The organism is Methylobacillus methanolivorans (genome assembly GCF_044751345.1).
Lineage (GTDB): Bacteria > Pseudomonadota > Gammaproteobacteria > Burkholderiales > Methylophilaceae > Methylobacillus > Methylobacillus methanolivorans.
In genome coordinates this window covers 1,887,970-1,944,200 of the sequence record NZ_JBIWXY010000001.1, presented here as the reverse complement: position 1 = coordinate 1,944,200, position 56,231 = coordinate 1,887,970, and the positions used below count along the sequence as shown (strand labels likewise).

General features: G+C 54.2%; 57 protein-coding genes, 1 other RNA gene and 1 riboswitch (2 of these 59 only partly in view). Of the genes, 37 read left to right on the top strand and 21 right to left on the bottom strand.

Features of this window, described 5'->3' with window-relative positions; all coding sequences use genetic code 11:
- The 5 genes from ACIKP9_RS09220 to ACIKP9_RS09200 form a co-directional block, all read right to left on the bottom strand.
- Window positions 1-3,256: the 5' portion of a cobaltochelatase subunit CobN gene (locus tag ACIKP9_RS09220; RefSeq protein ID WP_400881662.1), read on the bottom strand. It extends 1,073 nt beyond the left edge of the window; the window shows 3,256 of its 4,329 coding nt (coding positions 1-3,256); it begins with the start codon at window positions 3,254-3,256; the stop codon falls past the left edge of the window.
- The gene (locus ACIKP9_RS09215) at window positions 3,253-4,527 is read right to left on the bottom strand and encodes a cobyrinate a,c-diamide synthase (protein ID WP_400881660.1); all 1,275 of its coding nucleotides are present in this window, start codon (window positions 4,525-4,527) and stop codon (window positions 3,253-3,255) included. Before ACIKP9_RS09215 ends, ACIKP9_RS09220 begins: the two co-directional genes overlap by 4 nt.
- A 4-nt stretch (window positions 4,528-4,531) precedes the next feature.
- Entirely contained in the window at window positions 4,532-5,146 is a 615-nt protein-coding gene (gene cobO, locus ACIKP9_RS09210) for a cob(I)yrinic acid a,c-diamide adenosyltransferase (RefSeq protein ID WP_400881658.1), read from the bottom strand.
- A complete protein-coding gene (locus tag ACIKP9_RS09205) occupies window positions 5,143-5,712 on the bottom strand; it encodes a hypothetical protein (RefSeq protein WP_400881656.1) in 570 nt (189 codons plus the stop codon). The genes cobO and ACIKP9_RS09205 overlap by 4 nt, the downstream gene beginning before the upstream one ends.
- A gap of 115 nt (window positions 5,713-5,827) precedes the next feature.
- Window positions 5,828-7,702 carry a TonB-dependent receptor domain-containing protein gene (locus tag ACIKP9_RS09200; protein WP_400881654.1) on the bottom strand — a complete coding sequence of 625 codons (1,875 nt, stop codon included), beginning with the start codon at window positions 7,700-7,702 and terminating at the stop codon, window positions 5,828-5,830.
- Window positions 7,703-7,822: 120 nt separating this feature from the next.
- Window positions 7,823-8,040: riboswitch (cobalamin riboswitch) on the bottom strand.
- A gap of 117 nt (window positions 8,041-8,157) precedes the next feature.
- Between ACIKP9_RS09200 and ACIKP9_RS09195 the strand changes: the two genes are divergently transcribed.
- The 3 genes from ACIKP9_RS09195 (at window position 8,158) to ssrS (ending at window position 8,917) form a co-directional block, all read left to right on the top strand.
- Window positions 8,158-8,358 (top strand): hypothetical protein, encoded by a 201-nt coding sequence (locus ACIKP9_RS09195; protein ID WP_400881652.1) that lies wholly within the window; start codon window positions 8,158-8,160, stop codon window positions 8,356-8,358.
- Window positions 8,355-8,663 (top strand): cell division protein ZapA, encoded by a 309-nt coding sequence (locus ACIKP9_RS09190; RefSeq protein WP_400881650.1) that lies wholly within the window; start codon window positions 8,355-8,357, stop codon window positions 8,661-8,663. The genes ACIKP9_RS09195 and ACIKP9_RS09190 overlap by 4 nt, the downstream gene beginning before the upstream one ends.
- Before the next feature lie 73 nt (window positions 8,664-8,736).
- Window positions 8,737-8,917: non-coding RNA, 6S RNA (gene ssrS / locus ACIKP9_RS13505), on the top strand.
- Window positions 8,918-8,962: 45 nt separating this feature from the next.
- Here the strand turns inward: ssrS and ACIKP9_RS09185 are convergent.
- A complete protein-coding gene (locus tag ACIKP9_RS09185) occupies window positions 8,963-9,322 on the bottom strand; it encodes a DUF2237 family protein (RefSeq protein WP_400881648.1) in 360 nt (119 codons plus the stop codon).
- Window positions 9,323-9,388: 66 nt separating this feature from the next.
- On the opposite strand from ACIKP9_RS09185, the gene ACIKP9_RS09180 reads away from it, so the two are divergent.
- Both ACIKP9_RS09180 and ACIKP9_RS09175 read left to right on the top strand, forming a co-directional pair.
- Window positions 9,389-9,847, top strand: a complete 459-nt coding sequence (locus ACIKP9_RS09180; RefSeq protein ID WP_400881646.1) for an EVE domain-containing protein — start codon at window positions 9,389-9,391, stop codon at window positions 9,845-9,847.
- A gap of 75 nt (window positions 9,848-9,922) precedes the next feature.
- Window positions 9,923-10,366, top strand: a complete 444-nt coding sequence (locus ACIKP9_RS09175) for a transcriptional repressor (RefSeq protein WP_230348213.1) — start codon at window positions 9,923-9,925, stop codon at window positions 10,364-10,366.
- 89 nt (window positions 10,367-10,455) lie between these two features.
- Here the strand turns inward: ACIKP9_RS09175 and ilvA are convergent, their stop codons facing one another.
- Window positions 10,456-11,967: a threonine ammonia-lyase, biosynthetic gene (gene ilvA / locus ACIKP9_RS09170; protein ID WP_400881644.1), complete on the bottom strand. Its 1,512-nt coding sequence runs from the start codon at window positions 11,965-11,967 to the stop codon at window positions 10,456-10,458.
- Between the two features lie 171 nt (window positions 11,968-12,138).
- Between ilvA and rpiA the strand changes: the two genes are divergently transcribed.
- The 3 genes from rpiA to ppx all read left to right on the top strand — a co-directional run bounded on the left by rpiA (window position 12,139) and on the right by ppx (window position 15,185).
- The gene (gene rpiA, locus ACIKP9_RS09165) at window positions 12,139-12,798 is read left to right on the top strand and encodes a ribose-5-phosphate isomerase RpiA (protein WP_400881642.1); all 660 of its coding nucleotides are present in this window, start codon (window positions 12,139-12,141) and stop codon (window positions 12,796-12,798) included.
- Between the two features lie 120 nt (window positions 12,799-12,918).
- Entirely contained in the window at window positions 12,919-13,626 is a 708-nt protein-coding gene (phoU, locus tag ACIKP9_RS09160) for a phosphate signaling complex protein PhoU (RefSeq protein ID WP_230348210.1), read from the top strand.
- A 53-nt stretch (window positions 13,627-13,679) separates the two neighbouring features.
- Window positions 13,680-15,185: an exopolyphosphatase gene (gene ppx / locus ACIKP9_RS09155; RefSeq protein WP_400881639.1), complete on the top strand. Its 1,506-nt coding sequence runs from the start codon at window positions 13,680-13,682 to the stop codon at window positions 15,183-15,185.
- 102 nt (window positions 15,186-15,287) lie between these two features.
- On the opposite strand, the gene ppk1 is transcribed toward ppx, so the two are convergent.
- The 6 genes from ppk1 to ACIKP9_RS09125 all read right to left on the bottom strand — a co-directional run bounded on the left by ppk1 (window position 15,288) and on the right by ACIKP9_RS09125 (window position 22,140).
- Entirely contained in the window at window positions 15,288-17,369 is a 2,082-nt protein-coding gene (ppk1, locus tag ACIKP9_RS09150) for a polyphosphate kinase 1 (protein ID WP_400881637.1), read from the bottom strand.
- Between the two features lie 51 nt (window positions 17,370-17,420).
- Complete coding sequence (locus ACIKP9_RS09145) at window positions 17,421-17,693, bottom strand: oxidative damage protection protein (RefSeq protein ID WP_400881635.1); 273 nt, start codon at window positions 17,691-17,693, stop codon at window positions 17,421-17,423.
- 83 nt (window positions 17,694-17,776) lie between these two features.
- Window positions 17,777-19,819, bottom strand: a complete 2,043-nt coding sequence (locus ACIKP9_RS09140; RefSeq protein WP_400881633.1) for a TonB-dependent receptor — start codon at window positions 19,817-19,819, stop codon at window positions 17,777-17,779.
- 82 nt (window positions 19,820-19,901) lie between these two features.
- Window positions 19,902-20,222 (bottom strand): hypothetical protein, encoded by a 321-nt coding sequence (locus tag ACIKP9_RS09135; protein WP_400881631.1) that lies wholly within the window; start codon window positions 20,220-20,222, stop codon window positions 19,902-19,904.
- A gap of 109 nt (window positions 20,223-20,331) precedes the next feature.
- Window positions 20,332-20,913 carry a superoxide dismutase gene (locus tag ACIKP9_RS09130; RefSeq protein WP_400881629.1) on the bottom strand — a complete coding sequence of 194 codons (582 nt, stop codon included), beginning with the start codon at window positions 20,911-20,913 and terminating at the stop codon, window positions 20,332-20,334.
- Window positions 20,914-21,054: 141 nt separating this feature from the next.
- The gene (locus ACIKP9_RS09125; RefSeq protein ID WP_400881627.1) at window positions 21,055-22,140 is read right to left on the bottom strand and encodes an NAD(P)/FAD-dependent oxidoreductase; all 1,086 of its coding nucleotides are present in this window, start codon (window positions 22,138-22,140) and stop codon (window positions 21,055-21,057) included.
- A 128-nt stretch (window positions 22,141-22,268) separates the two neighbouring features.
- Here ACIKP9_RS09125 and ACIKP9_RS09120 point away from each other — a divergent pair, with 128 nt between their 5' ends.
- From ACIKP9_RS09120 to ACIKP9_RS09035, 18 genes are all read left to right on the top strand, one after another.
- Complete coding sequence (locus ACIKP9_RS09120; protein ID WP_400881625.1) at window positions 22,269-23,267, top strand: KpsF/GutQ family sugar-phosphate isomerase; 999 nt, start codon at window positions 22,269-22,271, stop codon at window positions 23,265-23,267.
- A gap of 3 nt (window positions 23,268-23,270) precedes the next feature.
- A complete protein-coding gene (locus ACIKP9_RS09115) occupies window positions 23,271-23,795 on the top strand; it encodes a KdsC family phosphatase (protein WP_230348201.1) in 525 nt (174 codons plus the stop codon).
- Window positions 23,796-23,804: 9 nt separating this feature from the next.
- Window positions 23,805-24,518: an LPS export ABC transporter periplasmic protein LptC gene (gene lptC / locus ACIKP9_RS09110; RefSeq protein WP_400881623.1), complete on the top strand. Its 714-nt coding sequence runs from the start codon at window positions 23,805-23,807 to the stop codon at window positions 24,516-24,518.
- Between the two features lie 25 nt (window positions 24,519-24,543).
- Window positions 24,544-25,083 carry a lipopolysaccharide transport periplasmic protein LptA gene (lptA, locus tag ACIKP9_RS09105; RefSeq protein ID WP_400881621.1) on the top strand — a complete coding sequence of 180 codons (540 nt, stop codon included), beginning with the start codon at window positions 24,544-24,546 and terminating at the stop codon, window positions 25,081-25,083.
- A gap of 85 nt (window positions 25,084-25,168) precedes the next feature.
- Window positions 25,169-25,891, top strand: a complete 723-nt coding sequence (lptB, locus tag ACIKP9_RS09100) for an LPS export ABC transporter ATP-binding protein (protein WP_400881619.1) — start codon at window positions 25,169-25,171, stop codon at window positions 25,889-25,891.
- 19 nt (window positions 25,892-25,910) lie between these two features.
- Window positions 25,911-27,377 carry an RNA polymerase factor sigma-54 gene (locus tag ACIKP9_RS09095; protein WP_400881617.1) on the top strand — a complete coding sequence of 489 codons (1,467 nt, stop codon included), beginning with the start codon at window positions 25,911-25,913 and terminating at the stop codon, window positions 27,375-27,377.
- 30 nt (window positions 27,378-27,407) lie between these two features.
- Complete coding sequence (gene hpf / locus ACIKP9_RS09090; protein ID WP_230348197.1) at window positions 27,408-27,737, top strand: ribosome hibernation-promoting factor, HPF/YfiA family; 330 nt, start codon at window positions 27,408-27,410, stop codon at window positions 27,735-27,737.
- 108 nt (window positions 27,738-27,845) lie between these two features.
- Entirely contained in the window at window positions 27,846-28,805 is a 960-nt protein-coding gene (hprK, locus tag ACIKP9_RS09085; protein WP_230348196.1) for an HPr(Ser) kinase/phosphatase, read from the top strand.
- 3 nt (window positions 28,806-28,808) lie between these two features.
- Window positions 28,809-29,651, top strand: coding sequence for an RNase adapter RapZ (gene rapZ / locus ACIKP9_RS09080; protein WP_400881614.1), 843 nt, complete (start codon window positions 28,809-28,811; stop codon window positions 29,649-29,651).
- Window positions 29,652-29,702: 51 nt separating this feature from the next.
- On the top strand, window positions 29,703-30,113 hold the full coding sequence (locus ACIKP9_RS09075) for a PTS sugar transporter subunit IIA (RefSeq protein WP_400881612.1): 411 nt from the start codon (window positions 29,703-29,705) through the stop codon (window positions 30,111-30,113).
- Complete coding sequence (locus ACIKP9_RS09070; protein ID WP_230348193.1) at window positions 30,106-30,375, top strand: HPr family phosphocarrier protein; 270 nt, start codon at window positions 30,106-30,108, stop codon at window positions 30,373-30,375. Before ACIKP9_RS09075 ends, ACIKP9_RS09070 begins: the two co-directional genes overlap by 8 nt.
- A gap of 42 nt (window positions 30,376-30,417) precedes the next feature.
- A complete protein-coding gene (gene ptsP, locus ACIKP9_RS09065; protein ID WP_400881609.1) occupies window positions 30,418-32,157 on the top strand; it encodes a phosphoenolpyruvate--protein phosphotransferase in 1,740 nt (579 codons plus the stop codon).
- 48 nt (window positions 32,158-32,205) lie between these two features.
- Complete coding sequence (locus ACIKP9_RS09060; protein ID WP_400881607.1) at window positions 32,206-32,547, top strand: DUF4870 domain-containing protein; 342 nt, start codon at window positions 32,206-32,208, stop codon at window positions 32,545-32,547.
- Between the two features lie 9 nt (window positions 32,548-32,556).
- The gene (locus ACIKP9_RS09055; protein ID WP_400881605.1) at window positions 32,557-34,596 is read left to right on the top strand and encodes a M3 family metallopeptidase; all 2,040 of its coding nucleotides are present in this window, start codon (window positions 32,557-32,559) and stop codon (window positions 34,594-34,596) included.
- A 17-nt stretch (window positions 34,597-34,613) separates the two neighbouring features.
- Window positions 34,614-35,705 (top strand): D-alanine--D-alanine ligase, encoded by a 1,092-nt coding sequence (ddlA, locus tag ACIKP9_RS09050; RefSeq protein WP_400881603.1) that lies wholly within the window; start codon window positions 34,614-34,616, stop codon window positions 35,703-35,705.
- A 91-nt stretch (window positions 35,706-35,796) separates the two neighbouring features.
- On the top strand, window positions 35,797-36,201 hold the full coding sequence (locus tag ACIKP9_RS09045) for a hypothetical protein (RefSeq protein WP_400881601.1): 405 nt from the start codon (window positions 35,797-35,799) through the stop codon (window positions 36,199-36,201).
- A gap of 54 nt (window positions 36,202-36,255) precedes the next feature.
- A complete protein-coding gene (locus tag ACIKP9_RS09040; protein ID WP_400881599.1) occupies window positions 36,256-36,510 on the top strand; it encodes a putative hemolysin in 255 nt (84 codons plus the stop codon).
- A gap of 159 nt (window positions 36,511-36,669) precedes the next feature.
- Window positions 36,670-37,206 (top strand): YaeQ family protein, encoded by a 537-nt coding sequence (locus ACIKP9_RS09035; RefSeq protein WP_400881597.1) that lies wholly within the window; start codon window positions 36,670-36,672, stop codon window positions 37,204-37,206.
- A gap of 41 nt (window positions 37,207-37,247) precedes the next feature.
- On the opposite strand, the gene ACIKP9_RS09030 is transcribed toward ACIKP9_RS09035, so the two are convergent.
- Complete coding sequence (locus ACIKP9_RS09030) at window positions 37,248-37,739, bottom strand: aminoacyl-tRNA deacylase (protein WP_400881595.1); 492 nt, start codon at window positions 37,737-37,739, stop codon at window positions 37,248-37,250.
- 95 nt (window positions 37,740-37,834) lie between these two features.
- Between ACIKP9_RS09030 and ACIKP9_RS09025 the strand changes: the two genes are divergently transcribed.
- From ACIKP9_RS09025 to rlmF, 4 genes are read left to right on the top strand one after another with little or no spacing between them, the layout of a single operon-like run.
- Window positions 37,835-38,857 (top strand): alpha/beta hydrolase, encoded by a 1,023-nt coding sequence (locus ACIKP9_RS09025; RefSeq protein WP_400881593.1) that lies wholly within the window; start codon window positions 37,835-37,837, stop codon window positions 38,855-38,857.
- Between the two features lie 11 nt (window positions 38,858-38,868).
- The gene (locus ACIKP9_RS09020; protein WP_400881591.1) at window positions 38,869-39,462 is read left to right on the top strand and encodes a class I SAM-dependent methyltransferase; all 594 of its coding nucleotides are present in this window, start codon (window positions 38,869-38,871) and stop codon (window positions 39,460-39,462) included.
- A gap of 49 nt (window positions 39,463-39,511) precedes the next feature.
- Window positions 39,512-39,763 (top strand): putative quinol monooxygenase, encoded by a 252-nt coding sequence (locus ACIKP9_RS09015; protein WP_400881589.1) that lies wholly within the window; start codon window positions 39,512-39,514, stop codon window positions 39,761-39,763.
- Between the two features lie 59 nt (window positions 39,764-39,822).
- On the top strand, window positions 39,823-40,824 hold the full coding sequence (gene rlmF / locus ACIKP9_RS09010) for a 23S rRNA (adenine(1618)-N(6))-methyltransferase RlmF (protein ID WP_400881587.1): 1,002 nt from the start codon (window positions 39,823-39,825) through the stop codon (window positions 40,822-40,824).
- A 27-nt stretch (window positions 40,825-40,851) separates the two neighbouring features.
- Here rlmF and ACIKP9_RS09005 read toward each other — a convergent pair whose 3' ends face one another.
- Genes ACIKP9_RS09005 through ACIKP9_RS08990 form a run of 4 tightly spaced genes read right to left on the bottom strand, consistent with a single transcriptional unit; the run spans window position 40,852 to window position 47,263 of the window.
- Window positions 40,852-41,976, bottom strand: coding sequence for an ABC transporter permease (locus ACIKP9_RS09005; RefSeq protein ID WP_400881585.1), 1,125 nt, complete (start codon window positions 41,974-41,976; stop codon window positions 40,852-40,854).
- A gap of 48 nt (window positions 41,977-42,024) precedes the next feature.
- Complete coding sequence (gene rbbA / locus ACIKP9_RS09000) at window positions 42,025-44,778, bottom strand: ribosome-associated ATPase/putative transporter RbbA (protein WP_400881583.1); 2,754 nt, start codon at window positions 44,776-44,778, stop codon at window positions 42,025-42,027.
- The gene (locus tag ACIKP9_RS08995) at window positions 44,775-45,845 is read right to left on the bottom strand and encodes an HlyD family secretion protein (RefSeq protein WP_400881581.1); all 1,071 of its coding nucleotides are present in this window, start codon (window positions 45,843-45,845) and stop codon (window positions 44,775-44,777) included. The genes rbbA and ACIKP9_RS08995 overlap by 4 nt, the downstream gene beginning before the upstream one ends.
- 14 nt (window positions 45,846-45,859) lie before the next feature.
- A complete protein-coding gene (locus ACIKP9_RS08990; protein WP_449815918.1) occupies window positions 45,860-47,263 on the bottom strand; it encodes an efflux transporter outer membrane subunit in 1,404 nt (467 codons plus the stop codon).
- A 255-nt stretch (window positions 47,264-47,518) separates the two neighbouring features.
- Between ACIKP9_RS08990 and xth the strand changes: the two genes are divergently transcribed.
- The 7 genes from xth (at window position 47,519) to ACIKP9_RS08955 (ending at window position 52,761) form a co-directional block, all read left to right on the top strand.
- Window positions 47,519-48,286, top strand: a complete 768-nt coding sequence (gene xth, locus ACIKP9_RS08985; RefSeq protein WP_400881577.1) for an exodeoxyribonuclease III — start codon at window positions 47,519-47,521, stop codon at window positions 48,284-48,286.
- Between the two features lie 126 nt (window positions 48,287-48,412).
- The gene (locus ACIKP9_RS08980; RefSeq protein WP_400881575.1) at window positions 48,413-48,982 is read left to right on the top strand and encodes a nitroreductase family protein; all 570 of its coding nucleotides are present in this window, start codon (window positions 48,413-48,415) and stop codon (window positions 48,980-48,982) included.
- A gap of 19 nt (window positions 48,983-49,001) precedes the next feature.
- A complete protein-coding gene (locus ACIKP9_RS08975) occupies window positions 49,002-49,472 on the top strand; it encodes a hypothetical protein (RefSeq protein WP_400881573.1) in 471 nt (156 codons plus the stop codon).
- Window positions 49,473-49,525: 53 nt separating this feature from the next.
- Entirely contained in the window at window positions 49,526-50,869 is a 1,344-nt protein-coding gene (locus tag ACIKP9_RS08970; protein ID WP_400881571.1) for an anti-phage deoxyguanosine triphosphatase, read from the top strand.
- A gap of 12 nt (window positions 50,870-50,881) precedes the next feature.
- The gene (locus tag ACIKP9_RS08965; RefSeq protein ID WP_400881569.1) at window positions 50,882-51,187 is read left to right on the top strand and encodes an MliC family protein; all 306 of its coding nucleotides are present in this window, start codon (window positions 50,882-50,884) and stop codon (window positions 51,185-51,187) included.
- 121 nt (window positions 51,188-51,308) lie between these two features.
- On the top strand, window positions 51,309-51,998 hold the full coding sequence (gene aqpZ / locus ACIKP9_RS08960; RefSeq protein ID WP_400881567.1) for an aquaporin Z: 690 nt from the start codon (window positions 51,309-51,311) through the stop codon (window positions 51,996-51,998).
- 79 nt (window positions 51,999-52,077) lie between these two features.
- Window positions 52,078-52,761 (top strand): YoaK family protein, encoded by a 684-nt coding sequence (locus ACIKP9_RS08955; RefSeq protein ID WP_400881565.1) that lies wholly within the window; start codon window positions 52,078-52,080, stop codon window positions 52,759-52,761.
- 2 nt (window positions 52,762-52,763) lie between these two features.
- Here ACIKP9_RS08955 and ACIKP9_RS08950 read toward each other — a convergent pair whose 3' ends face one another.
- The 3 genes in view from ACIKP9_RS08950 to ACIKP9_RS08940 are tightly spaced (at most 6 nt apart) and all read right to left on the bottom strand, a layout consistent with a single transcriptional unit that may run on beyond the window.
- Window positions 52,764-54,035 (bottom strand): sigma-54-dependent transcriptional regulator, encoded by a 1,272-nt coding sequence (locus ACIKP9_RS08950; protein ID WP_400881563.1) that lies wholly within the window; start codon window positions 54,033-54,035, stop codon window positions 52,764-52,766.
- Window positions 54,032-56,158, bottom strand: coding sequence for a sensor histidine kinase (locus ACIKP9_RS08945; RefSeq protein ID WP_400881561.1), 2,127 nt, complete (start codon window positions 56,156-56,158; stop codon window positions 54,032-54,034). The genes ACIKP9_RS08950 and ACIKP9_RS08945 overlap by 4 nt, the downstream gene beginning before the upstream one ends.
- A 6-nt stretch (window positions 56,159-56,164) precedes the next feature.
- On the bottom strand, window positions 56,165-56,231 hold the 3' portion of the coding sequence (locus tag ACIKP9_RS08940; RefSeq protein ID WP_400881559.1) for a DUF4390 domain-containing protein. It continues 518 nt past the right edge of the window; only the last 67 of its 585 coding nucleotides appear in the window; the start codon falls outside the window, past its right edge — the gene reads right to left on this strand; it ends in the stop codon at window positions 56,165-56,167.

Here is a 56,231-nt window from a genome sequence, read left to right as displayed (position 1 = left end):
GTCGGTTGACGCCAGTGCCGTAAGCACCGGGCGCATCGCCAAAGATGCGCCATGCAGCCTCGCGCCCAGCCTGTGGCAAGGGCTGGCCATGTTGCTGGTGGGCCTGGGTGCGGCGTATCCATTGCAGGGCCACGCCATTGCTGGCAAGAGCTTCGTTGCCTTCTTCCACTCCGGCACCCAATGGTGCCAGTGCTTCATCTAACGCGGCTTGCAGCGCTGGGTATTGCGTGCGAATGGCCTGGGCAGAGGCCGCCAGTGCCAGACGGCCGCCATTGTCTATCCATTGCATCAGGTTGGGGTAAAGGTCGCGGAACAGGCCAGAAGTGGTGACGATGACATCATGGCGCGTGATGCCGGGCTTAAGCTGCATACGCTGCACGATGCCGCGCGCATTCCATTCCGGTTCTATGCCCATCAGGCTGAGGATAAAGCTCACCATCACGCCTTCGTCGCGCACGGCATCAGACGCCCAGAGGATCACGCCTTCGCTATCCTGCACGCTATCGCGCTCACGTACTTTGGCTGCCATGTTTGCACCAATCTGGAAGCCTAGCCGGGTGGGCAGCACGTCGCCATCCAAGGCATGGAAGTTACGCCCAGTCGGCAGGGCATCAGGCGAGCGCAGGGGGTCGTTGCCCTTGCCGGGCGGCACAAAGCCACCTTCGAGCGCATGCAACAGGCTGTGCATTTCCAGCCGCGGCGATATGGCGAGCTTTTCTCGTGTTTCTGCACTCACGCCCTGCTCCTGGCCGCGCCCCATGGACTCCAGCATCAATGCCAGCGATTCTTCCGACCAATCCTTGCCGAAGATATGCAGGCCGTGCGGCATGAACTTCTCTTGCAGCTTGGTGAGGTAGTGGCCGATTTCATGCGCAAGCAGATCGTCGTCAGTTTGCTCAAAGCCAATGCCGCGTACTTCCAGCACATCTGCCATGCTGGCTTCCAGCTCGGCGCGCAATTGCAGCGCTTCCACCAGGCGGCGCATCTCGCGCGCAGCTTCCACTTTCATGGTCTCGGAGCTGGAGGATTCATAGCTTTCCACCACTTGGCGCAGTTCGAGCAAGCGGTCATAAAGTGGCGTGGAAGTCAGTGGTGGCGTCAGGTGATCGACCATCACGGCGAGGCCGCGGCGCTTGGATTGTGTGCCTTCGCCTACGCCGTCGACGATGTAAGGGTAAATACCGGGCAGGTCGCCCGCAATCAGGCGTGAGTAATCGCTTGCTGCCAGCCCAACCGCCTTGCCAGGCAGGAATTCGTAGGTAGAGTGGCGGCCAATGTGCACCAGTGCATCGGTCTTGAAGACGCTGCGCAGCCAGTGGTAGTAAGCCAGATATTGATGCGGCGGCGGAATGGTAGTGTTGGCGTGCAGCAGCTCTTCATCCACTTCCCAGCCGCGTGGTGGCTGCGGGCCGATGAAGATATTGCCGAATTGCACGCCTGGGATGAGGAATTGCCTGTCATGCACCATCACCTTGCCTGGGGCTACACCCCAACCGCGCATGCCTTCGATGCCCAGCGCGGCAAGCCGGGTTTTTTGCAAGGCCAATGTGTTGCAGTCGGTGTGCTTGTCCAGGCATTGCAGATAGGCGTTGTTGAGCACATCAATCTGCTTGAGGGCATTCTCGCGTTGCGGGTGATCTGCGCCTTCAAGTAAATGATGCAGTTCATGCATGGCTTTATCGAGACGATTGCGCGCGATGTCGATTTCACCAGCCCGTTGCGCGGCAACCAAATCAGCATGCAGCTTGCCGAGCGGGCCTTCGACCATTTCGCCGCGCACTTGTGCTGGCAGGGTGCCGAACCAGTTGAGGTAGGCAGCATTATCCAGCTTGTTCACATGCTTGCTCATCTCGGTGAGCGCGGCTTGGTCTTCAGGCAGGTTGACGCCGCGCTCTTGCATCAGGTCAAGCAAGGCCTCGGGTGAGGCAGGCAGTTCGCCGGTGTTGTAACCAGCACGTTGCAAGGCATGCAGCATCTCGAATAGCGAGGCAGGCACATCCAGGTTGTCTGCACCGATATTCTGGCGGCCAGGTGGGTGGTTGTAATAGATCAGGGCGACTTTCTTATTGGCGTTGGGCTTGCTGCGCAAGTGTTGCCAATTCAGGCTGCGCCTTACCAGCGATTGCACCTCGGCAGGCAGGATCTGCGGCAGCTTTAACTCCACACCGGTAAGCTTGTCTATGGTGGCAGGGCCGGCAGCGGCCACTACCAAGGGCTGCGAACTACCCTGGATTTCCGGCATGGCCACCCGGTATTGCACGGAGTTGATCGGCAAACCGTCTTCTGAGAGCTGCCAGGCATTGGCGCTGCGGTCGGTCAGGCGCATGGCCTTGTAGACCGGCACATCCAGCTTGCCCAATAACTCGGTGACAGCCTCGCGGCCTTCTGCGGCACCGACGACAAAGTCCTGCAAGACCACCAGTCCGCTAGGGGTTGCCGGGGCCAGCAGGGTTTTCAAGTGGGCGATGGCATCGCGCGAAGCTTCTCCCCAGCGCGCCATGATGCCAATACAAGGCTGGCCTTGTGCTTCACTGGCGGCGCAGATGGCATCCACGGGTTGCGGGTCGCTGGTGCTGAGGTCAAGCACCGCGAGCATGGCGGCACTATTACCAGGGAGATTTGGTTGTTTGACTTCCCTGCCGCCTTGGCGCAAACGCACCAGTGGCTCGGGCTGAATAGTGGGAAGATTGCTGACCGGGTGCAATAGGTGGCGCATGAAGGCACTGAGATTGTCTGTGCCGCCAGCCTGCCAGAGATTGTGCAGGCCCAGCCACTGGCGAGCAGCGTTGTGCTGCTGCGCGAGATTGGCGACTTTTTCCGAGAGGTTGTTTTGTGTCAGCGTTAGGCTCTTGGCATGCGAGAAACTGCTGACCGCTTCGCCTTGCCAACGGCTTTGCAAGGAGAGGGCGCTTTCGCCATTAAAGGCGATGAAATTGCGTGGCTGTTTTCCCCCAAGTTGATGGAGCTGGGTTTGCAACTGTTGTGATGATTCAGCGTAGACCGCCACGGCAAACACGGCATCAGCATCGCGTAACCAGCGTTGCAACGTCTTGCTGTCTGCGGCGAGCACTTGCGATTGCGTGCGCAGGATGATGCGATCCTGTTTGCCGGATTGCTGCAAAGCTTGCTGTGCTGCCATGGCAGCGGCAGGCGCAGTGCGGTCTGACACCACGCCGAACAAAGTAGCTGCCTGGGCAGGCAACTGGCAAGCGGCCAGAAGTGTGGCGGTGAGTAATGTATAAAGCGGACGATTCATCGGGAAAACAATCCTGCAACCAACTGTGGGTTGGATGGGAAATAGAAATGCAGATAACTTGCCAGCAGGCTGCCATGGCGATAGATGGCCTCACCCGGCTTGCCGCGTTGGGTAGTGGCCTGCGCGTAGACCGGCAATCCTGTTTCCAGGCGGGAGTAATGAAAGGTATGTGCGTGTAACCTGCCTTCAGGCAGTTCGGCAAATTGCACACCCAGGCCCTGGAAGCGCGCTTGCATGCTGCAATCTCCGGGGAGCAGGCCAAAGCCTGGTTGCTGGTTGATGCTATTGGTGACCGCCATCATGCCGCCACATTCCGCCAGTATGGGCAGGCCCTGCTGCCAGGCTTGCTGCAAAGCATGACGCATGGCGTGGTTGCTGCCTAGTGTTGCAAGATGTAGCTCAGGATAGCCACCCGGCAGCCAGATTGCGTCTATCCCGGCAGGCAATGCATCATCGTGCAGCGGCGAGAAAAAGACGGTTTCAGCTCCCAAGGCATGCAGGCAATCCAGGTTGGCAGGGTAGATAAAGCAAAAGGCTTCGTCGCGTGCGATGGCGATCTTCTTGCCTGCGAGCAACGCTGGGGTGGTGTTTGCAAGTGACGGTGCAAAGCTGACTTCTGGCGGCAATGGTAATGGGCCTGCTTCCGTCAGCATGGTAGCTGCCTGGGCAATGCGTTGCTCCAAGTCATCGATTTCATTAGCGCGGAACAAGCCCAGGTGCCGTTCTGGCAGTGTCAGGGCTTCCTGCTTCTGCAAAGCACCCAACCACGGCACGTGAGCAGGCAGGCTGTCACGCAGCAATGTGCCATGGCCGGCGCTGCCGGTACGGTTGGCAATCACGCCTGCGGGGATAATCTCGGGCCGGTGAGCAAACAGCCCGGAGGCTAACGCACCAAAAGTCTGGGCCATGCCGCTGGCATCAATGGTGAGTGCTAGTGGTAATTGAAATTGTGCGGCGATGTCGGCGCTGCTGGGCTGGCCGTCATACAAGCCCATCACCCCTTCCACCAGAATAACGTCGGCTTGTTGTGCAGCCCAATATAGCCTGGTGGCAATGTCATCCGCACCGCACATGGCGAGGTCGAGGTTGTAGACCGGGCGACCCGTTGCGGCTTGCAAGATCATGGGGTCAAGGAAATCCGGCCCGCATTTGAAGGCTTGTACGGTAAAGCCTTGGTTACGCCAAGCACGTGCCAGCGCCGCGGAAACTAGCGTCTTGCCCTGGTTTGATGCAGGGGCGGAGAGCAATAATGCCGGGCAACTGATCGCCATGGTGTTACCACTCCACGCCCGGCATGGCTTGCACGCCGTTCTTGAAAGCGTGTTTGACCATGGTCATGTCGGTGACGGTGTCGGCTTGTTCTATCAGCTCAGGCTGGGCGGCACGTCCGGTAACCACGACATGCTGCATGGAAGGTCTGGCGGCAATGTCGGCCAATACTTGCTGTAAGTCGAGGTAATGATATTTAAGGACGATGTTGAGCTCGTCGAGGATAACTACGCCGACGCTTTCATCTTGCAGCGCGGCTTGGGCGGTTTGCCAGCCTTGCTGAGCAGCGGCAATGTCTCGGTCGCGGTTCTGGGTTTCCCAGGTGAAGCCTTCACCCATGACATGCCAGCTAACATTGGGTTGGTGGCGAAAGAAAGCTTCTTCGCCAGTATCGGAACGGCCTTTGACGAATTGCACGACGACGGCTTTCATGCCATGGCCGAGGGCGCGGGCGAGGAGGCCAAAAGCGGCGGTAGACTTGCCTTTGCCGTTGCCGGTATTCACCAAAAACAGGCCGCGCTCAATGCGCGCAGCCTCTATCTTGGCATCAACAACTGATTTTTTGCGCGCCATCCGGTCTGAATGGCGCTGGTTGAGGTCTGGTTTTTCTTGATCGGTCATGCGGTTCGTTTGCTATCAGCGTAAAGCGCCTTCACCACAATGTGGATGATGGCGGCAGTCGCCACGTAGAACGCCAGCGTACCCAAGGATGAAGGGTAGTGCTTGGCGATGCGTGGCATGAACTCGGCCAGGGTCGGGTCGACATAGCGGCCAGAGAAGAAATAGAAACCACCACTGGAGAACAAGTGGCAAACAAAGCTGCTGGCGACGACGGTCGCTGCCAGGGTAGCGATGCTCTTGAAAGCAAACTGGTAGTGTTTGGCAAACCAGCGGCCACCTAGCCAAAGCGTGCCATAAGCGGGAATCAGGAAGCCGTAGGCAGGGGATGTGCAGAAACCATCGACGCCACCCCAGGTGACGGCAGCAAAATCAAGTGCAGCAGCAAGCCCGAACAGAGCAGGGAAAACCCAGACTGGGCGCAGGTAAACCCCAGCCAGGAAAAAGACGGCCCAGGATGCGCTAGGCAGGTGGTTGATGGCGGCAAAGTGATGGCCGCGCGTCACGATGAGCAAAGCGGCGAGCACGAGGCCGATCATGATCTGGTAGTTCTTGTTGAGTGTCAGCATGGTTGTCTTCCTTGGGCTGGGTCAAATAATCAAAATAACGCTGAATTTTAACTGAAATGCTCCAGCCCTACCGAGTTTGTTGCTGGCTGTGGGCCACAGCCAGCAAACCTAAGTTTTACAGCGATGGCGCGTAACGCACCGATACAAACAGGTTGGTGCCGAAAGTGGCATAGTCGTACGCCAGTTCATATTTGCGATCAAACAGGTTGTTGATGCGCGCATTCAATGACCAGTCGTCGTTGATACGGTATTGGGAATACAGGTTGACCAGCGTGTAGCCAGACATGCGCACGGTGTTTTCAGCATCGTTGTAACGCTGGCTTGTACTGATGATTTCGCTGCCCAGCTCCCAGTTTTGCCAGGATCGGCTGATGGCTAGCATGCCATGCTCCTTGGCGCGACGTGGTAGCAGGTTGCCGTTGGCAGCATTCTCAGGGCGCTGGAAATCAGCATTTGCCTTGATGCTGAAGCCTGCTAGATTGGTGCGGCCATTCAATGTCAGCCCGCGCAACACCGCTTTGTCGATATTGACCGTACGTTGTATTGACCCTATGGCTGTGCGGCTAATCAGGTCATCTACTTCGTTATGGTAATAAGTGGCACTGATGAGGTCGCGGCCATTGTCGTACAGCAGCCCGATTTCCTTATTCCGGGATTCTTCCGGCTTGAGGTCAGGATTGCTGGCATAAGTAATGCCTCGCAGCGTGGAGGAAGGTGCATAGAGCTGGTTGAACGTCGGCGCGGCAAATGCGGTACCGAAGCTAGCAGTTGCTTTCCACTGCGGATTGATTTGGTAAGCGTAACCAATGTTACCCGTGGTGCGATTGCCAAATTGCGAGTTGTCATCGTTGCGTAGATTGATTTGTACGCTGTGTTGATCAAACCGCTGTTGCCAGCCTGCCAGGTAAGATTGAATATCCCGTTCGGTCACGCGCAACGGTGTGGTGGAGTTTGACTCAACCTCTTGTTCCCTACGTTCCACACCCAGGTTGAAAGTCCCGGCCTTGCTGGTCAAGACGTTTTGCCAGAGGAATTGATCTTGCGTTGTCTTGATCATGCTTTCCGACGTTGAGGTTGGACGCTTCGTGTAGGACGAAAGATCATCTATGCTACGCGCGATGCTGAAGGTACTTGTCCAGAAATCAGTGAAACGATTCTTGCTATGCACGGTATAGCTGGATAGGGTTTGATCCATGTAATAGTCGTAGCGCCCTGCTGCAACGGTAGAGCCAGAGTCATAGAAGTTACGGCCTTCGGTCACCAGAATGTTCAGGCCAATTTCATGGTTTTCGGTGAGGTGCTGGGTAATGCGGGCCGCGATATTCTGGTTGCGGTAGCCATCTGCATCAGGGTTGTAAGCAGTGTTACGCTTGTTTTGCACACTGGATATGCCGTGCACATGGGTCATGCCGCCTTGCAGGCTATAGCTGGTATTGCCGATACGGCCACTGACACCGGCCTCACCGATTGCCGTACCATAAGTGCCTAAACCCACTGAGGCGTTGAACTTGGGCTGGCCTTGTCCTTGTTTGGTGAATATCTGGATCACCCCGCCTATTGCATCAGCGCCATATAGGCTGCTGGCTGGCCCGCGCAAAATTTCGACACGTTCGATTTGGCTTAAGGGAATATGCTGGATAGCGGTGGCACCAGTCGTGGCGGAGCTGATGCGTATGCCGTCAACCAGCACTAAAGTATGGGTAGAGTTGGCGCCACGGATGAAAATGTCGGTAGATTTGCCTACACCGCCGTTGCTGCTCATTTCAATGCCAGGCTGCATGGCGAGTAATTCAGCCAGTGTGGTTTGGCCAGCTTTTTGTATCTGTTCTGCGCTAATCACAGAAACGTCGCCAATCACTTCGCTGCTTTTTTGTTCAGTACGCGAAGCCGTAACGATAGTATCTTCCACCTTGATATCGGCAGCATTGGCAATCAAGGGAAGGGAGTAAATAGAAGCAAGGGCAATGGTGCCCAGGGAAAAGCGAAACATCAGATTTGCAAACTCCAAAAAGCTCCCGCGTCCCCGCAAGAGCTGGTCATGAATGGAGTGTGCAGGGAAAGAGAGCCATTGTGAGCCGACGGCATCGGTAGCAGCCGCATCCCCGCAGCACTTCCTTTTCGTTTTGAGGCCGGTCTCCGGGCTTGCAAGATCAATGATATGTCGCCTTCCCATGACGTCTTGTCACAGTGGCATTTGATATATCTAGCTTGTTTACCGTTGCGGGGGCAGCACAGGATTTGCGAGTGGTTTAAACAATGCGCACCTGTTTCCCAGTTTCACCCTTGCGCCATGAATAGGCCAAGGACACCTTCAAACTTGCCGCCGATTATAAATGATTCGTACTTTATGCGGTGAAATAAGTTTTTAATATAAGGTGTTGTAAATAAGCCATAAATTCTTGGGTGCAGTTGACCATGTGCTGATTTTGCAATTATAGTGGCGCCATGAATGCTGATTTGATCACGTTGGAAGAAAAGCTCTCGCAGCTGATATCGCTATGCCAATTGTTGCGGGCAGAAAATCTGGAGTTGCGTCAAGAGCTTGGACGTTATCAGGATGACAACAAGCAATTGAAGGACAATATGGAGCTTGCCGGTCAGAAATTACAGGCGGTGATTGCGCGCTTGCCGGAGGGAACGCTATGAGTAATGTGCGTGGTGTTGATGTCAGCATCATGGGGCGTGAGCTCACCATTGCGTGTTCTGCTGATGAGCGCGAATCCTTATTACGTTCTGTCGATTATCTCGACAAGAAAATGCGAGAAATCCGGGATACGGGCAAGGTAGTCGGCGCAGAAAAAATCGCTATCATGGCGGCTCTTAACATTGCTCACGAGTTGTTGACAGCCAATGCGGGTGGTTTTGACATTGGCGATTTCAAGCGTAGAATTACTTCCATGCAGGAGCAGATTGATGCGGTAGTTGGCGAGGAGCAAAGCCAACTGTTTTAAGCCTGTTGTATGACAATAGGCGGCATGACTGCCACAAGTTTTCAGAAGCCGGATCATCCCGGCTTCTTCCCTTTGTTCCCTGCGGTGCTGTTCGGGCCATAGATTCCTTGAACCATAAATTTGGCTTTGGTTTCGGTCTGTTAAGTAACAGTGTGCGCGCTCCGATGCGGGTGTACCTAACGTAGCTTTAGGTCGTTACCACTTGAACCGTACAGGTTCAGGATGCCGGTTCGGATGGCATTTGCGGGGAACTCCCATTAATGCTTGAAGTCTTGAGCTTCAAGCCATTGCAGTAAACCTTATCTCAATGCGTGGTATTTCAGGTCGGCTAGGCTGACAATATCCAATGCACGCTCATGCGATGCTTCCAGAATCACGGGAGGCGCATAGCCCGCTTCGGCAGCCTCGTGCCAGCGCGAGGCGCATAGGCACCAGTGATCGCCAGGTTTCAACCCGGGGAAGCCATATTCTGGCCTGGGGGTACTGAGATCGTTACCGCGAGAGATGGAGAAAGCAAGAAACTCTTCTGTCATCATGGCACACACCGTATGACTGCCAATATCTTCAGGCCCGGTTTCGCAACACCCATTGCGAGTGAAACCGGTAAGAGGGTCTGTGCTACAAGCTTGTAATGTAGTGCCAAGGACGTTGCGGGTCATGCTGAGATTCTGAATTTGAATGCGACTCGGGGTATGATACGGAATCTGTATTGATTTGAGAATTTCATGCGTTACTGGTTGATGAAATCCGAGCCGGCCGACGTGTCGATTGATGACCTCGCTGCCTTTCCTGATCAAACTGTAGATTGGTACGGGGTGCGTAATTACCAGGCGCGTAACTTCATGCGCGACCAGATGCAGGTTGGTGATGGTGTGTTGTTTTATCATTCCAATTGCGCGGAGCCGGGGATCGTGGGCATTGCCGAAGTGAGTAAGCTGGCTTACCCTGACCGCCTGCAATTTATCGAGGGTCATAAATACTATGACCCCAAGGCGACGCCTGAAAACCCGCGCTGGTTTAATGTGGATGTGAAGCTGGTACGCAAAACGCGTTTATTAAGCTTGAAAGAGTTACGCGAAGCCCCTGAGTTGCAGAATCTGCGTATCTTGCAACGTGGCAACCGCCTTTCGATTACACCGGTGGATCCCAGGGACTGGGAATCCATCATGAAACGACTTGCCTGATGTTGATGCTTGGCATCATCACAATGCGTGATATGCTATTGCGGCGTCAGGGTTCAATTGATTAAGGAGATGATAGTGGGAACGAAAAAAGAAGACGGAGTAGTCGATCCGCATCAGGATTTGAGAAATAGTGGCCTGAAAATCACGTTGCCACGCCTCAAGGTGCTGGATATCTTCCGTAACAGTGAACAACGCCACCTTGCTGCTGAAGATGTATACCGCATCCTGATTACCGAACATTCCGAGTTTGGTTTGGCAACTGTATATCGCGTGTTGGCCCAATTCGAGCAAACCGGCTTGTTGAAGAAGAGCCAGTTAGGCAACAATAAGGCTGTTTATGAGTTGAACGATGGTGAAGAGCACCACGGCCATTTGGTAAGCACCAGCACTGGGGAAGTGCGCGAGTTCTATGACCTTGGCATTGAAGAGCGTCTCAAGGTGATCGTACGTGAGCTGGGTTATGAATTGACCGATTACGATATTACCGCTTACGGCACGCCTATTTCTGACAAGGCTTAAGCGCGCATCGTCAGAGATCGCCGTCTTTAAGAATGAAGTAATAAAATGTGAATAAAAAGCCCGCCAATTGGCGGGCTTTTTATTAGGTATTATCCTAAAAACAGTTTGTAAGCCGGGTTGTCGCTTTCATCCCAATATGGATAGCCCAGGTTCTGCAAGAATGCGGCAAATTCCTTTTCCTCTCCCGGTGGCACCTGCATGCCGACCAGAACCCTGCCGAAGTCTGCACCGTGGTTACGATAGTGGAACAGGCTGATATTCCAATCGTGGCGCATGCTGTCGAGAAAGTTCATCAAGGCTCCTGGCTTTTCCGGAAACTCAAAGCGGTAGATCTGCTCATGCTCAGCTTGTGGTGCATGGCCGCCCACGAGGTGGCGCAAATGCAGCTTAGCGACTTCGTTGTCGCTCAGGTCTAGTGCAGGCAGGCCATGTGCCTGGAGTTGCGCCACCAATGCGCCCGATTCGCTGGGGTCATGAATGGCAACGCCAACATAGATATGAGCCGCGGCGGCATCTGCGTAACGGTAGTTGAACTCGGTGATGTTGCGGTTGCCGATCAGGCGGCAGAATTTCTTGAATGAGCCCGGGGTTTCTGGAATGGTCACCGCCAGCACGGCCTCGCGTTTTTCCCCGATCTCGGCGCGCTCTGCCACGAAGCGCAAGCGGTCAAAGCTCATATTGGCACCAGAGGCGACAGCGACCAGGGTTTTGTCTTGCAGTTGATGCTGCTGAGCGTAGGCCTTGAGGCCCGCTAACGCCAGTGCACCCGTCGGTTCTAGGATGGCACGTGTATCCTCGAAAACATCCTTGATAGCGGCACAGATGGCATCGTTATCAACCAGGATCATCTCATCGACATATTGTTGGCAAAGTCGGAAAGTCTCCTCGCCGACCAGTTTCACTGCCTTGCCATCTGCAAATAGCCCAACCTGATCCAGGGTAACGCGTTCACCTTTTTGCAGCGATAGGGTCATGGCATTGGCATCATTGACCTCAACGCCGATGATCTTGATCTCCGGGCGTATTGCCTTGATATACGCGGCCACGCCCGCGATCAGGCCACCGCCGCCGACCGGGCAGAAAATCGCTTCAATCGGTCCTGGGTTGTCCTGCAAGATTTCCACGGCCACGGTACCTTGCCCTGCGATCACATCAGGGTCGTCGAAAGGATGCACGAAGGTGAGCTGTTGCTCATCCATGAGCTTCAGCGCGTGGTTGTAGGAGTCGGTATAGGATTCGCCGGACAGCACCACTTCGGCACCACGGTTGCGCACGGCATTGACCTTGATGGTTGGTGTCGTCACAGGCATGACGATCACTGCCCGGCAGCCTGCATTCTTGGCGGCCAGGGCGACTCCCTGGGCGTGGTTGCCTGCTGAAGCAGTGATAACGCCACGTGCTAATGCCTCAGTGGAAAGTTGTGCCATCTTGTTGTACGCACCGCGCAGCTTGAATGAAAATACGGGCTGCATATCCTCGCGCTTGAGTAAGACTTGGTTATGAATGCGACGGGAAATATTGGGGAGCAAATCCAGGGGAGTTTTGCTTGCGACATCGTAAACGCGGGCGGATTTGATTTTCTGCAGGTAATCGATTTTCATTGGGGACGCTGTCCAGGGCTGCACTGTATAGTGCGGCAGTGTATGATTGAGGGGTTGGTTCACAAAGAACCTGAATTATAAAGAAAACAGAGGGTCTGCAACATGTTGCGCTGGCTCATACAGCGTTGGCAAGCCCTGATTTGGTCATAAATAGGTAAAAGGTTTAGATAAATGGCTACACAAGACGAATTGAAGCAACAGGTTGCCAAGGCGGCCGTTGAGTATGTAAAAGGTGGCATCATTGGTGTCGGCACTGGCTCTACAGCCAATTTTTTCATTGATGAACTGGCCAAGGTCAAGGACAGGATTGATGGCGCTGTTGCGAGCTCCGAGGCGACTGCCCAACGCTTGCGCGGTCATGGCATCCAGGTGTTTGACCTCAATGATGTAGATGGCATGGAAATCTATGTGGATGGCGCGGATGAAATCACCGAGCAGATGCATATGCTCAAGGGTGGTGGCGGTGCGTTGACCCGCGAGAAGATTGTGGCGGCTTGTGCCAAGGATTTCATCTGTATTTGCGACCAGAGCAAACTGGTGCCAGTGCTGGGTAAATTCCCACTGCCAGTGGAAGTGATCCCGATGGCAAGCGAATATGTTGCACGTGAGTTGGTGAAGCTGGGCGGTCAGCCCAAGCTGCGTGATTTCACGACTGATAACGGCAACGTGATCCTTGATGTACATGGCCTGACCATCACTGATCCTGTGGCACTGGAATCCAAGATCAACGAAATCGTTGGTGTGGTGACCAATGGCTTGTTTGCAGCTCGCCCTGCGAACGTATTGCTGCTGGCAACGGCAGATGGCGTCAAGACATTGACCGCCAAGTAAGCAACGCGCATCAGTTCAACATGAAATTGTCATAATCGGCAATTACACTAGAACGTTGACTCATATCCTGGTCGGGACTAGCGTAGCCCGGCCAGATTCAATCACGGAAGGGATCGCGTTATGCAATTTGAACATACATACAAGCAGTACGATGCCGAGCTGGAATCAGTCCGTGCAAAAGTGCTCGAAATGGGCGGTTTGGTCGAGCAGCAAATCGTCAATGCGCTAGAAGCCTTGGTCACGGTAAATACCACCTTGGCTGACAAGGTGATTGCCAATGACCATAAGGTCAATGCGCTTGAAGTGCAGGTGGATGAGGACTGCAGCCACATTATTGCCCGCCGCCAGCCTGCTGCCGGTGACTTGCGCATGATTATGATGGTGGTCAAGACCATTACCGACCTAGAGCGCATCGGCGATGAAGCGACCAAGATCGCGCGTGTTGCACAGAAGGTGTCCGAGTCTGGTCGTCTTTATACGCCTCGTTTCAACGAGATCAAGACCATGGTTGGCCATGTGCGTGAAATGTTGCGCACTGCACTGGATGCCTTTGCGCGTCTGGATGTGACCAAGACTGTAGACGTAGCGCGCCAGGATGAGCAAGTGGACGAGCAGTTCCGTGCCGCGATGCGCCAGTTGATTACTTTCATGCTGGAAGACCCTCGTACTATTTCCATGTCACTCGAGGTGTTGTTTGTTGCCAAGGCGATTGAGCGTATTGGTGATCATGCCAAGAACATTGCCGAATACGTGATCTACATGGTAAAAGGTAAAGACGTACGCCACACCACCGTTCAAGAGATGGAACGCGAAGCCCAGGAGCCCTAAGCTGGTCGCTGTGGTGGGGGCAAACGCTTTACCGTTTTACAAGAAGGTCGAACTTGCCTACCAAAAAATCCGATTTTCCAGAGATCGCGGCAGTCGATCTGGGATCCAACAGTTTCCGTCTGCAGCTCGCACGGGTTGCAGACGGTCATCTTATTTTTCATGACTCCCTACGCGAGGCTGTGCGTCTTGGTGCAGGCCTCGATGCAAAAAACAACCTGAGCATTGATGCACAGCAGCGTGCGATTGATTGCCTGAAGCGGTTTGGCGAACGCTTGCGGGGTTTGCCGCCACAAGCAGTGCGTGCGGTTGCTACCAATACTTTCCGTGTGGCGCGTAATGCTCCTAACCTGATGGCGGAAGCACAAGCCGCATTGGGGTTTCCGATTGAAATTATTGCTGGCCGCGAAGAAGCACGTATGATTTTCGTCGGGGTCAGCCATAGTTTGCCACCCGTGACTCATAAGCGACTGGTGATCGATATTGGCGGCGGGTCTACCGAGTTCATCATTGGTCAGGATCTTGAGCCGATCGAGATGGAAAGCCTGTATATGGGCTGTGTTAGCTATAGCTTGCGCTATTTTCCCGAGGGAAAGCTGAATGCGGATGCCTTTGAGCAAGCACGCATTGCGGCGGCAGCTGAAATCCAGAGCATACGCAAACACTTCGTGGCTGAAGGTTGGGAGGAGGCAGTCGGATCCTCTGGCACAGCCAAGGCGCTGGGAGAAATCATTCGGTTGAGTGGTTTGAGTGAAGGCGAGATCACCAGAGAAGGGCTGGAGTTTCTGCGCCAGCATCTCATCAAGGTCAAGGACATCAAGAAAATCGAATTGCCTGGGTTAAGCGCAGATCGGGCAGCGGTGCTGCCAGGAGGGCTGGCCATTATGACGGCGGCATTTGATGCCCTCAAGATTGAGCGTATGACGGCGGCAAGCAGTGCCTTGCGTGAAGGCGTACTTTACGAGCTGCTCGGTCGTTTGCATGACCGGGATATACGTGAAGTGACGGTATCCAGCTTCATGCGTCGTTACCATGTCGAACCAGACCAAGCAGAGCGGGTACGTGATATGGCATTGCGCTTGCTATCCCAATGTACAGGCCTCTTGCAGCAATGGGATGAAGATACCGCAGCGCAATACCTGACTTGGGCGGCACGCTTGCATGAAATCGGCGTGTCGATTGCCCATGCGGCTTATCACAAACATTCCGCCTATATTGTGGAAAATGCGGATATGCCCGGCTTTTCCAATATGGAGCAGGAAACCCTGGGGCTGTTGGTCAGGGCGCATCGACGCTCTCTAGCCAAGCTGGACACCAGTCTGAGCCTAGTGGGTAACCAGGATCGCCTCTTATTGGTCCTTATCTTGCGCCTGGCAGTCTTGTTCCACCGCAATCGCCAGCCGGATAATCGTCCAGACCTAGTGCTCTCTATCACGAAAACTGGCTACCAGCTGGAGATAGATTCGGATTGGTTGAAGGAAAATCCCCTGACCGAGGCAGAGCTGCTCAATGAAGTTGCCTACTGGAAAGAGGTTGGTCTGAGCTTAAGTTTGGGTTCCTGAGCGACACAGAGTTTCTTTCAAGATTTTTCTGCATGATTGATCAAAAACGAATAAGGCCGCGTTTAACGCGGCCTTATTCGTTTATTGCAAGCAATATCAAGATTAGATATCTGGTAATACTTCCTGGCCATATTCCGTCATGAGGAATTGCTGCGCAGAGAAGCTGGCACGACGGCTCGGTTTCTGTTCATAGCTACCATCTGGCAGCATTTCCCAGGCGTTGGAGTTGTCCTTAAGGTAAGGCTCAAGACCTTCCTTGAAGACGCGCTTCTTGACCCTGGCATCCAGCAAGGGGAAGCAGACCTCGATGCGGCGGAAGAAATTGCGGTACATCCAATCAGCACTGGAGAGATAGATGTGTTCCGCACCATTATCATAAAAATAAAAGATGCGGGTATGCTCCAGGAAACGGCCCACGATCGAGCGTACCTTGATGTTCTCCGAAACACCAGGTATGCCTGGCCGCAGTGCGCAAACACCACGCACAATCAACTCAATCTGCACGCCTGCGCAAGAAGCATCATACAAAGCACGAATGACGTCAGGATCCAGCAGTGCATTCATCTTGGCGATGATGCGTGCTTTCTTGCCTGACTTGGCAATCTCGGCCTCGTTCTGTATCGCCTTGACAGTGCGCTGGTGCAGGGTAAAGGGTGATTGCCACAGGTGGCGTAACTTGGAGGCTTTGCCCAGGCCTGTGAGCTGGGCAAACACGTCATTGACGTCTTCGCTGATCTCATCCTGGCAGGTGAGTAAGCCAAAATCGGTGTAAAGGCGTGCTGTGCGCTGGTGATAATTGCCAGTGGCAACGTGAACGTAGCGGCGCAGCTTGTCATCGTCGCGGCGTACTACCATGGCCATCTTGGCATGGGTTTTGTGGCCGACGACGCCGTATACCACGTGAGCACCTGCGTTTTCCAGCTGGGCGGCCCAGTTGATGTTGGCTTCTTCATCAAAACGCGCCAACAGCTCTACTACAACAGTGACTTCCTTGCCGCGCTGCGCCGCATCAATGAGTGACTTCATCAAGGTGGAGTCTGCGCTGGTGCGATAGAAGGTTTGCTTGATCGCCAGGACTTGCGGGTCTTCCGCAGCTTGCTTGATGAACTCGACTACCGGGTTGAACGACTGGAAAGGGTGATGCAGCAGAATGTCCTGCTTGCGGATGGCCTTGAAGATGTCGGTATCCTTGGCCAGCTCCTTGGGTAGGCTGGGTGTATACAGTGGATACTTCAAGTCTGGGCGATCCACACTATCCGGGATTTGCATGAGCCGTACCAGATTGACGAGGCCATTAACTTGATAAAGATCATCCTGGCCCAGGCCGAATTGCCCGAGGAGGAAGGCTGACATTTCTGCTGGGCAGCTATCGGCTACTTCCAGGCGCACGGCATCGCCATATTGACGGTGGGTCAGTTCGCCTTGTAATGCCAGGCGTAAATCCTTGGTCTCTTCATCATCCAGGATCAGGTCGCTATCGCGTGTGACGCGGAACTGGTAGCAGCCCTTGACCGTCATGCCAGAGAACAGTTCGTTGACATGGGCATGCAGGATGGAAGAAAGGAAGACGAAACCGTGATCACATCCAGCGATGTCGCGTGGCAGGCGGATAACGCGTGGCAGTGCGCGCGGAGCCTGTACGATGGCGACGCCGGAATTGCGTCCAAATGCGTCCTTGCCTTCCAGCTCTACAGCAAAATTCAAGCTCTTGTTGAGCACGCGTGGGAAAGGGTGTGCCGGATCCAGGCCGATAGGTGTCAAGATAGGCATCAGCTCACGGAAGAAATAAGCCGCGATCCATTCACGTTGCACATCGTTCCAGTGCCCGCGGCGGATAAAGCGGATTTCTTGTGCTGCCAATTGTGGCAGTACAACTTCGTTGAGGATCTTGTATTGGTGATCTACAAATTCGTGCGCTACGCTGCTGACCTTGGCTAGCGCCTGCTTGGGCAACATGCCGTCGGCCCCGACGTGTGGTGAGTTGTATTTGATCTGGTTCTTGAGGCCTGCAACACGTACCTCGAAGAACTCATCCATGTTGCTGCTGAAAATACAGAGAAACTTGAGGCGCTCAAGCAGTGGGATGCTTTCATCCTCAGCCTGGGCCAAGACGCGACGATTGAAGGCGAGTATGCCTAGTTCGCGATTGATAAAATATTCGGGACTCAATTTGACGGGCAACATGATAAAAACCTCACTGTATGCCCGCAATATGACAGTTTAATGAAAAATGGTTCAACTATTAGGTGGTACATAGCCTGAGGCGGTGTCTGCACCTTCACCGAAGAAATAGGCTTCTGTCTGCTGGCTAAGATATTTGCGTGCTTGCGGATCAGCCAGGCTCAGGCGGTTTTCATTGACCAGCATGGTTTGTTGCTTGAGCCAGCCAGCCCAGGCTTCCTTGGAAACATGTTCGTAAATACGCTTGCCAAGCTCGCCAGGGTAAGGGGGAAAGTCCAGGCCATCAGCATTGCGGCCTAACTTAACGCAGAAAACGGTACGTGCCATGATGTCGATCTTAATGAGTGAATCAAGATCGACATCATAGCGCAAGCAGTCGTGTGGTGCGAGGACACCACACGGGGATAGGCTTAGAAGTCGCCGCGCAAGCCGATGAGGATAGAGCGACCACCCAGAGGCGCGATGTCCTTGAGGATGGAGGTATGCTCACGGATGGTCTGATCCAGCAGGTTGTAAGCCTTGGCAAAGGCTTCGAGCTGGAATCTTTCCGAGGTCGGCAACTTGTAGGTCACGGTGGCATTGACCAAGGTATAGCCATCGGTGGGTAGCTCGTTGTCCGCGGTACGGTCTTGCTTGAAGGCGCGCAGCACATCCAGCCTGGAGCCGAACTGGTTAAAGCGATAATCAAGACCAAATCCCAGCTTCAGTGGAGAAATGCGTGGCAGTGGCTCGCCGGTGTCGCGGTTGGTGGCGCGCACATAGTCGCCACGCAGGTACAAATCCAATGCGCCAACGGTCTCGTAGACGCGGAACTTGCCTTCGGCCTCCAAGCCCTTGAACACTGCCTTGGCCGAGCTGAATTGAGCCTCTGCAATGGTGGAGTCGACCTGGCCAGTTTCACCTTCTTCATTGACCAGGTTGCCAGTATTAAACAGGCCAATGAAATTGCTGAAGCGGGTGTAATAGGCGCCTAAAGTGAAGGAGTTGTGATTCTGCTTCCAGCGTAACTGGGTATCGATACCATTGGAGCGCTCCTTGTCGAGTGCATCGGTGCCGAGCTCGTATTGATCGGTAGCAACATGGACGCCATTGGCAAACAGCTCAAAATAGCTGGGTGCTCGCTCATTGTGCGAAAGGTTGGTGCTGATGGACCATTGCTCATCAAGCTTGAATAGCCCGCCGGTGGCAAAGCTATAAGGCGTGAATGAGCGCGATTGGCTGGGGCCGAATTTATCGCCGCCATTGGAGTCGAGCTCAGCATGCTCAATGCGCCCGCCAAAGGTCAGCTTGAGGGCATCAAGAGGAAGCTCTTCGTAAACGTAAACCGCACGGGTCTTGGTGCGATTCGATGGCACGAAGGCCTCTTCGCCCAATGCCTGGAATTTAGTGTCCCTGAACTGCAGGCCGATGACGCCACTCAAGGGGCCAATGTTGCCGTGTGAGGCTTCAATGGAGCCCTCGACACCACGGTTCTTGAAGGTAGTGCTGACTTCGCCATCTTCCAATTCCTGGTGCTTGTAGTCAGTGTAGGCCATGCGGACTTTCACCTTGGTGATGATATTCCCCAGGTCGCGCAGCTCTGAGGTAAAGTCCCAGCGATCACTCTTCATGTCGATGAGGACATCCGATTCCGCAACGGTGCCGTATTTGTTGTTGAAAGTCGAGTAAGACAAGCCGACATAGCCGTTATCGAGCGCAATCGATGCACCCACTGCGCCGCCATCGGCATCTGAGGCACTGTTGACCAACCTGCCTTTGTGCTCTCGCTCTTCACCCGTGGCTTCGCTTTTACGGCGCGAAACAGCATAGCCTGGGATATCCAGGTCATCAGTCTTACGCTTGTAGGCATCGGCATGCAGCGTGAGTACGCCATTACCTGCATCCAGCACCACGGCGCCATTTTTTTGATTCTCGGCACCGCCGAAACGTACTTCGCTACGACCAGTAACGCCGTCGATTGCTTGTTTGGGGATGCGGTGGTCGATGGCATTGACCACGCCGCCAACAGCGCTACCACCATACAGCAATGCTGCCGGGCCGCGCACGACGTCGATCTGTTCGATCACCAGCGGGTCAATCGCCACTGCATGGTCGAAACTGAGGCTAGAGGCATCAAGGATGCTGACGCCATTTTGCATGATGCGCACACGCTCACCATCTAGGCCGCGGATGATGGGGCGGGAAGCATTGGGGCCGAAGTTGGTGGAAGAGACGCCGGGAATAAATTTCAGGGTTTCACCCAGGGTGCTTTCGCGTTGCAGGGTGAGGTCGCGTCCACTCAGTGTGGAGACGGGGACGACCAGCTCGTCAGAAGCCACTCCCAGCGGGTTGGCGGTGACGGCAATGGTGGGTAACTTGATATCGTCAGCCGCTTGTGCAGTGATGCTGCCAAGTGCCAGTGTGAGGGCGGATAACAGTTTTTTTGGCAAAAATGCCGGTGAAGTCGGTCGCATGAGGATTCTCGCAGTCAAGCTAATAGGCAGGCGGCATGCTCAAGGCAATACATGTCCTGCATGGTGAATGATTAAATGTCCCTTATCGGGAGGAGCTTGTCATGACTGCGGGAGGCGCGCGCGAGATATAGGCGTGGAGAGGGCTGGTATGCTTGACCAGCACCTGCTTTGTTTCTGCAAGTAGTGGTGGAGTATGGACGAGAATGCTGCTGGGCGTGCTAGGTAAGGCGCTGCCTAATCCGCTGATGGCAAGACATTGGCTACAGAAGCTGACATGCGGTGCCTGGTCTTGTGAGTATGGTACGGCATCGCCAAGGTGGGAAATTTCGTGCGCAAACAATGCTTGCTGGCCAAAAAGCAGCAAGAAAGGAAGGAGTGTAATGAGCAGCCATTTACGCAACATGGTTGCGATTCTAGCAGCATATGATGAAATGTTGAAATGACAAGGACTAGGCATTGCCTAGTCCTTGAGCATAATACTTTGCAGTCGCGGATGCACCGCGTGTCAGGGCTTAGCCCTTGAAGTTTGCAGCGACGAAGTCCCAGTTGATGATGTTCCAGAACTCTTCAGCATATTTTGGACGTGCGTTGCGGTAATCAACGTAATAGGCGTGTTCCCATACATCAATCGTCAACAATGGCGTTTGGCCCTTGGTCAGGGGTGTTTCAGCGTTGCTGGTGCTTTCCAGACTCAGGCTACCGTCTGCATTCTTGACCAGCCATGCCCAGCCTGCGCCAAATGTGGTGATAGCTTTTTGCGTGAATTGCTTCTTGAATTCTTCAAAAGAGCCAAATGCCTTGTTGATGGCCTCTGCCAACTCGCCAGTAGGTTCACCACCACCGTTGGGCTTGAAGCCGTTCCAGTAGAAAGTGTGATTCCAGACCTGGGCTGCGTTGTTGAAAATGCCGCCGGAGGATTTCTTGACAATGTCTTCCAGGCTGGCGTTTTCAAACTCTGTACCCTGGATCAGGTTGTTGAGGTTGGTCACATAAGTCTGGTGGTGCTTGCCGTAGTGGTATTCAATCGTCTCAGCAGAAATGACGGGCTCCAGGGCATCCTTGGCGTAAGGAAGCGGAGGAAGTTGATGTGCCATGCTTATTCCTTTTTGTGTTTGGTTGGTAAAGGTTGAGAAGCATTTTGCCATAAGAAAAAAAATGCTGAGGTAGCGCGAATCATTCTCGAAATCAGTCATGATCAGGGTGCGGCTGATCATGAGAAACTTCGTTTTGCCAGCTTATTGTGGCAGGGAGAAAGGCGTGGGATCCGTCCAGGGTTTTTCACCGCACACCAAGGCTGCTACCAAGCTGGCACTACCTGGCCCCATCGTGAGTCCGTAGCGAAAGTGCCCGGTGTTGAGGTAAAGGTTTTCTACGGCAGGATGCGGGCCGATGACGGGCAGGTTTTCAGGGGTCCCGGGGCGTAATCCGCTCCAGTGCTTGATGATGGGCTGATGTTGGAGTTCGGGCAACAGGGCTGCTGCCTTGGCACGTATCTCTTCGCGTACGCTATCGGTGGTGGATGCATCAAAGCCGACGTCTTCCAGGGTACTACCAGCCAGCAGGTAGCCATCCTGGCGCGGCACTAAGTAGAAATCTTCACGGAACACCACAGTACTGGGATTGTGCTCAGGTTTGTACAGCAGGATTTGCCCACGCATGGGCTTGATTTGTAGTTTGCTCGCCACTTCCTTTAGCAGCTCAAAGCTCCATGCGCCAGATGTCACGATGAAACGGTCGGCTTCCAGCCATTCGCCGGTTGTGGTCTGCCATGACTTCAAGCGAGTAGTGTCTTGGGGGAGTGGCTTGAGCTCGGTGTGTTCAAGCAACCTGACATGATGGTTTTCTAGCCATGTGCGTAATGCGTGCATCAGGCAGGGTGGGCGAACCTGGTTGATTTCGGGTAGCCACAGAGCTTGGTCGCCACTGGGTGAGGTGATGCCAAAGGCTGCGGCGCTGGCTTCTTCGACCTTGACTTGGTAGCGCTCACACCAGGCCAGTGCAGCCTCACGGTCAAATGGCGGTAATAACAGAAAGCCGGAATTCAGCATCTGCGGATCAATGCCGGTTTCCTGGAACAGGCGCGAGCAAATATCGGCATAGCATGATGCACCGTAATGCGTGAGCGTATTCACATGGTCTGAATACATCCACGGCAATAGCGGGAACATGATGCCTGTGCCGGCCCAGGAGGATTCTCCGGATGTTTGGCTGGCGATTTTGTTGCGTTCGACAATGGTGACTTTACAGCCTCTGGCAACCAACTGCATCGCGGTTAAGCAGCCTACAATACCCCCACCTGCAATCAGTACATGCTGGCTCATGCGTAGTATTTCCGGGAGTTGGGGTCAGGGCGGCGGTCAAACTTAAATAAATTAATCACGCAAAAATTATGCCGACTTTGCCGGCATATCCTTTATTCAGGGAACATTCCCTTTTATACTTGGCACATATGGGAATTTCCAAGTTAAAGACAAGCAATAGCGCAACTGCACCACTGCAACTGGCGCGCGAGGTATTGTCCATCGAGGCGCGCGAGGTTCAGGCATTGGCCGAGCGCCTGGATGACAGCTTCGTCAACGCAGTCGAGCTTATTTTACAATGCCGGGGCCGAGTTGTCGTGACCGGCATCGGCAAGTCTGGCCATATCGGCAACAAGATTGCTGCGACGCTTGCCAGCACGGGTACCCCCGCTTTTTTCATGCATCCTGCCGAGGCCAGCCATGGTGATTTGGGCATGATCACGCAGGATGATGTGGTGATTGCCTTGTCTAACTCGGGCGAGGCGGATGAGTTGCTGGCGCTACTACCGCCATTGAAGCGTATTGGCACGCCCATTATCAGTATTTCAGGGAATCGTCATTCGACCCTATCCAAGGCAGCCGCTGTTTTCCTTGATGCTCACGTGACCCAAGAGGCTTGTCCGCTGGGCCTAGCGCCTACCGCTAGTACTACAGCGGCGCTGGCATTGGGTGATGCCTTGGCGGTGACCTTGCTTGATCAACGCGGATTCTCCCGCGAGGATTTTGCGCTGGCACACCCCGGTGGCTCCATTGGTCGCCGCTTGTTGCTGCATGTGCAGGATGTGATGCGTAGTGGCGATGATGTGCCTGGAATACCTCGCGTCAGTAGCCTCAAGGATGGCTTGCTGGAAATGTCGCGCAAGGGCTTGGGCATGACGGCTGTGCTCGATGAGGCAGGCAAGCCCGTCGGGATTTTCACGGATGGTGATTTGCGCCGTGCTTTTGAGGCTGGGATTGATATTCACGGCACGAGCATGGGGGATGTGATGCATGCTGACCCGCAGACAATTGCGCCCGAACAATTGGCTGTCGATGCCGTGGCATTGATGGAGCAATATTCAATTAGCAGCCTGCTGGTCGTTGATCAGCAAGGTAACCTGGTTGGTGCACTCAATATGCACGACCTCTTGATGGCAAAGGTGGTATAGAACGTGGTTTCAGTAGAAGAGCGCGCAAAGCGCATCAAGGTAGCAGTGTTCGACGTGGATGGTATTTTGACCAATGGTGGCTTGATGCTGGGTGATGATGGCCTGGAATATAAAGTGTTCCATTCACAGGATGGCCTGGGCATGAAGATGCTCAAGAACACTGGCATCCGTATGGCGTATATCACGGGGCGCAAGTCCAATGTTGTGGTCAAGCGTGCCGAGAACACTGGCGTCAGCATTATCTACCAGGGCATTGATGACAAACTCGAGGCATTCAACGACTTGCTGGAAAAGCAGGGGGTTTCTGCTGAAGAGTGCTTGTTCATGGGCGATGACGTCATTGATATCCCGCCCATGCGGCGTGCTGGCCTGGCAATCACCGTGCCGCATGCCATGCCGCTAGTGAAGGAATATGCCCACTACACGACCGAGCGTCAGGCAGGCTTTGGCGCGGTGCGTGAAGTCTGTGAGATGCTGATGAAGGCGCAAGGCACGTTTGATGCCCAAATGGCGCCTTATTTGAAGTAATCAAGCGATATGCAAGGACGTACCAATACCATTCTGTTTCCACTAGCCGTGCTGGGCCTGTTGGCCTTGATCACGCTGTGGATCGATCGTACGGTGCAGCCACCGGAGCCGCGCGTGGATGGGACGACACGTCACGACCCGGATTACATCCTGAACAATTTTGTCACGACTAAGACTGATGCAACGGGGGCGATCAGCCATATCCTCAAGGCATCTGAAATGCGGCATTACCCGGATGATGACAGCACCGAGCTGACCAATCCACATTTCACCCAATTTGGCGTTGGCAAGCCGACAACGACGATTGAAGGCAAGCGCGGCCATGTGTCCAGCAAGGGCGATGTGGTCGAGTTTCGCGATGATGTGCGTGTGGTCAGGCCTGCCTTTGCTGATCGCCCAGAGATGACGTTGACAACGCAATACCTGCGCGTGGAGCCGGATAAGGAAATCGCATCTACCGACCAGCCAGTGGTCATTACCCAAGGGCCCAAGAGTGTCGTGCATGCGGTGGGGATGTATTACGACAAGAAGAATCAAACCATACAGCTCAATAAGCGAGTGCGTAGCCATTATGAGCGCCCAGCGGCCAAGCCGCAGGCAAGTAAGCCCAAGGCCGCCAGCAAGCCTAGGCAGGCCGCCGCCAAGCCAGCGGCGAGCAAGGCCAGCAAATCTACCCCAGCCGGGAATAGCAAAAATGCCAAGCAGCCAACTAAAACCAAATAGAACGATATTCTTCAGCGGAGACCCTATGCGCAACTTGCGTTGTTCTTTATTGCCTGCCCTATTGATCGGCATGTTGTCAGCGACTGCCTATGCCGAAAAGGCAGACCGGGATAAACCGATTGAGTTGGAGGCTGATTCGGTACAGGTGAATGATGCTAAGAAGACCAGTACCTATACCGGGAATGTGATCCTGACCCAGGGTACATTGGTGATCCGTGGCGACAAGCTGGTTGTGCGTGAAGACAAGGAAGGCTTTCAGCACAGCACCTCTTATGGCAACCCAACCACCTTTAAGCAGAAGCGTGATGGCAAGAACGAATACATGGAAGGCAGTGGTCAGCGGATAGAGTATGATGGACGCATGGACAAGGTGCAGTTATTTACCAAGGCATGGGTCAAGCGCGGTGAGGATATCGTGCATGGCGACTACATCATGTATGACGCGAACGCTGAATATGCCGAGGTGATCAGCGGTGGCTCCCAGGCAGCGACACCTGCAACGCCGACAGGACGTGTGCGCGCCATTATTCAGCCCAAGAAGAAGCCAGCCACAGAGACTCCCTGAAACTGATGATAAGCGCAGTGGTCTGGTGATAAAGGGGCCAGGGTACTGTGTTTGATTAGAGATGGCATCGATAGATATTGCATAAATGAGTGAATTAATCGTAGAAAGTTTGCGCAAGAAATATAAGTCCCGCACGGTAGTGCAGGATATTTCGCTGCAACTCAATAGTGGTGAAGTGGTGGGCTTGCTGGGGCCAAACGGCGCGGGTAAAACCACCAGTTTCTACATGATGGTGGGTTTGGTCCCCCTAGATGGCGGACGCATCTTGCTCGACGGCAAGGATTTGAGCCGCATGCCTATCCATCAGCGTGCACGCATGGGCTTGGCCTATCTCCCCCAGGAGCCTTCAATCTTCCGCAAGATGACGGTGACAGAAAATATCCAGGCGATCCTCGAGTTGCAAGACATGACGGCTGAGCAGCAAAAGGAGCAGCTTGAATCCCTGCTGCAAGAACTCCATATCACCCATATACGCAACAGCATGGCGGTGAGTTTATCCGGCGGTGAGCGTCGCCGCGTGGAAATTGCCCGATGCTTGGCAACCAACCCCAGCTTTATTTTGCTGGATGAGCCTTTTGCCGGGATTGACCCGATTGCGGTGCTGGATATTCAGAAGATCGTACGTTTTCTGACGGAGCGTAACATCGGGGTGTTGATTACTGACCATAATGTGCGTGAAACATTGGGCATCTGTGATCGGGCTTATATCGTGAATGAAGGCCGTGTCTTTGCATCAGGCAAACCCGGCGAGATCATCCATAACGAAAGTGTCAGAGAAGTTTACTTGGGCAAGGATTTCCGCCTGTAGTCAAAGCAGAATTAGAGAGATGAAACAAAGTCTACAGCTAAAATTTTCCCAGAACCTGGCATTGACGCCGCAGTTGCAGCAGTCGATCAAGCTGTTGCAACTGTCTTCACAGGAGCTTAATCAGGAGCTGGAGTCGCTGTTGCAGGCCAATCCATTGCTGGAGCGTGTTGATGGCCCTGATGGTGTGGCTGAAATGTCGGAAAGTTATAGCCCCGCACCGGATGTCGCGGTCGCTACACCAGCCAGCGATACACCCGCGCCTGCGAGCGAAGATGTGCCGCGCGTTGATGAATTTGGTGGTGGCGATGATTATTTTGAATCTTTCCAGGGCAGCAACCGCTGGGAAGAGGGCGGTGCCAACAATGATGATGACAATGACTTCAGCTTCCAGGAGGCGGTCAATCTCACCCTGCGTGAGCACCTGTTAAGCCAGATCAAGCTGCTGCCGTTATCTGAGCGTGACCAAACCCTGGCGATGGTGCTGGTGGATGCCATCAATGATGATGGTTATCTGGAGCAATCCCTGGAGGAACTGGCAGAGTTGATGCCGGAAGAGCTGGAAATTGACCAGCTCGAGCTGGAAACCGCGCTCAAGCATATCCAGAACCTTGATCCGCCCGGTATCGGTGCACGTAACCTGGCAGAGTGCCTCGCGCTGCAACTGCGTGCGCTGCCAGAAGATACGCCTTATGTTGATCTGGCCATCAAGGTTGCCGAGCAACATTTGCCCTTGCTTGCGAGTCGCGACTACACGCGCTTGCGTAAGCTGCTGCATTGCGATGACGATGTGCTGAAAACCGTGCAGCAACTGGTGACCCAGCTTAATCCTCGTCCAGGCGGCGAGTTCAGTCATATCACCTCGGATCATTACATTCAGCACGAGATCGTGGTGAAGAAGATCAAGGGCATCTGGATTGCCAGCCTCAATGATGAGGTCGTGCCCAAGCTGCGTATCAACCAGCTGTATGCCGGTATCCTGAAACGCAACCGCGATAGTTCGAGTCAATATCTCATGAGCCAGATGCAGGAGGCCAAATGGATGATCAAGAACATCCAGCAGCGCTTCTCCACCATCTTGCGCGTCTCGCAGGCGATTGTAGACAGGCAGCGCAACTTTTTCGAGCATGGTGAAGTGGCCATGCGCCCATTGGTGCTGCGGGAAATTGCCGACGAGCTTGGCCTGCATGAATCCACCGTTTCACGCGTGACAACGCGCAAGTACATGCTCACACCACGTGGTGTCTATGAATTGAAGTATTTCTTTGGCAGCCATGTGGCGACGGAATCGGGTGGCGCGTGCTCTGCCACGGCGATTCGTGCGTTGATTAAGCAGATGGTGAGCGAGGAAAACCCGAAAAAACCACTGTCTGATAACCAGATTACCGACATCCTTGGCAAACAAGGCATAGTTGTTGCAAGAAGAACCATAGCGAAATACCGCGAGTCTCTACAGATACCCGCGGCCAACCAGCGCAAGTCGCTTTGATTTGCGCGTTTTTCAAGTAAGGAGAGCGTTATGAATTTGCATCTGACCGGACATCATCTCGACGTTACACCAGCTCTGCGTGAATATGTGCAGTCTAAGCTGGCCCGACTTAGCAATCACTTTGATCATGTGATCGACCTCAAAGTGACGCTGAGCGTGGAGAAGCTGGTGCAGAAGGCGGAAGCCACCTTGCATGTGCCGGGCAACGACCTGCACGCTGAATGCGGGGCAGAAAGCATGTATAGCGCGATTGACTCGTTGGCTGACAAGCTGGATCGCCAGGTGGTGAAGCACAAGGAAAAAGTCAGCAACCATAACCAGGCATCTGGAGGCCTCAAGCACCAGCAGGCCGTTGAATAACTCCCATTAGAAATGCTGCAAAAGAGTGCCAGATCAATGATTCATGCATGGATTTGGCACTCTGGCAGCCAGTTTCCTCCCTGTTTTTCTCCAAGGTATTAAGCACACATGGCTGAAATCAGTGTTACCCAGCTCTACAAGGATACGCGCCGCAAACTCAAGCTGAAATGGGTATCAGGGTTAGCTGGCGGCGATAACCCCCTCACGAGTGAAACGGTGACCAAGCCATCTCTGGCCTTGGTTGGACACCTGAATTTTGTGCATCCCAACCGCGTGCAAGTGCTGGGATGTGCCGAAATGGATTACCTGCGCAGTCTCAAGACGCGCGAATTGCTCCAGGCGATCAAGAATCTGTTTTCTGCTGACCTGGCCGCGATTATTGTCGCCAATGGCGAAGAGGCTCCCGATGAACTGGTGGCAGCCTCGGATGAATTTAGTACGCCCTTGTTTACCTCACCGTTGCGTAGTCCTGGCCTGATGGATGTGCTGAGCCACTACCTTGCGCAAGCAGTTGCCGCTTCGGAAAGCCAGCATGGTGTTTTTATGGAGGTGCAGGGCTTTGGCCTCATGATCAAGGGCACACCCGCCATTGGTAAAAGCGAATTGGCGCTGGAGTTGATTTCACGCGGACATCGGCTGGTCGCCGATGATATTGTCGATTTCTACCGTATTGCGCCTGACCGGCTCGAAGGGCGTTGCCCGCCGTTGCTACAGGATTTTCTCGAAGTGCGTGGGCTGGGCGTGCTCAATATTCGCGCCTTGTTTGGCGATAACGCTGTCAAGCCAACCAAGCCCTTGGATCTCATCGTGCAATTAGAAATGGCCGATACCATGGTGCCGCTAGATCGGCTCAAGATCAAATCCCAGCATGAGCAAATCCTCGATGTGAAAGTACCCAAGGTAGTGATCCCGGTCGCGGCCGGGCGCAACATTGCGGTATTGGTCGAGGTGGCCGTGCGTAATCATATGCTCTTGCTGCGTGGCATCAACGGCACCAAGCAGTTCATGCAGCGCCAGCATCGCGAAATGGCGCGCACGGCAAGAAAGCTCAAACACCAGGCGGATTAACCCATGCAGCTCGTTATCGTCACCGGTCTCTCAGGCTCAGGCAAGAGCATCGTGCTCAAGTTGCTGGAAGACAGCGGCTATTACTGCATCGATAACCTGCCTGCCACCTTGTTGCCACAAACCTCTGAGCACTTGAGCCAGGTGCAGCATGAGCGCGTGGCGATCAGCATTGATACCCGTAGCGCCTCACTGGAGGCCTTGCCGGGTAATATTCGCAAGCTCAAGAGCGAAGGCATTGATGTGCAGGTATTGTTCCTTGAGGCTAATGTCGAGACACTGGTCAAACGCTACAGCGAGACGCGTCGCCGTCATCCTTTGAGCAACGACACCAGCACCTTGGCTGAAAGCATCAGCCACGAGCGCCATCTGCTGGAGCCTTTGGTCGACATGGGCTTGCGTATCGATACCAGCAACCTCAGCGCCAATGCCTTGCGCCACTGGGTCAAGGAGTTTGTTACCCAGAAAAATGGCGAGTTGATCTTGCTGTTCTCTTCTTTTGGGTTCAAACACGGTATCCCGCTGGATGCGGACTATGTCTTTGACGTACGTTGCTTGCCCAATCCTTATTACGATGTCGAGCTCAGGCCGCAAACCGGGCAAGATAAGCCAGTGTGCGATTTTCTTGAGCAGCACGAGAGCGTGCACGATATGTATCACGATATTCGCCATTTCATTGAGCGCTGGCTGCCTGGCTTCATTGCCGATAATCGCAGTTATCTGACGGTAGCGATTGGCTGCACTGGTGGTCAGCACCGATCAGTCTATCTGGCAGAGCGATTGGCACGTTATTTCCGCCATCAGCAACATCGCGTGCTGGTTCGGCATCGGTCATTGGAGCAGCATTAGCGTGGTCTGCAACATGCAGGTAGCCACACTGCCACAACAGGAAACAAGAGCATGATAGGAATACTCATCATTGCCCACGGTACGCTGGGTGAAAGCCTGATTCACTGTGCAAGTCATGTCATGGGCTCGCGCCCGCCATTATTGCGGCAACTGGGCGTGGGCACCCATGATGATCCAAGCGGCTTGTTGCCGCAGGCGCAGCAGATGATCAGGGAGCTGGACGAAGGGCAGGGGGTACTGATACTTTCTGATATCTACGGTGCCACGCCCTGCAACCTGGTGACGAATTTGCTGATTCCTGGCCATGTAGAAGGTGTGGCAGGGGTCAACCTGCCCATGCTGGTGCGTGCACTGACTTACCGGCAAGGCAACAACATCATGACCCTGGTTGATAAGTCCATTAGTGGTGGGCGCGACGGGGTGGTACATTTTTCCAAGGACGCATGTAAGCATCATGATTAAACAAGAAATAGAAATCATCAATAAACTGGGTTTGCATGCTCGTGCATCGACTAAGCTGACGCAGACTGCCAGCCAGCATGCCAGTGAAATCTGGATCGAACGCAATGGTCGCCGGGTGAATGCCAAGAGCATCATGGGCGTGATGATGCTGGCTGCCAGCAAGGGTAGCAAAGTCACGCTGGAAACCAATGGCAGTGATGAGCAGGCTGCCATGGATGCGCTGGTCAAGCTGATCAATGACCGTTTTGGCGAACCAGAATAATCTTTCTCATGCTTTTCCTCCCCCCTCAGGAATAACCCGATTATGGCCCAGAGCAGCAAGGTCAGTTTCTCCATGCACGGTGTTGGCGTGTCCGGTGGCATTGCCATCGGCAACGCCCATCTTGTCACTAACGCCCTCGTCGAGGTGGTGCATTACCAGATCCCGAAAAAGGCGCTGGTGGCCGAGATTATTCGCTTTGAGCAAGCACTGGAACGCGTCAAGCAAGACTTGCAAGCTGTGCGTGAGCAATTGCCTGCGAATGCTCCTGCCGAGCTGGACGCGTTTATTAATACGCATTTGATGATTCTCTCCGACAAACATTTGTCAGAGGAACCCAAGGCCATCATCGAGCAGGAACTGTGCAATGCCGAATGGGCGTTGAAGCAGCAGATGCATGAGCTAGTGGCTCAATTTGAGTTGATTGAGGATGAATACCTGCGTGAGCGCAAGCAGGACGTGGTGCAGGTGGTGGAACGTATCATCAAGGTCTTGCTGGGCCATCCCAGTGAGGCAGTACGCCCGGATGAAAGTGCACAAATCCTCGTTGCGTATGATGTATCTCCTGCCGATGCTATTCAGTTCAAGCATCACCAGTTTGCTGCGTTCATCACCGATGTTGGCGGCGCTACCTCGCATACGGCCATTCTTGCGCGTAGCCTGAGCATTCCTTCCATCGTGGCGTTGCACCGCGCCCGTGACCTGATACGCGATGGCGAGCTGATTATTGTCGATGGCAATCATGGCATCGTGATCGTCAACCCGGATAAAGATACCCTGGCCGAATATCGCCTGCGGCAGGAAGAGTGGGAGCTGGAACAGCAAAAGCTCAAGCGCCTCAAGCTCACCAAAGCCGTGACGCTGGATGGCATTGAAGTCGAGTTGCACGCCAATATTGAAGTGCCTTCTGACGTTGCCAAGGCCAAGGCCGTGGGGGCGTCAGGTATCGGTCTTTATCGTACCGAGTTCCTGTTTATGAACCGGCGCGAAATGCCGGACGAGCAAGAACAGTTCGCCGCCTATCGTACCGTGGCTGAAACCATGAAAGGGATGCCAGTCACCATCCGCACGCTGGACCTGGGCGCTGACAAGCAGATGAACCCGGATGCTGCGCGTAGCTGTACCAACCCAGCGCTAGGTTTGCGTGCGATTCGCTTGTGCTTGTCTGAGCCGCAGATTTTCCACACCCAGCTACGTGCCATCCTGCGGGCTTCGCATTACGGCAAGATCAAGATATTGATCCCCATGCTTTCTTCGTTGTTCGAGTTGCGCCAGACAGTGACGCTACTCGAACGCGCCAAGGAAAGCCTGCGTGCCGAGAATATCCCGTTCGATGAGGCAATCAAGCTGGGTGGCATGATCGAGATTCCTGCTGCGGCCATCAATGCCGAGGCGTTTGCCCGCGAACTGGATTTTCTTTCCATTGGTACCAATGACCTCATCCAGTATTCACTGGCGATCGACCGCACCGATGACGCAGTGGCACATTTGTACAAGCCCTCGCACCCAGCCGTGCTCAAGCTGATCGAGATGACGATCAAGGCGGGCAACAAGCTGGGCAAGCCTGTTTCCGTATGTGGCGAGATGGCCGGTGATCTGGATTTCACGCGCTTGTTGCTCAGCATGGGCTTGCGCCAGTTCTCCATGCATCCTTCACACGTGCTCACCATCAAGCGCCAGGTATTGCAGACTGAGCTGCAAGCGATTATCCCGCTGACACGCAAGATCATGAACGCTTACGACATCGACAAGATCGAACCTTTACTGGAAAAGCTCAATCAGTAGTTCATCGTATTGCTGTTTGGGTCATTCATTGTTGAAGGAGATTTCACCATGACCAACTTGATTCCAGTACCCAGTGCGGACGAAAAGAATATTGCCGTGATCACCCATCTGGGTGGCACGGTGTTTAGCGTGTTCCCTGCATTGATTGTCTGGTTGCTGAAAAAAGACAGCAGCCCTTTTATTGGCGAGCAGGCGCGTGAAGCGCTGAATTTCCAGATTACCCTCTTGATAGGCTATGCCATCAGCTCCATATTGATGGTAATCCTCATCGGTTTCCTGATGGCGGGCATCTTGTGGATTGCCAACCTTATCCTGTGCGTATTGGCTGCGATTGCCGCTAGCCAGGGCCAGGAATACCGTTACCCATTTACATTGCGATTGATTAGTTAAGGACACCAAGTGAGTATTGCCAATAACCCATTGCTGCATTTTGCCGGCCTGCCTCAGTTTGACCAGGTCAAGGCTGAACACGTCACCCCTGCGGTGGATCACCTGCTGGAAAAGGGTAAGGTGCTGGTTGAAGCTTTAGTGGCAGATAGCACACCACCAACATGGGACAACTTCGTACGCCCACTGGAAGATTTTGAAGAGCAAATCTCACGTGCTTGGTCGCAAGTTGGCCACCTCAATGCCGTGGTCAATAGCCCCGAACTGCGCGAGGCTTACAACGAAAACTTGCCCAAGCTCACCGCTTTCTATGCTGATCTCTCGCAGGATGAACGCCTATACGCCAAGTTCCGCGCTATCAAGGCCAGCGCTGCTTACGCACAACTGAATACTGCCCAGCGCAAGATTGTAGATAACGAGCTGCGCGATTTCCGCCTGGGCGGCGCTGAATTGCCGGAAGACAAGAAAGCCCGCTTCAAGGCCATCCAGGAAGAGCTTTCCACCTTGGCCGCCAAGTTCGAGGAAAACCTACTTGATACTACCAACGATTACGCCTTGTTTATCGAAGACGAAGCGCAATTGAAGGGCATCCCGGAAGATGCCTTGCAAGCGGCGGCAGAAGCCGCCCAGGCTGATGAAAAGGCTGGTTGGAAATTCACCCTACAATTCCCTTCCTACATGCCTGTCGTGCAATACGCCGATAACCGTACACTGCGCGAGACACTTTATCGCGCCTATGCCACGCGCGCCTCAGAGTTTGGTAAGCCGGAGTGGGACAACACTGATTTGATCCGCAAGATTCTTACCTTGCGCCACGAGGCTGCGGTTGTACTCGGTTACAACAACTACGCAGAGACATCACTGGCAACCAAGATGGCAGAAACGCCTGCCCAGGTAGAAGAGTTTCTCAACAACCTTGCCCAACGCGCCAAACCTTTCGCCGAACGCGATGTGCAAGAGCTCAAGCAATATGCTGCCGATAAACTAGGCCTCACTGACCTGCAAGCCTGGGATATTGCCTATGCCTCCGAGAAGCTGCGCGAAGATAAATACGCTTTCTCCGACCAGGAAGTGAAGCAATATTTCCCTGAACAGCAAGTGCTGCAAGGCTTGTTCAAGGTCACCGAGACCATCTTTGGCCTGCAAGTACGCAAGCAGGAAGCACCAGTGTGGCACAAGGATGTCAGCTTCTACGAAATCACCACCCCGGCGGGCGAACCAGTCGGCCAGTTCTACCTTGATCTCTACGCCCGCAACAACAAGCGCGGCGGTGCCTGGATGGACGAAGCGATCACTCGTCGCAGGAAGTCACACGGCATCGAGATTCCCGTAGCCTATCTCACCTGCAACTTCTCGGCCCCCGTGGGTGGCAAGCCTGCGTTATTCACGCATGATGAAGTCATCACCATGTTCCACGAGTTTGGCCATGGCCTGCATCATATGCTCACCCAGGTTGAAGATTATGGCGTCTCCGGCATCAAGGGTGTGGAATGGGATGCGGTTGAATTGCCCAGCCAATTCATGGAGAACTTCTGCTGGGAATGGGATGTGCTGCGCCACATGACCAAACATGTCGACACCGGTGAGTATTTGCCTAAAGCCTTGTTCGACAAAATGGTCGCTGCCAAGAACTTCCAGGCTGGCATGCAGACCGTGCGCCAGATCGAGTTCTCCCTGTTCGACATGCGCCTGCATGCCGATTTCAGCGAGTACGACACCGCGACAGCACTGACACTGATCGAAGCCATCCGCGACGAAGTCGCCGTGGTGCGCCCACCCAAGTGGAACCGTTTCCCCAACAACTTCTCGCATATCTTTGCCGGTGGTTATGCCGCTGGCTATTACAGCTACAAATGGGCAGAAGTCCTCTCCGCCGATGCCTACAGCATGTTCGAGGAAAACGGTGTGTTATCCGCCGAGGCTGGCAAGCGTTTCTGGAACGAAATATTGGCCCAAGGCGGTTCACGACCAGCGCTGGAATCGTTCATTGCGTTTAGAGGCAGGGAGCCGAGTATTGATGCCTTGCTACGACATAACGGGATGACTGCTTAAGAAATCATCATTGAGATATGAAAAAAATCAAAGTTGGGATCATTTTTGGCGGAAAGTCAGCTGAACATGAAGTGTCACTGCAATCCGCCAAGAATGTCTTCGATGCGATTGATCGTGAAAAGTATGAACCAGTCCTGATTGGTATCGACAAGACCGGAAGGTGGCTACTGGGGGCAAGCGATCATTATCTACTCAATGTGGACGATCCTGGGCAGATTAGCCTGAATATCGTGCGTAATCCCATTACGTTTGCTCCCGAAAGCAATGGCGAGATTTGCAGTGTTGAAGGCCAGCTGGATAACGGTGCTATTGATGTTGCTTTTCCGATTCTTCATGGTCCGATGGGCGAGGATGGCACGGTCCAAGGTTTTCTGAGGTTGGCGAATGTGCCGTTCGTAGGTGCAGGTGTGCTAGGGTCGGCCATAGGTATGGACAAGGATGTCATGAAGCGCTTGCTGCGCGACGCCGGCATTCCTATTGGCAAGTTCCTGGTGCTGACAGATGGCGAACGGATTCCCAGGTTCTCTGAAGTTGCCAGTGTTCTTGGCGCTCCGTTCTTTGTGAAGCCTGCCAACATGGGGTCTTCCGTTGGTGTTAGTAAGGTGCATGATGAAGCGAGCTATCTTGCTGCAGTGGAGCTTGCCTTTTCGTTTGACGTGAAAATACTCTTGGAAGAGTTCATCGATGGCCGGGAAATCGAATGCGCCGTGCTTGGTAATAGAGACCCGCTCGCCTCTGTGATCGGCGAGATCAAGCCGAGTCATGATTTTTATTCTTATGATGCAAAGTATCTTGATGAAAAGGGCGCTGTCCTGGAGATTCCTGCTGTATTGCCTGCAGGGGTTGCGGAACAGGCACAGGATCTTGCGATACGGACCTTTAAGGCGTTATCTGCCGAGGGCTTGGGAAGAATCGATATGTTCCTGAAAGCCAATGGCGAAATACTGGTCAATGAAATCAACACTATTCCGGGTTTTACCAAAATCAGCATGTACCCCAAGCTTTGGGAAGCTTCCGGTATCAGTTACCCGGAATTAATTGATAAGCTGATTATTCTAGCGATAGAACGCTTCGAGAAAGAGAAAAGACTGAAAACGAGCTTTCTATAAAGCCGCAAAGTATCCATATTCTTTAATATCAAAGGCAAGCTCATGGACTGTCATTGCTGCCATCCGTAGTCGTATCGAAAGTGGAGCGACGTTGTCGGTCGCAGTTGGCCACCCCAAGAAGGTTCGCACCCGTATAGTGATATGGCCTTGGAGAATCGCTTCCTCACAAGATTTGCGCAGCCAAACGCCTCCGCGAGAGGCTGTTGATGCACGACGGCCTCTTTCACAGCTGTTCTCGTTGGATTTCCTGCTGTTTTCCAAGGAGGAGGTCAAGCCCTTGATCAAGGCGGCGAGAGTGCTTGAGGATCATGATGCACGGTACAAGCTGGCGGAACAGCAACTTGATCCGGAATTGCAGGTTGCGATTCTCGGCAATGCAGACGTGCCTTTGCAACCGGTGTTGCGCTATACCATCTCTCAGTTGAGCATCGCCAGCAATGCTTCAACGGATGTATCCACCCCGATTCTTGAAAAAGGCCGGATGATCATCAAGTAAACAATTGCATGCCGTGATGCGATGTGGCGTTCACTGGTCAACTCAGAAAGGGGAATGATGATTTTTCGAGTAACTGTATTCCTGATGATATGTTCTGTCATGGCAGGCTGTTCTTCCGGCAGCGGGCAAAAGCCCGCTAAGCTTGACATGGCAAATCCCGCTTCTGTTTATTGCGTCAACCAGGGCGGCAAGATTGAGTTCCAGAAAGATGCGTCCGGAGGGACGATCGGCATGTGCCATTTGCCGGATAGCACGGTCGTTGATGAGTGGGAGTTTTTCCGGCGCGATCATCCGCCATCCGGTAAATAATAGGCGAAATTTTTCGCTGCATTGTTCATGTGTACATTCTGGGACTCTTGAACAGTGAAATGACAGCATCTTATGCTTATGCGCCGTCAGAGTTTTTGTAGCCGTTTTTGACTCATATGCGTTAAGCTCTGCCCCTTCACCGATTTCACTAGGCATGCTATGGCGCTCAAATCCACTGTATTCAAGGCTAATCTGCAGATTGCGGATATGGAGCGGCATTATTACAACGATCATGCGTTGACCTTGGCGCGGCATCCTTCCGAGACGGATGAGCGCATGATGGTGCGCTTGCTCGCGTTTGCGCTGAATGCGCATGAGTTATTGGCTTTTGGCCAGGGCATGACGGATGGTGATGAAGCGGATATCTGGCGCAAAGATCTTACAGGCAGGATAGAGCAGTGGATTGATGTGGGATTGCCGGATGAACGGTTGATTCGCAAAGCGTGTGGCCGCGCAGACGAGGTGCTGTTGTATGCCTATGGTGGCCGCACGGCAGAGATGTGGTTTGAACAGAACAGGAGCGCGTTGGCGAAGCTGAAGCAGGTGAGTGTATTCAACCTGCCGCAAGAGCAGACCAAGGCGCTGGCAGAGATGGCGCAGCGCACGATGAGCCTGCAATGCACCATACAGGATGGCCAGATATGGCTGAGCGATGGTGAACGCAGTGTCGAAGTGCAATGTGAAAAGTGGAAATAACCCTACTTTTAATGCACTAGCGTGATCTTTGCTAGTAGTGCTTATGCTTTGGCAAAACTGCCTTGTTCTGCATCCCCCAGCATCTTCAGCAGGTCTGCGCCTTTCAATGCTAGTGCGTAGCCCAGCACTCCGCTGCCGATCACGACAGTCTCATAGTCTTTCACACTGTTATCCACCATCACCTTGAGTCCCGTTGGCAGGGCAATCGGTGGTACGGCACCGACGACATAGCCCGTCGCTTCTGGCACCTCATCATATTCCGCCATACGCAGCTTGCGCTCATTGAGATGGTTGCGCAGGATGGCCCAATCGGCACGCCCACCGCCTGCGACAGCCAGCAGAATGAACTGCTCAGACCCGGTGCGGAACAGGACGCTGCGCACCACGGATTTTGGGTCCAGCCCTTCACTTTCCAATAATTCTTCCAGGTTGCGGACGGGTTTCTTGTCTTCGCTCAAGGGAATGTCGATGACGTTGTAGGGAATAGCGTGGGTCTTTAGCAACTCGGTGACGGGAGAGGTGAGTGAGGTCATGATGCTCCTGATTACATGGTGTGATGCTGGAAATTTACCTCAATTTTGCAGGTTGATGGTGTTTGCTTAACGCAGTGGCGCTATGGAATTGCGGTATGATCAGAATGAAATCTTGTCATTTCAACCCTGAAAATCTCGCCATGTTTGCCAGCATACGCCCATACCTGATTGCCATTTGCCTCATGTTCCACATGCAGGTGAGTGCCTATGCCGCGATAGAAGAGTCTGTCGTGCAGCTTGAGACTGCGAGCGGCACGCTCGAAGGCACATTGTTGGTACCCGAGGCCAAGCTAGGCATGCCGGTCGTGTTATTGGTGGCTGGCTCCGGCCCGACAGACCGCAATGGCAACCAGCCTGGCCTGCATCACAACGCCTTGTTGTTATTGGCGCAGGGCCTGGCGCAGTACGGTATTGCCAGCTTGCGTTACGACAAGCGCGGTGTGGGACAGAGTATCAGTGCTGCCACCAAGGAAGAAGATCTGCGCTTCGAGCATTATGTGGCTGATGTGCGGGACTGGATCACATGGTTGGGCAAGGATAAGCGTTTTGGCAAGGTCACGGTGCTTGGCCATAGCGAGGGAGCATTGCTGGGGATGCTGGCGGCGCAGCGTAGTCGCGTGGCGCAGGTGGTGCTGATCGGCAGCCCAGGCCGTGCTGCCAGTGAGGTGCTGGAAAGGCAATTGGCTGAACAGCCTGCCGAGATACAAACCTTGGCATTGCCTGTGCTCAGGCAGTTGCAACAAGGTAAGCGGGTAGCTACTGTCAATCCGGCCCTATATGCCTTGTTCCGCCCGAGTGTGCAGCCTTACCTGCTGTCATGGTTCAAATACGACCCGGCCAAGGAAATTGCCAAGTTGAAAATGCCAGTGCTGGTATTACATGGGACCACTGATATTCAGGTGAGTGCAGAGGATGCTGCCTTGCTGGAGATGGCCAACCCGGAGGCAACCGTGATCATGATGGAGGGGATGAACCATATTCTCAAGCTTTCGGTGCCGGATCGTGCACAAAATTGGAACACCTATAACCAGCCAGAGTTGCCGGTGATGCCAGAACTGCTCAACTTGGTGGCGCGCTTTATCACCCAGGCCGGCAAGCTGGATAATTCATCGTTTTAAGGAGCAATATCATGTGGGATGAGCGCTATAGTACGGAAGCCTATGCCTATGGAAAAACGCCGAACACCTTTCTGGCTGAGTATGTGCAGGCTTTGCCCAAGGGGCGCGTGTTGAGCCTTGCCGAGGGCGAGGGTCGCAATGCAGTATTTCTGGCACGTCAGGGTTACGATGTCACCGCTGTTGATAGCTCGATAGTTGGCCTGGAAAAAGCCAGAAAGCTGGCAGAAGAGCAAGGGGTGTCAATCCACTGCCTGCATGCTGACCTAGCTGATGTTGATCTCGGCCAGGAGCAATGGGATGGCATTGTCTCGATCTACTGTCCCATGCCATCATCGTTGCAGTCCATCATCTTTCCTCGCATCATCCATGGCCTTAAGCCCGGTGGCGTATTCTTGTTGGAAGCCTATACGCCGGATCAGCTGAGGTACGGTACTGGTGGGGGTAATGATGCCGATACCATGATGACGGCAGACAAATTGCGCAGCGCCTTGAGTGGCTTCCATTTCTCTCATTTGGCGGAGTTGGAGCGCGAGGTGGTGGAGGGCATGTATCATACCGGCCTGGCTGCCGTGGTGCAGGCAATTGCCATCAAGCCTGTCAATTAAACAACGGGCCACCCTACTTATCACTCTGCCGCCTGAAGGATTACCTCCCATGCTCAAAGTCATCGCCCAAGATTTTATCAAGCCAGAGTGCATTGAACAGGTCATGCCACTCTACGATGAGTTGATCGCAAAAACCCACCAAGAGCCGCTATGCATTGCCTATGAACTCTTCACCAACCAGCGGGAAGCTGGGCACTTCATCTTTGTGGAAGAGTGGCCAGATCAAGCGGCTTTGGATGCGCATTGCCAGACTGAGCATTTCCGGTGTTTGGTGCCTGCTATCGCGCAATATCAACGGTAAGCATCGACTTTTCTGTTGATGGATGCGTACCCTCACCATGTTGTTCCGTCAGGCTCTGAATGACCCAACGTATCGTATCTGAGGGGAAAGCGGGCCTGCATCCACGTAACCAGCATCGCCAGCGTTATGACTTTGCCTTGCTGATAGAGGCACATCCCGCGTTGGCTGACTTTGTCAGGCTGAATGAGTATCAGGATGCCAGCATTGATTTTGCCAACCCGCAGGCAGTGAAAAGCCTCAACCAGGCGCTACTAAAGCAACACTATGGCATTGCAGCATGGGATATTCCGCCACAATTTCTCTGCCCGCCGATTCCGGGGAGAGCCGATTATCTCCATTACCTTGCCGACCTGTTGGCTGCTGGTAATGGTGGAAATATCCCTCGTGGCGAGAGTGTGCGGGTGCTGGATATCGGGGTAGGCGCTAATCTGGTGTACCCTATCATCGGCCAGCGTGAATACGGCTGGTCTTTTGTCGGCGCTGACATCAATGCGGATGCCTTAGAGAATGCGCAGCGTATTATCGCGGCCAATGCCGGGTTGGAGCGGGTGATAGCACTACGTTCTCAGTGCAATGCAGACAAGATATTTGCTGGGGTGGTGCAACCGGGTGAGCGTTTTGATCTCGCCATGTGCAATCCGCCATTTCATGCATCACAGGCCGAAGCCATGGCGGGAACGCAACGCAAATGGCAGAACCTGGAGCGCAATCGGGGCAAGCCTGCCCGCAAAACATCCCACTCATCTGCGCCCAAGCTCAACTTTGGTGGACAGGCAGCCGAGCTTTACTGTAATGGTGGTGAAGAGGCATTTATCAGTCGCATGGTGAGCGAAAGCGCCATGATTGCCGAGCAATGCCTATGGTTTACTAGCTTGGTATCCAAGGCCGCGACATTACCTGCGGTTTATCGGGCATTGAGAGCAGTGGGCGCATTGAAAGTCAAAACGGTGGAGATGGCGCAGGGGCAAAAGCAAAGCCGCTTTGTCGCCTGGACCTTTCTTGATCAGGCAGCCCAACGTGCATGGGGCCACCAGCGCTGGCATGACAAGGCTGGGCAATAAAGCCTGGTTGGTGCGTTTCTGTTTGCTCTACGCCATGCGGCTGATTGTATTGCGGAAGCGGGTCAGCGAGACGATAAACAGCACGGTGCCGATCAACAACAGTGCCAGGAATGAGCTCCACACTACATCAATACCCGCACCACGGAACAATATCGCTTGCCCCAGCTCCACGAAGTGCGTGGTGGGCGCCAGCAGCATGATGTTCTGCACAAACTCCGGCATGCTTTCGCGCGGTGTGAGGCCGCCGGAAAGCATTTGCAATGGCAGCAGGGTCAGGATCATCAGCATGCCAAACTGCGGCATGTTGCGTGCCAATGTCGCCATGAAGATGCCCATGGATGTGGTGGCAAACAGGTGTAAGGTGGCACCCAGCAAGAACAGCGCTATCGAGCCATGGATAGGGACGTGTAGCAAACCTTGCACCACGAAGAGTAGGGAGCATGTCGAGGCGATCAATACCACCAGAGCCATAGACCACACCTTGGCCAGCATGATCTCGGTTGGCGTCACAGGCATGACCAGCAAGTGCTCAATGGTGCCATGCTCGCGCTCACGGATCAGCGCTGCGCCGGTGAGGATGATAGAGAGCATGGTGATGTTGTTGATGATCTCGTTCATGGCACCAAACCATGCCTGGATCAGGCTGGGGTTGAAGCGCATGCGCAGTGATAGCTCTACCGGGAGCGTCGCTGTGCTGCGGTAGCGTTGCACGAATTCATTCACTTCGGTCAGCACGATCTCCTGGATATAGCGGTTGCCAGAAAAAGCTTGCGACATGCGCGTGGCATCTACATTGAGTTGTAACGCGGGTGATTTACCCGCCAGCACGTCGCGCTGGAAATTGGGCGGGATATGCAGGGCAAACGTGTAGTCGCCCGCATCCATGCCTGGGTCGATCTGGCTCTGCGTGATTAGCGGCGGCGTAGAAAAATGCGGCGGATAGAACGCAGAAACAATGCGTGCAGACAAGGGTGAAGCATCTTCGTCGACGATGGCAATCGGCGCTTTGTGCAGGGTTTCCGGTATTGCTGTGGCCGAGCTGTAGATCATGATGGTGAAGGTGTAGCCGATCAATACCAGCATGATCGGGTCGCGAATCAGGCTCCAGAGCTCCTTGACGCCAAGCCGATAGATGTTGGCTAGATGGCGCATGGGGCAATGCTCACAATAGGTTGTCTGGTCATCAGGGGTGTGCGCATGTCATTTATCCTGCTTTCTTAACAGGAGGATGGACATCACCAGAATGACGGGAATGGCCGCCAGCATCGGCCAGAATGAGGCATGCAGGTCAGAGAAGTCCAATGCCTTGCTGAACACGCCGCGGGTGATGATCAGCATATAAGTGGTGGGATAAACCTCGCCCACAATCCGGCCTGCACCTTCCAGGGAAGAGACCGGGTTGAGCATGCCGGCAAACTGCACTGAAGGGACGATGGAAACGATCATCGTAAAAAACAGCGCGGCAATCTGGCTGCGGGTAAATGTGGAGGCAAGCAGGCCAATGCCGGTGGCGACAATGCAATAGATAAACGCTGCCAGCGTCAGCGTGGCGAAGCTGCCCTTGATTGGCACATCGAATACCGTCACGACCAGCAATGCCATGAGGAGGAAGTTCAGCATGGCCAGCGCAACATAAGGCAATTGCTTGCCGAGCAAGAACTCGGTGCGGGTGACGGGCGTCACGTAAAGGTTGATGATGGAGCCTAGCTCTTTCTCCCGCACCACGGACAATGCAGCCAGCATGGCTGGCAGCATGAGCAGCAACAGAGGAATCACCGCGGGTACCATGGCGGGCAGGCTGCGCACGTCGGGGTTGTAGCGGTAGCGTGTCTCTATTCTGGCGGCGCTGGCGAGCGTGACACCCAGGCGTTCCTGTGCTTGTTGTTGCAGCCATTGCTGGTGCATGCCCTGCACATAGCCTTGCACAGTCTCAGCGCGCTGTGGCATGGCGCCATTCACCCAGGCACCAATCTCGGCACGCTGTCCGCGCTGTACATCGCGGGCAAATCCAGGCGGTATCTCGATAGCGAGGGACAGTTCGCCACTACGCATGCGTTTGTCCATCTCTTGATAATCGCTAATAGGCGGCTGTTCGATGAAGTAGCGCGAACCTGAAAGATTGAGTGCGTAGTTCTGGCTCAGTGTGGTCTGATCGCGATCCAGCACGGCATAGGTCAGGTCTTCCACATCCATGCTGATGCCAAAGCCCATGACGAACATGAGCAGCATGGAGCCTGCCAAGGCGAGGCCGCCGCGTACTGGGTCGCGCTGCAACTCCAGCATTTCGCGCCACAGATAGCTGAACATGCGGTTCAGGCTGAAAAAACGATGTGGCACATGCTGTGTGGTGTGTTCAGTATTGGGCGTTGCATCATCAACAGGTTGAGCCTTGTCGGTGCCACCACCTGCTTCCACAAGATAGTCGATAAACGCTTGCTCCAGCGTATCGGCATGACGATGCGCGACAATGTTAGCGGGTGTGTCGCTGACGAGTACCTTGCCTGCATGCATCAGTGACATGCGGTCACAGCGTTCGGCCTCGTTCATGAAATGGGTGGAAATGAAGATGGTGACGCGGTCGCGGCGCGAGAGCTCAATCAACAAGCGCCAGAAGTTATCGCGGGCGACTGGGTCAACGCCGGAAGTTGGCTCATCCAAAATCAGCAGCTCCGGTTTGTGCACCATGGCCACTGCCAAGGACAATCGCTGGCGGATGCCAAGCGGCAAACCATCCGGCAGGCTATCGAGCGCTTCTTCCAGCGCGAAGCGTTGCACCATCTCATCCACGCGTGCGGGAATGTCTGCCTCAGGCACATGGAACAGGCGGGCATGCAGCACCAGGTTCTGCCGCACGGTCAGCTCGGTGTAGAGCGAAAACGCCTGCGACATATAGCCAACCCGGCGGCGCGTGTCGATATCCCTGGGGTCGATCTTATGTCCGAACAGCCAGGCCTGCCCTTCGCTGGCGGGTAGCAGGCCGGTGAGCATCTTCATGGTGGTGGATTTGCCGCAGCCATTTGAACCGAGAAAGCCGAAAATCTCCCCACGTCGGATGCGGAAGCTCACATGGTCGACAGCGACAAAGTCGCCAAAGCGCATGGTGAGGTCCTTGGCCTCAATGGCGATGTCCGCATCGCTGCCATCACCCTCTGGCAATGGTGGAATCGTGACTGGTTGGTGGCCTTGCTTCTTTTCCTCAGGCAGCAGGGCGATAAATGCGGTTTCCAGCGAAGTGTTGCCTGTACGTTCGAGTAGCTCCTGCGGCGTGCCTGTCGCCAATACCTGGCCGTCATCCATCGCCACCAGCCAGTCAAAGCGTTGCGCCTCGTCCATGTAAGCCGTGGCAACAATGACGCTCATGCTGCTTCTTTCCTGGCGGATACGCTCGATCAGATCCCAGAACTGGGCGCGGGCAAGTGGATCGACGCCAGTGGTAGGCTCGTCTAGGATCAACAGGTCCGGGTCGTGAATCAGTGCGCAGCATAATCCCAGCTTTTGCTTCATCCCGCCAGAAAGCTTGCCTGCCGGACGGTCGAGGAACTTCTGCAAACCGGTGCTGCGCGTCAGGTCATCAATGCGTCGCCTGCGCTCCTTGGCATCGTGTCCGAACAGGCGACCAAAAAATTGCAGGTTTTCTTCCACAGACAATGTTGGGTACAGGTTCTTGCCCAGGCCTTGCGGCATATAGGCAATACGCGGACACACATGATCGCGATGCTGTTTGCTGGCCATATCCCCGCCCAGCACCTCTACCTTACCTGCCTGCACCGCCCTGGAACCCGCCACCAGCGATAACAGGCTGGATTTGCCCACGCCATCAGGGCCTATCATACCCACCATGCATCCGGCAGGAATGTTCAGGCTAATGCCATCAAGTGCCGCGATCTTGCCATAGTGCAGGCTGACTTCCTGCAGTTGGACGACAGTCGCTGACTGCTGCTGGGTGTTGCTCACTCTGGTACTTTCACCGCCAGTTCAGCAGGCCATTGCGCCTGGTTGTCCACCTTGACCCAGGTTACGCCGGGTAGGCCTGTCTTGACTTGTTTGAGGTGTTTTTGCAGCAATTCACGGTCGATCTGTGCCTTGACGCGGAACATCAGTTTTTGCCGCTCGCTCTCGGTTTCTACAGTTTTTGGGGTGAATTGTGCAGTGCTGGCTACAAACGAGATCGTAGCTGGGATGACATATTGCGGCGCGGCATCAAGGATAATACGTGCCTCGGCACCCATTGCCAGCTTGCCTGCAGCGGCTTCGGGCAGGAAAAAGGTCATGTAGACATCCGAGAGGTCAACCAGATTGAGCACCTTGCCGCCACCGGCAAGCACTTCACCTGGCTGTGCCACGCGATACTGCACGCGGCCATCGCGTGGCGCAATGAGTTGGCTGTCCGTAATGTCGGCCTCTATGCGGGCGATGGTGGCCTGCGCGGCAGCCACGGTGGAATTGGTACCGATCACCTGTGCCTTGGCTGCATCAATCGCGGCTTGGGCCGCAGTTACTTGTGCCTTGGCCGCCTCGACAGCGGCCTGTGCACTGCGTACTCGCGCACGGTCATCATCCAGTTCCTGGATGGATGAAGCACCTTCTGCCGAGAGGGTCTCAGAGCGTGCCAAGCGGCGTTGAGCGGCATCCAGCTCGCTTTCGCGTTGCGTCACCAGTGCCTGCGTCGCACGCTTGTCGCTTTCGCGCAGGGCGACCTGTGCCTGGGCAGCCACAACGCTGTTAAGTGCTTGCTGGTGTTGTGCGCGGGCTTCATCGCGTTGTGCATCCAGCACTTGCACCTGCATCTTGGCAAGTGCTTGTCCTGCCTGCACAAAGTCTCCTTCATTGACCAGAATGTCATCAACGCGGCCTGCCAATTTGGTGGCAACGTCAATTTCGATGGCTTCTATCCGTCCATTGCCACTGGCAAAACCTTCGGGATGGCTATTGCTGCTCATGGCCTGCCAGGCATAAAAACCAGCGGCGGCCAGTGCGGCAATGATCACTATCGGGGCGAATTTCTTGATTTTTGGGTTCATATGGCGTGATCCGTTCAATTGGCGGGCTGCCGGCTGAGGGGTGTGATTGGCGAGGGTGCGGCAATGGATTGCGACCCGCCGCCCAGCGTGGCATATAGGCTGACTTGGCTGGAGAAGAGGGCACGCTGCATTTGCACTAGCTGCTGTTCAACTTCCAGCAAGTTGCGTTCCGCATCCAGCACCTCGAAATAGGAAGTGGCACCATTGTCATAGCGTAGTTTCACTAATCGGGCACGCTCTGCCTGCGCAGCTAACATTTCCTGTTGGCTAATCAGCTGCTGGCGCAGCCCATGTTGGGCGGCCAAAGCATCGGCCACATCTCGAAAAGCGCCTTGGATGGCTTTTTCATAGTTGGCAATGGCCTGGTCTTTGCGCACTTCCGCCAAGTCAAGATTGGCACGGTTGGCGCCAGCATTGAAGATAGGCAGTGTAATGCTGGGCGAGAAACGCCAGGCCTGGCTGCCTGACTCGAACAGGCCATCGAGTTCGCGGCTGGCCGTGCCATATGCCGCTGTCAGGCTGATGCGTGGGAAGAAGGCGGCACGCGCGGCGCCGATATTGGCATTGGCTGCCTTGAGCACATGCTCGGCCGCTACGATGTCTGGCCGCTGAGTCAGTATCTCGGAAGGCAAGCCTACTTTGATGTCGTTGAGGAACGGCTTTTCCTGGATGGCGTTGTCTTGATAGGGTGTCAACACGACCTCCTTGCCAATCAAGACGGTCAGGGCGTTGAGTTCGGTGGCGCGAGATTGCTGCAATTGATAGAGCAATGTCTGAGCCTGTGCCAGCAAGGTTTGCACTTGCTTCAGGTCTAATTTGGAGGTGGAGCCAACATCGAAACGGCGTTGGAATATCCGCGTGGACTCTTCACGGCTTTGAATGGTTTTCTCTGCGAGTTGGATACGCTGATCCAATGCGCGTAACCGCAAGTAACTATTGGCGACTTCGGCGACCAGCGAGATGGTGGCTGCGCGGCGTGCTTCATTGCTTGCAAAGAAAGTTTCCAGGGCGGCATCACGTAAGCTGCGGATACGGCCCCAGAAGTCCAGCTCCCAGTTGCTGACGCCCAGGCCAACATTGTATTCATTCAGCAGCAATGGGCGCCCGATCAGGCTCATATCTGCAGGAGTGCGCGAGCGGGTAAAGTTGGCTTGACCATTGAGCCAGGGAAACAGGTCGGCACGCTGTATGCCGTACAGCGCCCGCGTTTCCTCAATGCGTAGCATGGCGATGCGCAGGTCGCGATTATTTTCCAAGGCTGCTTGGATCAAGGCGCGCAGTTCGGCATCGGCAAAGTAATCCTGCCACGCGAGATTGGCAGCTTCTGTACCTGTCGATTGCTCAAAGGGAAAGCGAGTGGCCACAGGGGCTGCGGGGGCCTGATATGGTGGGGCCATGGTGTTGCAGCCAACCAGCATCAAACAGGCCAACATGACCCAGCTATTACAGCGTGTAAGGCATGGGTGAAATATTGATGTCATATTGATTGTCATTATTTTTGTAACGATCACTGAGCCATGTCGAGGCGTTGCTCCCTGTTGCAATCATCTCGCCATCATGGGCCAACTTTACTCCTGTTTGAGGGCGCGTGAAACACTAGCCTTGCCGATAAAGGAAAATTCAGGGCGACAGCAATGGTAAACTGAACGATTGTCAGTAAACCCTAGCCATTCATGAAGCTCGCCACCTGGAACGTCAATTCACTCAATGTCCGTTTGCCACATGTGATCGACTGGATCAATGCGGAAAAACCGGATGCCTTGTGCCTGCAGGAAACCAAGCAGGAAGATAGTAAATTCCCCTATGAGGCCTTGCGGGAGGCCGGGTATAACGCCGTGCATAGCGGCCAGAAAACCTATAACGGCGTGGCAATTCTTAGCCCGCACCCGATAGAGGATGTTTCATTTGGCATTCCTGGGTTGAATGATGAACAAAAGCGATTAGTGGCTGCCACTATCAATGGTGTAAGAATAGTATGTGCTTACATCCCGAATGGGCAAAGCCTGGATTCAGACAAATATCAGTACAAACTGGGATGGCTGGAAGCGCTGATTGCCTATCTTCAGGCAGAACTCGCTGCCCATCCAAAACTGGCCTTGCTCGGTGATTACAACATAGCGCCTGAAGACCAGGATGTGCATGACCCTGCCGCGTGGGTGGGGCAGGTATTGGTAAGTGAGCCGGAGCGTGCAGCTTTTCGTGCCATGACCGCATTGGGCTTGCATGACAGCTTCCGTCTGTTCGAGCAAGAGCCTGCCAGCTTCAGTTGGTGGGATTACCGCATGGCTGGTTTCCGCCGTAACCTGGGGCTACGCATTGACCATATTCTGGTGAGTGATGCCCTCAAGGCTGATTGTCAGCGTTGTTGGATAGACAAGGCGCCACGCAAGCTGGAGCGACCATCTGATCATACCCCTGTAGTGTTGCAGCTTGCCTGCTGATAGCGAGACTGGGGCATATAAGCGCAACCTTGTTGATGTTGGGTGGCCTTTTGCGCAAGGGCGCAGCTTGGTCGTGCTATTGGATAGTGCGCCAGACTTGGTTAAGTAAGAGGAAGTAGAAGCAAAATGACGACAGAGATATTAGAAACCCTCTTGGCCCGGCGTTCGGCTTGGCCATTGATGGCGCCAGCGCCGCAGGCTGGCGAGTTGGAAACCATTCTACAAGCAGCAGCGACGGCACCCGACCATGCTGGCTTGATGCCTTGGCATTTCAAGGTGGTGCAGGGCGACGCGAGGCAGGTGTTATTACAACAGGTATTGCAGCATCCTGATGCCCAGACGGAGCAGGTTCAGGCATTGCGCGGCAAATATACCCTCAAGTTGACGACCGCGCCTTTGGTCATCGTCTTGGCCGCCCGGATGACACCACATCTCAAAGCACCGGAATTCGAGCAGTTGCTGACGGCAGGGGCTGCGGTCATGAATATGCTCAATGCTGCGCATGTGCTGGGATATAGCGGATTCTGGAGTAGTGCACCTGACCCATTGGGCAGCTTGCTGAATCAGGTGATGGGGTTTGCGCCGCAGGACAAGATCATTGGCTTGCTGAACCTTGGGGTGCCCGTCAATGCGCCCAGGGAGCAGGCCCCGCGCGCTGCTTGGCAAAGCTATGCCGAGTTATGGACAGGTAGCTGAACCGGTCTAAGGCCTGTTAATGTCAACGCGCCTGGCCTGCCAATCGTTGATGCAATATATGGCAAACGAGGCTGGCAAGATGGGCGCAGGCAATACCGTTGATGCAACAGACCATGGTACGGTGTTTGATCGTACTTCCCAGACGCTGTTTGTCTACGTCAAGATTCCATTGAAAGCCCATACAAGACCAGATCCATTTCATCTGCGCGAGAACGAGCTTGCACGATTGATGCAGGAAGCGCAGGCCGGCGATGTTATTGGTTGGGGGCAGTCATTGAGCGATATCAATCAGGACGCTTCACAACGCCTGGTATACCAGCGTATTGATATTACAACCGCTGATATTACTGTTGCTCGTGCTACCTTGCGCACCATGCTGGAAATGCTGGTGGTGCCTTCTGGCACTGAAATCCATTATTCCCAGGCTGGTCGTATGATGATGGATGTCTACGCGCGTGGGCACTGGCAACTTGATCAACCTTCAGCTTGATTTCTTGTGGTGACTGATTAGGCTGGCGTCACCTTTCATGGCAATATCACGCCATGGAAACCAAGCAAGAACACATCATGACCCCCTGGATAGACCGTCGACGTTATGCCGCTGGCTATGCAGGAAAATCCTTCAACTCTGACTCGATTGATAGTGAATATCAGCGCGATCGCGCGCGCATTATTCACTCCTCCTCATTCCGGCGTCTGCAATCCAAAACGCAGATTTTCAGCATAGGCGACAGCGATTTCTACCGTACGCGGCTGACACATTCCTTGGAAGTTGCGCAGATTGGTTCGGGCATTTGCGAGCAATTACGCCAACGCTATGCGGATGATCCTGAGTGCAGTACCTGGATTCCTTCATTGAGCCTGATTGAGGCCATCTGCCTGGGCCACGATCTTGGTCATCCGCCGTTTGGGCATGGTGGAGAAGTTGCCTTAAATGCCTTGATGTACGCGCATGGTGGTTTTGAGGGCAACGGGCAAACCCTGCGCATTATTGGCAGGCTGGGTGAGTATTCACCTGAGCATGGGCTGGATTTGACGCGTCGTACCATGCTGGGCTTGTTGAAATACCCGGTGTTGCACAACGAAGTGGCAGGCTATGGTGAAGAGATGCAGGCAATCTCTTCCAATATTGATCATGCCAAACCACCCAAATGTATTCATGATGATGAGGCAGATGTCCTGGCGTGGATATTGGCACCATTGACGGAACAAGATAGGCAAGGCTTCCGGGCGTTCAAGCGCGTGCCAGGCAAGCATGCAAAATCAATGCACAAGGGCTTCGATACTTCGATCATGGAGCTGGCGGATGATATTGCCTATGGCGTGCATGACCTCGAAGATGCGCTGGCACTCGAGCTGGTCACCGAGCGTCAGTGGCGTGAGCAAGTGATGTCCCGCGTTGAGAGTTTGCCCGAATCGCCCTTAAACACACAGGCAGAGTTCTACAACAGCAAACTGTTTTCTGGCAGTGACCGTGACCGCAAGCATGCGATTAGCAAATTGGTTGCTTACTTCATTGGCAATATCGCGATTCGTGAGCAAGATGGGTTTGCTTCACCGCTATTGCGTTTGCAGGCCGAGATGCAAGGTGAAGCCCGGCAACTGCTCGATATTTTGAAGAAATTCGTGCTGGATGAAGTGATTCGTCATCCCAAGGTGCAAGCGCTGGAGTTCAAGGGACAGCAGATGATCATGCGTTTGTTTGTGACTTTGCTGGAGAACCCAGATCGCTTGCTGCCACCCACTTACCTGGCGCAGTTTCACGAAAGTGGCCGCTCTAGGCGTGTGATCTGCGATTACATCGCTGGCATGACCGATTTGCATGCCACCCGTCTGTACCATCGCCTGTTTAGCCCGGATATCGGCTCGGTATTTGATCGTTTATAAGGAGCTTGCATCATGCGTGTTGCCCTCATGATCTGTGTTTGCTGGTTGCTCAGTGCTTGTCATGCTGACAGCGAGGCATTGACCTACCACTGCGATAGCGGGACGGTCATTGCAGTGAGTTACGAGCAGGATAAAGCGGTGCTTGATTATCGTGGGCAGGCCCATACGCTGGTACAGGCCATTTCCGCCAGTGGGGCGCGTTATCGGGATGATGCGCTAGAGTGGTGGAGCAAAGGGGATGAAGCGACCTTGTTTACAGACGATCATGGCAATGCAGGCGATATTCTTGAGCAATGCAAGCACGCTTCCTCACCGTGAACAATCGAAGTGGATGCTAATAATTGTTGACGTTTTAGCCGCAGTAAACCTCCTATACTGGCGCTGGCTACATGGTTGGATATGAGTAGCCAACAGACAGCGTAAACAAGGAGGATCAAAAATGAATCGATATAGTGCGGAGTTCCTGGGAACATTCTGGTTGGTATTAGGCGGTTGCGGCAGTGCGGTATTGGCGGCGGCGTTTCCTGAGGTCGGTATCGGCCTGCATGGGGTCTCCTTGGCATTTGGTTTGACTGTGCTCACCATGGCGTTTGCCATTGGGCATATTTCCGGTTGTCATCTCAATCCTGCTGTTTCCATTGGCCTGTGGGCAGGTGGTCGCTTTGCCGGTAGCCAGTTGTTGCCCTACATCGTGGCGCAAGTGCTGGGAGCAATCGCTGCGGGTGGTGTGCTTTATCTGATTGCCAGTGGGCAGGCCGGGTTTGATGTCACTGCTGGTTTTGCTTCCAATGGTTATGGTGAGCACTCTCCTGGTGGATATACGATGACAGCTGCCTTGGTGGCAGAAGTCGTGCTGACAGCGTTTTTCCTGTTCATCATCATGGGCGCGACTGATCAGCGTGCACCTACATTCCTGGCGCCAGTAGCCATTGGCCTGACCTTGACCCTGATTCACCTGGTCAGCATCCCGGTGACCAATACCTCCGTTAATCCTGCCCGTAGCACTGGTGTGGCAGTCTATGCGGGTGGTTGGGCAATCGACCAGCTGTGGTTGTTCTGGCTGGCTCCGATTGTCGGTGGCGTGATCGGTGCCTTGTTGTATCGTAGCGTGGCTGGTAGCAAGGCCTAGGCAGTTTCTCCAACATTGCAATGGCTGGGTAGGGTGCCCAGCCATTGCACAGCATGCAGGATTATGTTTTCCTTGAGGCATGCTGCCTTCCACATCATTACCTGCCGATAACTCCCTGCAAGTTGCTGCCCTGCTTACACTCTCTGGCGGTTTTCTCGATGCTTTTACCTATGTTGGTCATGGCCAGGTATTTGCCAATGCCATGACGGGTAATATCGTGCTGATGGGTGTGGCGGTGGGAGAACAGGATTGGTCCCAGGCTTCGCGACATTTGCCGCCACTATTGGCGTTCGTGGTGGGTGTGTTCCTGGCCAATTGCATGCGCTTGCCCAGCGTGAGGGAAAAAATCGTCAGCCCAGCCTTGTTCTGCCTGGGGCTTGAAATCGTCATGCTAAGCATAGGTAGCCAATTGCCAGCAGATTTTCCTGATGCTTGGTTGGTGCCAGGCATTGCATTGGTGGCTGCGATGCAGAACTCAAGTTTTACCCATATTGGCAATGCCAAATATAACTCGGTGATGACAACGGGCAACCTGAGACGAAGCATAGAGAGCTTGTTCGAGGGAGTGGCGCGCCAGTTTGACAAGTTAGCGCTGCGCGAGGCACGCATCTTTGCCTTGGTGTGCGCCTGCTTTTTGTTTGGCGCGGTGCTGGGTGGGCTATGCACCCTCAGCATGGGGAATCAAGCGCTGCTGGTACCTGTGCTTCTGTTACTGGTAGCGTTTGGCATCTGTCTTTACGATGCCAGAATGCCACGCCAGTAAGCTTATTTTGATTTAACCCCTAGTTGCTTGAGTTTGCGGTAAAGGTGAGTGCGCTCTAGCTGTACGTTTTCTGCGACTTTGCTCATATTGCCGCCTGCCTTGGCGATGTGATGCTCAAAGTACAAACGCTCGAAATCATCCCGGGCTTCGCGTAATGGCTGATCCAGGTCTATTGCGAGCGAGGTTGCAGCTGCATTGCCGGTATTTTCCTGGTGCATCTGGGCGAATTGACCGACAACACGGTTGACATCTGCCAGGGTAATTTTTTCTCCCAGCGAGGTTTGCACCAGGTTGCGGATGACGCTGTCCAACTGGGCCAGATTGCCTGGCCAATCTGCATTGCGCAGGGCATTGAGGGCGGCAATGTCAAATTCGCGATACGCAGCCTCACCGGTTTCTACCATCAGGGTCACCATGGAGCGCGCGAGGTCAGGGATATCTTCGCGATGATCTTCCAGCGCGGGTACGCTGACCGTTGCGATTGAGATGGCTTGTAACAAGGTGCTGTCGAACACACCTTCCTGTACCAACTGCGGTAGGGCTCTTGCAGTGCCGCAGACCACGCGCACGGCATATTTCTCTGCCTTGGAAAGCAAAAGCAGCAAGCCTTTTTGCTCGGTTTTGTTCAGCTCGGCGACTTCGGGCAGGAAGATCAAGCCATCGCTGGTATGCTCAAGCAATTCTAATGGGGCTGAGGCCAGGCGCTCGGTTTCATTTAATTCCAGCCAAGGCGAGCCTGGCTGGTGCAGGAAGCGTGCACAAAGTTCCAGGCCACTACCTTTGGCACCGATCAGTAGCAAGGCTGATTTCAGGCTGGCGACTTGCTCCAGGCGCTGGCGCAACTCGGAGATGACAGGGCTTTTCCCCAGGTTGAGCAAATTCATGTCGGAGCGGGGTAGTTGCTCGCCATGTTTGAGCGCAGCATTGACAGTCTTGAGCAATTTTTGCAGCGCGATGGGCTTTTCGAGGAAATCAAATGCGCCGATACGGGTGGCCTCGACCGCAGTATCAATGGTGCCATGCCCAGACATCATGACTACCGGCATCGTCAGCAGACCGCCGTTACCCCATTCCTTGAGCAGGCTGATGCCGTCACAGTCTGGCATCCAGATATCCAGCAATACCAGGTCGGGCCGGGTTTGCTGACGCCAGGTGCGGGCCTCTGCTGCGTTCTCGGCCAGGCGCACTTGGTAGCCTTCATCCTGCAAAATATCCCTCAATAATTCGCGGATGCCGATTTCGTCATCCACGACCAGCACTTGCCTTGCCGTCATTGCTTGCGCTCCGCTATTGGTATGGTGACGGTGACGATAGCACCATCAGGTTCCAGGTTTTCCACCTTGATATTGCCTTTGTGTTCTTCAATGATCTTCTTGACGATGGCAAGGCCAAGGCCAGTGCCATGGCGCTTGGTCGTCATGTAGGGTTCAAATGCATGGGAAAGGATTTCCAGCGGGAAGCCAGCGCCGTTGTCCTTGACGCATAGTTTTACGCGTTCGTCCGCGAGTACGCAAGAGATAGTGATCTCGGGGTGCGGGTGATGTTCCAGCGCATCTTGTGCGTTTTGCAACAAGTTATGCAACACCTGGCGCAGCATGGTTGCATCGCCATGCACCTTGGGCAACTCAGGCGGCATATCCACGACCATCTGAATAGCGCCTGCTTCATATAAAGTCAGGACATCTTGGATCAATTGCCGCAAATCTACCGTATCCAGGTTGAGGGCGGGTAGGCGGGCATATTCGCTGAATTCGTTTACCATGGTCTTCATGGCATTTACCTGGCTAACGATGGTGGCAGTTGCCCGGCTTAACATTGCCGCATCGGTTTCATTCAGCTTGGCTGCCAGTTTGTGTTCGATACGCTCGGCGGAGAGCTGGATTGGGGTAAGTGGATTCTTGATTTCATGCGCCAATCGACGCGCTACTTCTGCCCAGGCGGCATCGCGTTGAGCTTGCGCTAATTGTGTAATGTCGTCGAATACGACGACAAAGCCGCCATCCGGGCCGTCGGGCAGGCGTGTACCGCGCACCAGTAAAACCTGCTTGCCTTGGCTGGTGCTGATTTCCATTTGCTCCTGCCATTCCGAGGCTGAGTCAGCCTTGAAGTAGACCTGGATACGATTGACGAAGCTGGCTAAGGTTTCTTGCTGGTGAGCGAGCAGGTCAAGTGGTTGGTTGAGTGTATCTTCCGTCAGACGAACGCCAAGAATATGGGACGCCGCATAGTTAAAGGTGCGTAGTTGCCCGTGCTCGCCCAGCACCAATACCCCGGATGAAAGGTGGGCGAGAATGGTTTCGAGATAACCACGTGCTGCTTCCAGGCGCGCACGGTTACGGTCGGCTGTCTGGGTGGCATCGTTGAGCTGGCGCGTCATGCTATTGAAAGATTGCACCAGGATGCCCAGCTCATCCTTGCCATGGGCAGGCAAGACCGTGCCGTAATCACCGCGCGCAATGGCACGTGTGCCTTCGGCGAGAATACCCAGCGGTGCAGAGAGGCGGCGGCTTAGGACGAAGGCAAATGCAATGGAAGAAAGCATGGCCAGCATTAAGACCAGCGTCAAGGTTAGCGCGAAAACCTCTTTTAATGATTCACGGCTGAATGAGAGCTCTTGATAGTCTTCGTAAACGTCTTGTACTGCCTCCGCGGTTTCGGAGAGGGATTTTGGCACGGGTTGCAGTAATTGCAGCACACGGGTTTCGCCTGCCATATCGTTCATCGTGACTGGGGCAAGAACGCGTAGGTACAAGCCCTTGCCAAGAATCGGTTCAATTACGCCATAAACGTGCTGCCTGCCTTGGCGTAACTGCGGGACGCTGGGTAGGTCAGGCAGGAAGCTAGAAGGGTCTCCGCTGGAAAATGCCAGGATGCGGCCCTGCACCGTCAGCAATACTGCATCACGTACACCACTTTTTTCGCGCAGGTCATTGAGTACGCTCAGGTGCAGGTTGTTGGGCTGGAAGGCTAGTGACAAGGCCATGGTCTCGGCCTTGTCTTCCAGATCCGAAAGCATGATATCCAGCGCACTCTGGCCTAGGCGCAGGCCACCTTCGAGCGCCGCTTCTACCTTGACGTTGAACCAGGACTCGATAGATCGTGTGAGGAAGTTGACCGAAACGGCATAGACGATGACGCCGGGTATGATGGCGATCAGTGCAAAGCTGCCAAGCAGGCGCAAGGTCAGTCGGCTGCCCATGATGCTGTTGCGCATCTGGCGATACACCCGCCAGAGTTGCACGCCGATTAATACGATCAGTGCGACGGCCAGTGCCAGGTTGAGGATCAGCAACAGGTTGTAGTAATTGCCAGCAGATGCCGTACGGGTGCTGGCGTGTGAAAGCAAGTACAGCAGTACTGCTCCCAAGACTGCGCTGATAAAGACAATGTACTTCATGACGGTTTATTGGCCGAGTGTCGGGGTCCAGCGTAAACGCTCGGAGGCCATGTTCCAATCTTCAGAGCTGAGT

Bases quoted from the DNA above. Each gene is read 5' to 3' on its own strand.
- ACIKP9_RS09215 (WP_400881660.1), bottom strand. From the start codon at position 4,527: ATGGCGATCAGTTGCCCGGCATTATTGCTCTCCGCCCCTGCATCAAAC.
- cobO (WP_400881658.1), bottom strand. From the start codon at position 5,146: ATGACCGATCAAGAAAAACCAGACCTCAACCAGCGCCATTCAGACCGG.
- ACIKP9_RS09205 (WP_400881656.1), bottom strand. From the start codon at position 5,712: ATGCTGACACTCAACAAGAACTACCAGATCATGATCGGCCTCGTGCTC.
- ACIKP9_RS09200 (WP_400881654.1), bottom strand. From the start codon at position 7,702: ATGTTTCGCTTTTCCCTGGGCACCATTGCCCTTGCTTCTATTTACTCC.
- ACIKP9_RS09195 (WP_400881652.1), top strand. From the start codon at position 8,158: ATGAATGCTGATTTGATCACGTTGGAAGAAAAGCTCTCGCAGCTGATA.
- ACIKP9_RS09190 (WP_400881650.1), top strand. From the start codon at position 8,355: ATGAGTAATGTGCGTGGTGTTGATGTCAGCATCATGGGGCGTGAGCTC.
- ACIKP9_RS09185 (WP_400881648.1), bottom strand. From the start codon at position 9,322: ATGACCCGCAACGTCCTTGGCACTACATTACAAGCTTGTAGCACAGAC.
- ACIKP9_RS09180 (WP_400881646.1), top strand. From the start codon at position 9,389: ATGCGTTACTGGTTGATGAAATCCGAGCCGGCCGACGTGTCGATTGAT.
- ilvA (WP_400881644.1), bottom strand. From the start codon at position 11,967: ATGAAAATCGATTACCTGCAGAAAATCAAATCCGCCCGCGTTTACGAT.
- rpiA (WP_400881642.1), top strand. From the start codon at position 12,139: ATGGCTACACAAGACGAATTGAAGCAACAGGTTGCCAAGGCGGCCGTT.
- phoU (WP_230348210.1), top strand. From the start codon at position 12,919: ATGCAATTTGAACATACATACAAGCAGTACGATGCCGAGCTGGAATCA.
- ppk1 (WP_400881637.1), bottom strand. From the start codon at position 17,369: ATGTTGCCCGTCAAATTGAGTCCCGAATATTTTATCAATCGCGAACTA.
- ACIKP9_RS09145 (WP_400881635.1), bottom strand. From the start codon at position 17,693: ATGGCACGTACCGTTTTCTGCGTTAAGTTAGGCCGCAATGCTGATGGC.
- ACIKP9_RS09140 (WP_400881633.1), bottom strand. From the start codon at position 19,819: ATGCGACCGACTTCACCGGCATTTTTGCCAAAAAAACTGTTATCCGCC.
- ACIKP9_RS09135 (WP_400881631.1), bottom strand. From the start codon at position 20,222: ATGTTGCGTAAATGGCTGCTCATTACACTCCTTCCTTTCTTGCTGCTT.
- ACIKP9_RS09130 (WP_400881629.1), bottom strand. From the start codon at position 20,913: ATGGCACATCAACTTCCTCCGCTTCCTTACGCCAAGGATGCCCTGGAG.
- ACIKP9_RS09125 (WP_400881627.1), bottom strand. From the start codon at position 22,140: ATGAGCCAGCATGTACTGATTGCAGGTGGGGGTATTGTAGGCTGCTTA.
- ACIKP9_RS09120 (WP_400881625.1), top strand. From the start codon at position 22,269: ATGGGAATTTCCAAGTTAAAGACAAGCAATAGCGCAACTGCACCACTG.
- lptC (WP_400881623.1), top strand. From the start codon at position 23,805: ATGCAAGGACGTACCAATACCATTCTGTTTCCACTAGCCGTGCTGGGC.
- lptA (WP_400881621.1), top strand. From the start codon at position 24,544: ATGCGCAACTTGCGTTGTTCTTTATTGCCTGCCCTATTGATCGGCATG.
- lptB (WP_400881619.1), top strand. From the start codon at position 25,169: ATGAGTGAATTAATCGTAGAAAGTTTGCGCAAGAAATATAAGTCCCGC.
- ACIKP9_RS09095 (WP_400881617.1), top strand. From the start codon at position 25,911: ATGAAACAAAGTCTACAGCTAAAATTTTCCCAGAACCTGGCATTGACG.
- hpf (WP_230348197.1), top strand. From the start codon at position 27,408: ATGAATTTGCATCTGACCGGACATCATCTCGACGTTACACCAGCTCTG.
- hprK (WP_230348196.1), top strand. From the start codon at position 27,846: ATGGCTGAAATCAGTGTTACCCAGCTCTACAAGGATACGCGCCGCAAA.
- rapZ (WP_400881614.1), top strand. From the start codon at position 28,809: ATGCAGCTCGTTATCGTCACCGGTCTCTCAGGCTCAGGCAAGAGCATC.
- ACIKP9_RS09075 (WP_400881612.1), top strand. From the start codon at position 29,703: ATGATAGGAATACTCATCATTGCCCACGGTACGCTGGGTGAAAGCCTG.
- ACIKP9_RS09070 (WP_230348193.1), top strand. From the start codon at position 30,106: ATGATTAAACAAGAAATAGAAATCATCAATAAACTGGGTTTGCATGCT.
- ptsP (WP_400881609.1), top strand. From the start codon at position 30,418: ATGGCCCAGAGCAGCAAGGTCAGTTTCTCCATGCACGGTGTTGGCGTG.
- ACIKP9_RS09060 (WP_400881607.1), top strand. From the start codon at position 32,206: ATGACCAACTTGATTCCAGTACCCAGTGCGGACGAAAAGAATATTGCC.
- ddlA (WP_400881603.1), top strand. From the start codon at position 34,614: ATGAAAAAAATCAAAGTTGGGATCATTTTTGGCGGAAAGTCAGCTGAA.
- ACIKP9_RS09040 (WP_400881599.1), top strand. From the start codon at position 36,256: ATGATGATTTTTCGAGTAACTGTATTCCTGATGATATGTTCTGTCATG.
- ACIKP9_RS09035 (WP_400881597.1), top strand. From the start codon at position 36,670: ATGGCGCTCAAATCCACTGTATTCAAGGCTAATCTGCAGATTGCGGAT.
- ACIKP9_RS09030 (WP_400881595.1), bottom strand. From the start codon at position 37,739: ATGACCTCACTCACCTCTCCCGTCACCGAGTTGCTAAAGACCCACGCT.
- ACIKP9_RS09025 (WP_400881593.1), top strand. From the start codon at position 37,835: ATGATCAGAATGAAATCTTGTCATTTCAACCCTGAAAATCTCGCCATG.
- ACIKP9_RS09020 (WP_400881591.1), top strand. From the start codon at position 38,869: ATGTGGGATGAGCGCTATAGTACGGAAGCCTATGCCTATGGAAAAACG.
- ACIKP9_RS09015 (WP_400881589.1), top strand. From the start codon at position 39,512: ATGCTCAAAGTCATCGCCCAAGATTTTATCAAGCCAGAGTGCATTGAA.
- rlmF (WP_400881587.1), top strand. From the start codon at position 39,823: ATGACCCAACGTATCGTATCTGAGGGGAAAGCGGGCCTGCATCCACGT.
- ACIKP9_RS09005 (WP_400881585.1), bottom strand. From the start codon at position 41,976: ATGCGCCATCTAGCCAACATCTATCGGCTTGGCGTCAAGGAGCTCTGG.
- ACIKP9_RS08995 (WP_400881581.1), bottom strand. From the start codon at position 45,845: ATGAACCCAAAAATCAAGAAATTCGCCCCGATAGTGATCATTGCCGCA.
- ACIKP9_RS08990 (WP_449815918.1), bottom strand. From the start codon at position 47,263: ATGCTGGTTGGCTGCAACACCATGGCCCCACCATATCAGGCCCCCGCA.
- xth (WP_400881577.1), top strand. From the start codon at position 47,519: ATGAAGCTCGCCACCTGGAACGTCAATTCACTCAATGTCCGTTTGCCA.
- ACIKP9_RS08980 (WP_400881575.1), top strand. From the start codon at position 48,413: ATGACGACAGAGATATTAGAAACCCTCTTGGCCCGGCGTTCGGCTTGG.
- ACIKP9_RS08975 (WP_400881573.1), top strand. From the start codon at position 49,002: ATGTCAACGCGCCTGGCCTGCCAATCGTTGATGCAATATATGGCAAAC.
- ACIKP9_RS08970 (WP_400881571.1), top strand. From the start codon at position 49,526: ATGGAAACCAAGCAAGAACACATCATGACCCCCTGGATAGACCGTCGA.
- ACIKP9_RS08965 (WP_400881569.1), top strand. From the start codon at position 50,882: ATGCGTGTTGCCCTCATGATCTGTGTTTGCTGGTTGCTCAGTGCTTGT.
- aqpZ (WP_400881567.1), top strand. From the start codon at position 51,309: ATGAATCGATATAGTGCGGAGTTCCTGGGAACATTCTGGTTGGTATTA.
- ACIKP9_RS08955 (WP_400881565.1), top strand. From the start codon at position 52,078: ATGCTGCCTTCCACATCATTACCTGCCGATAACTCCCTGCAAGTTGCT.
- ACIKP9_RS08950 (WP_400881563.1), bottom strand. From the start codon at position 54,035: ATGACGGCAAGGCAAGTGCTGGTCGTGGATGACGAAATCGGCATCCGC.
- ACIKP9_RS08945 (WP_400881561.1), bottom strand. From the start codon at position 56,158: ATGAAGTACATTGTCTTTATCAGCGCAGTCTTGGGAGCAGTACTGCTG.